The following is a 57,671-nucleotide window of genomic DNA, read 5'->3' as shown; positions in this document are numbered from 1 at the left end:
GGCTTACTATCAACAGACACAACCAGCGGTGATGCTTGGTTCATCATTTTAGCCATTAAGCCTGCAATACGTTGACGCATTTCACGGCGGTCAACAATCATATCGATCGCACCATGCTCAAGCAAAAACTCACTACGTTGGAAGCCTTCTGGTAGCTTTTCACGTACGGTTTGCTCAATAACACGCTGGCCAGCAAAACCAATCAGTGCTTTTGGTTCACCAATATTGATATCACCTAGCATAGCAAGAGAAGCTGAAACACCACCCATTGTTGGGTCAGTTAATACAGAGAAGAACGGTAAACCTTTTGCAGATAAACGTTCTAATGCCGCACTGGTTTTCGCCATTTGCATTAATGACATTAGCGCTTCTTGCATACGAGCACCGCCACTGGCTGAGAAACACACCAATGGACAGTTCTTCTCAATAGCAGAATCAACTGCACGCACAAACTTAGCGCCAACAACCGATCCCATTGAGCCGCCCATAAAAGAGAATTCAAAGGCACAGGCAACAACAGGTAAACCAAGTAGCTCACCGTTCATCGCAACTAAAGCATCTTTCTCACCGGTTGCTTTTTGGGCTACATATAAACGATCTTTGTATTTCTTAGAATCACGGAATTTAAGCTTATCTTGTGGCTCTAATTCTGCTGCGATTTCCACTTGCGTATCAGCATCAAGAAATGTTTCAAGACGGCGACGTGCTTTCATACGCATGTGATGGTCACATTTAGGGCAAACTTCAAGATTGCGCTCGAGATCTGCGTGATACAGTACCTGATCACAAGACGTACATTTCGTCCAGACACCTTCAGGGATTGATACCTTACGCGAAGATACGATATTACTTTTCGTTAGAATCTTTTCAAGCCAGCTCATGAATGACCTTTCTTTTTTATTCTTCCGCCAATAATGACCGAAGAGACAAATTCATTAAATATTATCTACGATTAAAACATAATCTTATTAATCTGTAGATAAAAAACTGGTATTACCTTTATAAGTCTCTATGACATTTTGGAATAAAAACATCAAAAATCATTAATAACAGTCATAACACGGTGAATTATTCACCAACTTTTTAGTCTGTATTAACGGTATCACTTACAAAAATAATGGACCTAAAGCCGAACGCGGCAAATTGTATTCTGCAGGATAATCAACATCGACTAAATACAAACCTGCTGATTTTGCTGTTGGCCCCGCAATTCGACGATCTTTTTGCTCAAGTACCCACTTGATCCAATCAGGTTGCTTCTCACCTTTACCCACTTTAATTAAGCTACCTGCGATGTTACGCACCATATGGTGCACAAACGCATTAGCTTTAATGTCGATAACGATAAAGTCACCTTTACGGGTTACGGTCAAATGCTCTAATCGACGCCACGGACTGCGTGACTGACATTGGCTGGCACGAAATGAAGTATAGTCATGCTCACCAATTAAATATTGCGCGGCTTCATGCATTTTTGCTTCATCAAGATGACCATGGTAATGGCTAACACCGTGTTGGAAAATAGCCGGACGCACTGAATGATTGTAAATCACATAACGGTAGCGACGAGCGGTAGCAGAGAAACGTGCATGGAAATCGTCATTAACTTCATGTGCCCAACGAACAGCAATATCTTTAGGAAGGTATGCATTCACGCCCATGGTCCACGCGGCCATTTTACGTTCAATATCAACATCGAAGTGAACCACTTGTCCAGTACCGTGAACACCAGTATCGGTACGCCCTGCACAAAAAACAGCAATCGGCTGATTAGCAATGTGTGACAACGCTTTTTCTAAACGCTCTTGAACACTATCCACATCGACTTGACGCTGCCAACCACAATATTTAGCACCATCGTATTCTATACCTAACGCTATTCGCATAATCTCACTTCGACTTAATTCAACATAAACACACAGGCGATGTTATTTAAGCGCCTGTTCAAAACAGAGGGTGAAGTATAGGGGATTTCGAGGGGTGAGGAAAGTAGGGACGAGGAAGAGCTAAAGATATCGAGTTTAGAGATTATTAGTGTCGAGACAGCCCAATATACGTCATCTCGGAAGGTGAGGCACGGAACTATCAGAGATCTACTCACCGCGTTATTGAGCCATAAAGACACCAGTGAATTCAATGACTCCATAACGCGCGAACAATAGATTCCCTATCACCCTCGCGGGCATTCGCTGTAGGGAATGACGGGGATGGGACAGGCATTCACTGTAAGGAATGACGGGGATGGAACGGACATTCACTGTAAGGAATGACGGGGTTGGGACGGACATTCACTGTAAAAAATCACGAGGGTTTAGGCACAAAAAAAGCGACAGGCTTTCACCCATCGCTTTTTATCTCGAAACTCGAAACCTCGTCCCTGCTGTTCCTCGCCCCTAAATACGCCTACTTCTTCGCTTTAAACTTATCTAGCAAGGCATTTGCTTCTGCTTTTGTCTCGCCGTCACCTTTTAAAACGATATCTTGTAGCAAATCAACTGCGCCACCAATATCGTTCATTTCTAGATACGCTTTCGCAAGATCCAACTGCCCTGCATATTCCCCCGCACTATCAACATCAAATTGACGGATATTGGCGAACATATCAGGGAAGTCTTTTAAGCCCACATCAAGGTTTAACGGTTTTTCATCAGGATCGTCTTGATGATAATTCGGATCATCTGCTAGCAACTCATCAATACTGATGTAGTTTGATAATGTCGATGGCGCTGTTTTAATATCAGCTTGTGCAAGATCAGGCTGTTTAGACCAATCTTCACTCACAAGTTCAGGCTCTGCTGCTACGCCCTTCCAAACTGCCGCTTCATCTTCCGCTAATACATCTTCATTATCAGCAATATCGCTATCAACAGTCGTGGCTAATAACTGATCACGTTCATCATTATTCAATCCACGCTGCGGTGTTATCGTTGTTGCATCAGCATCATCAAACAACAACGCATCCATATCTAAGCCAGCAGAATCAACCCGATCTTGTTTCGCTTCAGGTGATTGATCAACCTCAGCGGCATCATCGGCGCCTGCTTGTGATTTAAAACCACACTCAAGTGCATATTGCTCTAGCTCATGTTGCTCTTCAAATGATGCAAATAAAGCCTCATTTTCGTCAAACTCCGGTAGCGTGCTAACATCAATGTTATCAAACGCATATTCCAAATGGCGCGCAGTATCAAACGGAGAGTATTCAGACTCTGTAGTCGTCGTGCTTGCTTCTACTGGTGCGGGTTGACGTTGTTCCGCGGCTTGTGCAGCTTGTTGTAATTGACGCGTAACATTATCGATTGCCACTTGCTCATCAATCTCAGAGCGATCATCCATTTGCTCTAATGGTGAGGCTTGTGGATCATCAAAGGCAGAAGTTTCATCAAACTCAGGTAAGTCATCAAGGCTTAAAGGTGCGTTATGCACCGCATCGGCCGCTGGCAACGCTGATATTTCATCATCATAGTGATCAAACGCGGCTTGCTCATCAAACTCGGGCAAATCATCAAGATTAAATGCGGTTGTTGCGGGATCAGCCGCTAACAGCTCATCTAATAAATCAGTACTATTTTCGTCAAACTTAATGTCAGATGTTACAGCTTGAGCATCACTTTCATCGGCAAGTAATTCATCTAGCAATGCAGTACTGTTTTCAGCTAGCTCAATCTCGCTATCCAATGACTTAGCATCATCATCTGCAACTAAATCATCTAATAATTCAGTGCTATTTTCAGCAAATAATGAGTCGCTGTCGTTAGTTTCTGTTGGTGTCGTTGTTGAAGTAATATCCGGTAAATCATGATTAAATTGGGTAAATAACGCATCCAACTCATCTTGAGAAACAACCGTCGTTCCTTCTAACTCAGCTTCTGACTTCTCAGCATCAGAGCTTGATGCTTGCGCTTGTTGCAGAATCTCATCTAATAACGCTTGATCAGAAAGTTGCTTCTCAGTATCACTATCCTCTGCTGCCACTAAAGCTGTTGAGGATGGCGTTACTTCATCATATTCAGACAAATCAAAATTAGCATTATCTTCTTCGCTTAGGGATTTTTCCCATAACGCAGCCAACGCTTCATCGGCACTTGGCTCAGGCTTGGCATCAAACTCATCCAATGCCCGTTCCATATCTTCTAGACCGATAGCATTATCGTTAGAGACCGAAATAGAACCAAAACTGTTATCAAATGCATCATCATCAAAATCTGTCTTTGGTGACGCATTTACAGCTTGAGAGGCTTCTGTTTCTGCTGTGTTAACAACCTCTGTTGCCGGTGCGACAACGGTATCTTGTTTCTTATCAAGTTGGTTAGGCTCTATATCTGCAAACAAATCATCATCGGCAAATAAATCATCAAGGTCGTCATCATGATCATTACCAACGAAATCTATCGGTGGCACAACAGCGATCGTATTGTCGTTATCATCCGTCGTTGGTGCTGGTAATGATGGCTGTTGAGGCTCATCTTTTTTACGACGGAAGAACAATAATGCTAATAATGCTGCAATCAAACCACCCGGAATAATACCTGCAGCAGCTAATGCCCATGGATTACTAGTGAAGCGCTCAAGCCATGTTGTTGCGACTGGCGTTTCAAGTTGTTGAGGCTGTTGTTGCTCTAAAAACGACACCATTTTTTGACGAATGCTGTCACTCTCCGTGATTTGATCTTTTAATGCATCCATATCTTGCTGCATAGCGGATAATCGTAACCGTAATGCATGGTTACTTTCTACTAGCGCATTCATTTTAACATCAGTGACATCAACTTGTGGCTGTTGTGGTTTTGGTGGAATAACAGCAGTGTTATCTTCACTAACCTCACCATTAGCCTCACTTGTCACAACATCCGTCAATACAGCATCTTTAACCGTGGTTGCCGTAGCAACATCTTCTGCCTTCGTCGATGCTACTTGTGGATCATTATCGGCATCAGGCGTTGAGTTAGGAATGATCTGAGCCGAAGGTGACGATGTCTTCGGTGATAACTTAATCACTCGCGGGGCTTTAGCGGCAGCAGCTTGCTGTTTGGCTAATTGTTCTTCAGCTAGACGTCTTTTTTCTAATTCCGTAGCATAAGGCGCACGTAATTGATCTGCCGCTAATTTACGGCTGACTGAACTCACACGTTGTTGTTGGATTTGATCCATTGTCGGTAATTTTAGGTAACTACCCGGCAGCAACGAGTGAATATTATTATTTTCAAACGCATCACGATTTAAATTATAAATAGCGCCAATAACTTTAAAAATAGACACGTTTTTATTGGGTAAATGGCGTGAAGCAATGCCCCATAACGTTTCATTTTCATAGGTTGGGCCATAATTACGCGCCATTGACGACGATGTTGAAAACTGTTTTGTCGGTATGGTCAACTGACCCGTAGTCGCATCTCGATTAAGAGTTGCGTACGAGCTATCTTCACTCTCGGGACCGACGATACGTATAGTATTGGCATTCACTACCGGTAAGTAAGAAGAAATAGTAACAAAAGCTACCGGTAGTACCATACGTTTAAGTATTTTTGGGATGTTAGACACTGCCTACATTCCTCTTTGGCAGAGATAAAATTGCCCGAAATCGTCGCATGGCAACAAATTCGAAATAATAGTTTCTGGTGATAACGACCTAATAATAACGACCAATATCAATAAAGCTTGAATAGCTATATTTAATCATAATAAGCGCCATATTATGTCAAGTTATCAGCAAAAGAAAAGCAAGCAGCTAACGAAATAAAAAAGCGACAGGCTTGCACCCATCGCTTTGTTATTGTGTTAGCAAGTTTGTTCGCACTATTCGTGTTGATACACAGTAATAACGCGATCTAGACCTTACTTTTATTACTGTTAATTACAAATAGTCTGCAATTAATTTTTCAGCAATCTGAACACTGTTAGTTGCCGCGCCTTTACGGACGTTATCAGCCACAATCCACATGTTTAGACCACATGGGTGACTAATATCTTCACGAATACGACCAATCATTACATGATCTTTGCCTACTGCATCGGTAACTTGAGTTGGGTATTCGTTGCCAGGGAAGACTTCGATACCATCAGTATTTTCAAGTAAGTTAATGGCTTCTTCTAATACGATTGGCTGATGTGTTTCAACATGCACCGCTTCGCCATGACCAAAGAATGAAGACACACGCACACAAGTTGGATTCACACGAATACTAGCATCGCCTAAAATCTTTTGTGTTTCCCACACCATTTTCATTTCTTCTTTGGTGTAGCCGTTATCCATAAACTCATCAATCTGTGGAATACAGTTAAATGCAATTTGCTTATCGTAAGCTTTAGTTTCGATAGGTAAACCATTAAGCAATTTCGCTGTTTGCCCTGCTAGTTCATCGATACCTTTACGACCAGAACCAGAAACTGATTGGTAAGTCGCAACGTTAATACGATCAATACCGTAAGCATCTTGAATCGGCTTCAGTGCAACTAACATTTGAATCGTTGAACAGTTAGGGTTAGCAATAATGTTACGGTTACGGTAATCCGCAATCGCTTCAGGGTTTACTTCTGGAATCACTAACGGTACATCATATTCATAACGGAATTCAGAAGTATTATCGATAACAACTACGCCTTGCTCTGCGGCAATCGGTGCCCAATGGCGTGATGCTTCAGCACCCGCTGAGAACAAAGCAATTTGCACTTGGCTCCAGTCGAAATCTTCTACATTACGAACGCGGGTTGATTTACCTTTAAAACGTAACGCTTTACCTGCGCTACGATCACTTGCCAGCAAGTAAAGATTGCGAACAGGAAAATTGCGTGCTTCTAGCACTTCGACCATAGCTTCGCCTACTGCGCCTGTTGCGCCGAGTATTGCGATATCATATTCCTGACTCATTGAGTGACCTCTACTACTGTAAAACCTAATTTAGCCAGCGACTCTACCGCAAACTCGGCCTTCGCCGCTACTGTAATCGCACTATATTCACGTCGATCCCAGTAATTTTTACGCATTAGATCAAATGCGGTAGCCATTTTGCTGTTATCGTCACCAGCCGCTAACATTTCACGACGGAAAATACCGTCATCTTTACGAACATCATAAACTAATTGGATCAAGCTAAATAACGTCGCTTCATCCCATTTTCGGCTTAATTGCACCTGAGGTACAGGTGCAATCGGTAATAAATCACTCGCTAACGCATGGTGATCATTACTTAAAAACTGACAAAAACGGTTAAACACCATTGTAGTGCCACGTGCTTTGCCTTCAAGGCCGTATCCCGCCACATGGGGAGTAGCAAATGCTAATAACGGTAATAATGCTAAATCAACTAACGGCTCTTGTTCAAATACATCTAATACAGCCGTTAATGCTTTACCACTGCCATCAACTGAAGCTTGTAATGCCTGTTTTAACGCTTGGTTATCCACCACAGGACCACGAGCAGCATTAATTAAAATCGCATTGGGCTGCATTGCCGCTAAAAAGTGAGCATCGATTAAATGATGAGTTGGGTATTCACCACTACGTGTAATCGGGGTATGGGCTGTGATCACATCACACTCAGCCAATAAACGCTCAAGTGAATCAAACTGACGTTCATCACCTTGAGCTTGCTTTAAGGGATCGTTTAATAAATAACGAATACCCAAAGCATCCAAACATTTCGCTAAATACGTTCCCACATTACCAGCACCAATAATGCCAATAGTGCGATCAAAAATTGAAAAATCCTGCTGCTGACCTAGTACCATCAAGCTACTTAACACATATTCAGCCACACCCACTTTGTTACAACCAGGTGCTGCAGTAAATGTAATGCCCTTGGCAGCTAATAAATCCTGATCAACATGATCTTGACCCGCAGTTGCAGTACCCACAAATTTAAGTTTGTCGGCTTTAGCAATCAGATCAGCGTTTACTTTGGTTACAGAACGGATCATTAAAGCATCAATGCCAACTAAATCATCAGCGGTTAATGTACGTCCAGGTTTTGCAATAACGTCGCCTAACTGGCTAAATAATTCCTGAGCATAAGGCATGTTTTCATCGATAAGGATTTTCATATACGTCCTGTAGCAAAAATTCAAAATAAAGGTTCGCGCAGGAGATTATATAGGAGAGAGGAACAGGTGGCGAGAGTTCGAAGTGACGAGTGGTGAGAGTTCGAAGTGGCGAAATTATAGAAGTAAAAGAACAAGCCTAACGCTTATTCCTAATTTATCTTTAAATGTCATCTGGCATGTTGATAATACTCAAAATAATGAATGAACAACATATAACAAAGTGATTATCAAAAGTGATTATCAAAAGTGATTATCAAAAGTGATCAAAATAAAGCAGAAAAATAATATAACTCACTGCATATATCGCACTAAATAATAAAAAAAAGTAAAATATTTTACTGTATATATTTTTTTTAAACGGATAATACAAATAACAACAAGGACAACAAGTCGCGGTTGTAAATAAAAATTTCCCACACTTACGACACGGTTTTAATCTATCCATAATCCATTTCCCGCATAGATAATACTAACAAAACATATACTATCTATTTATACATCATGTCCTCATAAAAAAATGTAGAACTATCCGCACTTCGTATATCTGAATAAAATAGGCGTTATTATATATACCGTATTACCGTCTTTGGCTCTCCACCAGCCCTAAAACCTCGTCTCTGTTTTTGTTTTATTCTCGAAACCTCGCCCCTGCTCTTCCTCGCGCCTCAAAACCCGCACATACAAAAAAGCGACAGGCTTTCACCTATCGCTTTTTATTACGCTGGAGACTATCAGCGACGAAATCTCGCTCCTCGAAACCTCGCCCCTACTCTTCCTCGCTCCTCAAAAACCGCACATACAAAAAAGCGACAGGCTTTCACCTATCGCTTTTTATTACGCTGGAGACTATCAGCGACGAAATCTCGCTCCTCGAAACCTCGCCCCTACTCTTCCTCGCTCCTCAAAAACCGCACATACAAAAAAGCGACAGGCTTTCACCTATCGCTTTTTATTATGCTGGAGACTATCAGCGACGAAATCTCGCTCCTCGAAACCTCGCCCCTGCTCTTCCTCGCGCCTCAAAACCCACACATACAAAAAAGCGACAGGCTTTCACCTATCGCTTTTTATTATGCTGGAGACTATCAGCGACGAAATCTCGCTCCTCGAAACCTCGCCCCTGCTCTTCCTCGCGCCTCAAAACCCACACATACAAAAAAGCGACAGGCTTTCACCTATCGCTTTTTATTATGCTGGAGACTATCAGCGACGAAATCTCGCTCCTCGAAACCTCGCCCCTGCTCTTCCTCGCGCCTCAAAACCCACACATACAAAAAAGCGACAGGCTTTCACCTATCGCTTTTTTATGCTGTGGATTATCAGACACAAAGCCTCGTTACTCGAAACCTCGCCCCTGCTCTTCCTTAATTACGCTTCGTACTTCTTAATCACTAGCGTTGCGTTTGTGCCACCAAAACCAAAGCTGTTAGACATAACAGTCTTAAGTTCAACATCGCGCTTTTCAGTCACGATATCAAGGCCTTTAGCCGCTTCGTCTAGGTTTTCAATGTTGATACTTGGCGCAACAAAACCGTACTCAAGCATTAGCGTTGAGTAGATAGCTTCGTGAACACCAGCCGCACCTAGTGCGTGACCAGTCATTGCTTTAGTTGCAGAGATAGCAGGGCTGTGATCACTAAATAGCTCTTGAATAGCACCAAGCTCTTTTAGATCGCCAACAGGTGTTGATGTACCGTGAGTGTTGATGTAGTCAACAGGTGCATCAAGATCTTTCATTGCCATCTTCATACAACGCACTGCGCCTTCACCTGATGGTGCTACCATGTCGTAGCCGTCAGATGTTGCGCCATAACCTACGATCTCACCGTAGATTTTTGCGCCACGCGCTAATGCGTGCTCAAGTTCTTCAACAACTACCATGCCGCCGCCGCCAGAGATAACGAAACCGTCACGGTCTGCATCGTAAGTGCGTGATGCTTTTGATGGATCATCGTTATACTTAGTAGACAACGCGCCCATTGCATCAAACATCATGGTTAGTGACCAATCAAGCTCTTCACCGCCACCAGCAAAAACAACATCTTGTTTGCCTAGTTGAATAAGCTCAACCGCGTGACCGATACAGTGTGCAGATGTTGCACATGCAGAACTCATAGTGTAGTTAACACCACGAATTTTAAATGGTGTTGCTAGACATGCAGAAACAGTTGAAGACATAGTACGTGGTACCATGTAAGGACCTACACGCTTAACGCCTTTTTCACGTAGTGTGTCGACTGCATGGTATTGGTTGTATGATGATGCACCACCAGAACCTGCAACTAAACCAGTACGCTCGTTAGATACTTGATCTTCCGCTAGACCAGAATCCGCAACCGCTTGTTCCATAGATAGGTAAGCAAACGCAGCCGCATCACCCATGAAACGCATTTTTTTACGATCAATGTGCTCAGACGGTGTGATTTTTAGATCACCCCAAACATTTGAACGCAATTTCATTTCAGCGAATTGCTCAGAGTAGTTAATACCTGATTTACCAGTTTTTAGGGATTCTAATACTTCAGCAACGTTGTTACCGATACTAGATACAATACCCATGCCTGTAATTACGGCTCGTTTCATGATGAATTCCTAGTGATATTAATGGAAATACCTACTCATTTTATAGAACAATGACTGCCCTATCTCAATGACTAGAATACGTCCCAAACGGCTTTAAAATCTGCGCTCACATTCCCTATTTCGTTTGCTATAGCGAACGAAAACACGCGATATTAAAGATGTTTGGGCCGATATTGTCTAATTTAACCTTCTTCTTTAAAAATAAACAAAAAAGTTAACGATTGTTTAGTACGAGAACTATAACGGCTTTGCTCCTGAAAAGTGGTCAGCTTTCCTGTATTTCAGGTACAATCTAATCAAAATTGCCCTACAATCGCATTTAGAACCCCTAATTGATGCATTTTTATGCATAAAATGGTGGCAAAATGCTCAGCAGCTAAACAAGAGGTTCGTTTTGTCTCGTCCTACCCCTGCACAGTCTACACTCCGGATTGAAAATGCCATCCTTGATTGGAATGACGTTGGTAGCCCATTATCCACCGACTTTGATGATATCTATTTCTCAAATGACGATGGACTAGAAGAAACACGTTATGTGTTCATCAAACAAAATGGTTTACCTGAGCGCTGGCATGATTTTGATCGACGTCGATTTGTCGTTGCAGAAACAGGGTTTGGTACTGGACTTAATTTTTTTGCATTGTGGCAAACATTTAAAGCCTTTCGTGAGCAACACCCAGACGCAACCGTCAAAGAATTACACTTTATTAGCTTTGAAAAAGCCCCAATTACTAAACAAGATCTCCTCAAAGCACACCAAGTATGGCCAGAACTAGCCGAGTTCACTCAAAAGCTTGATCAACATTATCCCCCCGCAGTTGCAGATTGTCACCGTATTGTGCTTGAAAATGGCATGATCACCCTTGATTTATGGTTTGGCGACATTAAAGACTGTATGCCTCAAGTTTGGGTTGGTAATGACGGCCTTGTTGATGCTTGGTTCTTAGATGGTTTTGCACCAAAGAAAAACCCTGAAATGTGGAGTCAAAATCTGTTCAATAATATGGCTAACATGGCGCGCCCAGGGTGTACCGTTGCAACCTTTACTGCGGCAGGTTTTGTCCGTCGAGGCCTCAGTGAAGCGGGCTTTGATATTCAAAAAGCGAAAGGTTTTGGTGTTAAGCGTCACATGACCGTGGGTACAATAATTAAAAACCACCAGCAAGCGAATTTTAAACCGTGGTTTGCTCGTAGTTCACAACAAACCGCGCAATCAGAGCCAACTGACATCGCCATTATTGGTGGTGGTATCGCATCAGCTACAACCGCTATTTCACTGATCCGCCGCGGTCAAACAGTCAGCTTATATTGTGCTGATAGCGAATTAGCCCAAGGCGCATCAGGCAATCGTCAAGGCGCAGTCTACCCGCTTCTTAACGGTAAACATGACGCTCTCTCTCGTTTTTTTGCGCCTGGCTTTATTTATGCACGTCAATTTGTTGAACAAGCGGCTCAATACTGCCAATTTGATCATGATTGGTGTGGCGTCACCCAATTAGCGTGGGATGAGAACGGTAAAAATCTCACTGAAACAGAAAAACAACACGCAATCACAACTAATGATAAAAAACTCGGTCGCCAGACCCAAAAATTAGATTGTATGTTAGCGGGTGGTTTTCCATCATCATTAGTGCAAAGTTTAACTGTTGAACAAACCCTTGCAATCACAGGTGTTGAAACTGATTGTCGCAGTGTTAATTATCCGCTCGGTGGCTGGTTATGCCCACAACAGTTAACCCAAGCATTAATAGAATCTGCCGTTAAAACAGGCAAACTGACATTACACCTTAACCGTGATGTTACGGCACTAGAGCAAATTAAAACCGAATCTAATCACTCACAATGGCAACTAACCTTTGCTGATGGTACAACAGCTGATCACACCACCGTTGTTGTGGCTAATGGTCATCGTTTTAATCAATATCCTCAAACAGCACCGATTCCAACCTCATCAGTACGCGGCCAAGTTAGCCATGTACCAACAAATGCACAATTAACCAAACTGGAAACAGTATTGTGTTACGACGGCTATTTAACGCCAGCTAACACCAATACAGACAGTCATTGCATAGGCGCTAGTTATGCACGTCGTAATTGCGATCTTGATTACAATGAAGTAGACCAACAACAAAACAAGCAACGTTTATTAGACAGTGTTCCTGCAACAACCTCATGGGCGAGTGAGATTGATGTTGACGCATTCGATCAACCCTCACGCGCGCGCATTGGCGTCCGTTGTGCCAGTCGCGATCATTTACCGTTTGTTGGCAATGTGTGTCGCTATGATGATTTGATTAAGCAATATCAGGATCTAAAAGATAACCAGCTTTACGCTCAAAATGTCCCTGTTTATCAAAACTTATTTGCGATTGTTGGTTTAGGCTCGCGCGGGTTAAGTTCAGCACCTTTACTAGGTGAATTATTAGCATCACAAATTTGTGGCGATCCACTACCATTACCACACACAGTGCTAGATGCGCTCCACCCTGGACGCATGTGGGTGAGAAAATTAGTGCGCGGGAAAGAGGTGAGATCATAGGATTAGAGGGGCGAGATTTTTAGGGGCGAGGAAGAGCAAAATTAAAGATAGCGAGTGTCGATAGATTTAGTACCGAGACTCGTTATCTCGCTACAAAGACTTATAGGGTAGATTTGGTATCCACTCAGTCTATTATCCACCATCAGAATTACAAACTTAATAGATTACCTTTACATCACGATAAAAGTTTTCATGTGCTCCTAACGCTATTAATTCTAAAGTAACCGTTCCATCTTCATAGCTATATCCAAGTAATGTTAATTGTTTTACCATTTTAAACTTGTAAACACGTAAAAATGACAGATCACCTTTTTTCTGTTCTCCGAGGTAAGGATCTGTCAAAAGCTGACGAATAGCATTATCAAGATCCATTTTTTGATTTTTATGTAGTTTCTTCACCGCTTTTTTAAATGTAGGAGTTTGAAGAATTTGAGTAATGTTAATCAAAACTATAACTCTCTAATTTACCTGCTTCTTTTTCTGCTTTTGCAATAATAGCTTGCTTTACAAACTCGTACGGCAAGTCTGGATTATCTTCCATCATTTCACCAATTTTTGCCCAATGCTCAATTTGCTTAGGTGTTGTACGATTAAGTGCTTTCGCGATAATTGTTGCTTTATCAAAAAGTGCTTGGTCAATTCGAACGCTTGCTGTCGCCATTGTTCTATTCCTATTAAATAAATTCTCAACATTAACTGTAGCAAGTTGCTACAGTTGATGCAACTCGCTACTCAAAGGCAGAGACGAGAAGGAGCAACCTCATCCCTGCTTTTCCTCGTCCCTGCCCTTCCTATCTCTTACTCACTCGCGGCAATGATCACCGTTGCCTCAGGCTTAACCTTCCTCAACTCTGCCGCTAATGCCGTCTGTGCTTCAAGATCGCCATGCACCACTTTAATCACTTGTGGGCCTTGCTCTATATCAGCCACAAAACTGACCAGATCCTCTTGTGCAGCATGGGCAGAATAGCCTGACAATTGGTGAATCTGCGCCGCAACATCAATCACCTTATCGTCAATTTTAATCACTTTTTCGCCATCGACTAATGCGCGTCCGGTGGTGCCTTGTGCTTGATAACCTGCAAAAATAACATCGGCACGTTTATCTGCTAACAAGGCTTTTAAATAATTTACCACTCGCCCACCTGAGCACATACCGCTGGCGGCAACAATGATCGCAGGCTCACCTGAATGCTGAAGACGATTAACCAATTCAATATGATCTGCATGACTATCAATGGTAATACATTGTTCAAATGCTAATGGATGTCGCCCCATATAACGTCGTTGCTTGGCTTCTTTAGCCCATAGCTCATGAAAATGACGATATTGTTCCGTTACCTTTTGTGCCAATGGTGAATCCAATATTACGGGTAATGTTTTCCACACCCTTTTAATGGTTTGATCTTCATTAGGATCAACATCCACCTCTGCAATAATATTTTCGAGATCAAATAACAATTCTTGGGTGCGACCGACACTAAAAGCAGGAATAACAATTGCGCCACCATCTTGCAATGAACGCTCAATGATCTGTTTTAATACCCGTTGTCGATATTCAAGTGGGTGGTGAGGTTTATCGCCATACGTACTTTCAATTACTAATGTATGCGCAGATGTCGGTGGAACAGGATCAGTGAGTAATGGCGTATTTTTAGGTCCAAGATCGCCACTAAAAACCACTATTTCATTGGTCGGCAATTTAATTTCAATATAGGCCGAACCTAAAATATGCCCTGCCGGACGAAAACGAATCTTAACTAACTCACCCGTGGGTAATACAACTTGTGCCCAGCAATCATAAGGTACCGGACGAATGCGTTGGTGTATTAATGCCAATGCTTTTTCACATTGCTTATTATTGAGCCCTAACTGAATTTTAAGTCCATCTTCTAACATCAAGGGGACTAAAGCTGCTGTTGCCTCGGTCGCGTAAATAGGCCCAGAAAACCCAGCCGCAAGTAACCACGGCAAGCGGCCTATATGATCAATATGGCTATGAGTCAGTAATAATGCAGCTATATTATTAATATCAAATTCAATATCTAACGTATCACGGGCTTCTTTTCCTTGGAATAAACCACAATCAATTAATAAACTATTATCCCCCATAATAAGCTCATGACATGATCCTGTTACTCCCGTTTTCGCGCCATGATGAACAATATTCACTGCTATCCCCTCTGCTTATAATAAATAAAAGTCCTATAATGCCAGCGTACTGATATTGTTAGAAATGTTAACAGATAGAACTAGGAAGCATTCGCCGTTACAATGTTAATATAATGTAACAAACATTAAGGAGTACATATTGGATCACAAAAAAACGCCCCAAAATATACAACTAAACACATATCAACTGTAATAGCGCTCTAATCATCAATTAAGAGAGCTTGTCGATTATGTATCCGATCATTATTGCTATTCATGGCAGAGGAAATAAACTGCCGACAACAACGCTAAGTGCGCATTGGCAACAAGCACTTAAACATGGCTTACAACGCTATAACCAATCCCAATTACACCCTCAAATTGATTTTAAAATGGCCTATTATGCTGATCACTTTTACCAACAACCTTTAGTGTTATCAGCAACCACTACCACCGCGATTGCGCAGATTCACACCATAAAACCGTTACCTACTTATAACCGTCATGACAAAGAGCAGCCAATTCCCCTTCCTACACCGCCATATTGGGCAACTAAAATGGCAGAGTGGATGGAAGATAAATTCAATCTCTTCTCTTTTATCTCTAAGCCATTTTTAAAATCATTACTGCCAGATATCCATTACTATTTTCATGATCCAAGCTATCAGCGAGCTGTCGAACAACCATTAATAAAGCTGCTTAATCAATACCAACATCGACCAATCATTTTACTTAGCCATTCAATGGGCACCGTAATCGCTTATAACGTTCTCCACCAGCTTAGTCGCCAAACTACCCCGCCACAAATCAGCACTTGGTTTACCTTTGGCTCTCCACTTGGACTCACCAGCGTTAAAGGCTTTTTACCCAAAATCACTCACCAGCCCAGTGTCAAAAAGTTAGCCACGCCTGATTGTGTTACTGAGCAATGGATCAACGTCAGTGATAAAACCGACATCGTGTGTATCGATCATGATTTAAGCGATGATTATCTTGCCAATCGTCATCAAATACAGCCTCAAGATTGTTACATTACCAATCACTATCCGGGTAATTCACACAAATCTTATGGTTATTTATGGAGTGATGTTATCGCGAAATACGGTATTCCAAAGGTGACATTATGAAGCCCTTTATTCTGTTAGATCCCGGTCATGGCGGCATTATTAATGGTATTTATCAAACCGTAGGCAAACGCTCACCATTATGGTCCAACGGTAAACAATTATTTGAAGGGGAATTTAATCGTGCTATCACTCAAGGGATCAGCCAAGCACTGACTTTACACGGCATTGAAAATAAAATTATTGTACCAGAGCGAGAAGATATCAGCCTTCGCACTCGCGTTAATCGTGCCAACCATTTAGCAACCCAATACCCTCATCATCAATGTTTATTAATTTCAGTCCATGCCAATGCTGGCGGAGGCAAAGGATTTGAGATTTACACCAGTCGCGGTCAAACCAGCAGCGACATTGTTGCCGATCATATCACCCACGCTTTTACGCAAGTGTTTCCCAATAAACCACTTCGAAGTGATTATAGCGATGGCGACAGCGATAAAGAGCGCGGCTTTTATATGCTCAGAAAAACACACATGGCAGCGGTATTAACTGAAAATTTCTTTATGGATAATGAAATCGAATGTTGTTTGATTTTAATGTCACCGAAAGGCCGGCAGAAAATTATTGATTATCATGTGCAGGGGATTTTAGCGTGGGGGGAAGGCAGGGAAATAAGGGGCGAGGAAGAGCAGTAGCGAGTGGCGAGGAAAGGCAAGGAAATAAGGGGCGAGGAGGAGCGGTAGCGAATGGCGAGGAAAGGCAAGGAAATAAGGGGCGAGGAAGAGCGGTATCAAGATAAAAGCATCATCTGTTGTGACGCTTTTTTCTTGATACTTAAGTGGCTCTACTTCACGGTGCTATTAATATTAATTATTGTCACACTCTTCCAGCACTGGTTGCCACCACGTGGGATTATTTAAATACCATTCAACGGTTTTACGCAGCCCTGATTCAAATGTCTCTTGTGGATACCAGCCCAATTCGCGTGTAATTTTAGATGCATCAATCGCATAACGAATATCGTGCCCAGGTCTATCTGCAACATAACAAATTAAGTCTTGATAATCATTCACGGCTTGGGGTTTATTAGGGGCTAATTCTTCAAGTAACAGACATATTGTTTTAATAACATCGATATTTGTTTTTTCATTATAACCACCGATATTATACGTCTCACCAACACAACCTTCAGTTAACACACAATATAAAGCCTGTGCATGATCATCAACATATAACCAATCACGCACTTGCAAACCATCACCAAAAATGGGCAATGGCTGACCTGCAAGTGCATTTAATATTATGCGAGGTATCAATTTTTCAGGGTGATGATATGGTCCGTAATTATTAGAGCAATTCGTAATAATTACGGGTAATCCATAAGTACGGCACCATGCACGAACTAAGTGATCACTCGATGCTTTAGATGCAGAATATGGGCTTGAGGGATTATAAGCCGTGTTTTCATTAAATAATAATGTCGAATCAGCTAAATCACCAAACACTTCATCTGTTGAAATATGATGAAACTTAAAGGCTTGTTGGCGTGATGCTGATAATGACTGCCAATAACTACGTGCTACCTCAAGTAAAGTATAGGTACCAATAATATTGGTTGTTATAAATGCAGCGGGTTCATCAATAGAACGATCCACATGGCTTTCTGCAGCTAAATGCATGATTACATCAGGTTGATAAAAAGAGAAAATACGTTCTAATTCACCACGATCACAAATATCAACCTGTTCAAACGTATAGCGTAGATTTGATACAATAGATTCTAATGTAGATAAATTACCTGCATACGTTAGTTTATCCACATTAATAATATTATTTTCTGTATTATCAATAATATGTCGAATAACAGCAGAACCAATAAAACCAGCCCCACCCGTCACCAAAATATTCACGATATGATCCTTTATAATGATATAACTTACGCTTCGTGTATTGTCGGAAGACCAAATAAGCGCTTAACAACAGCGGTAATACGCCAAATATAATTAATCACCGTAAAGTAACAAACAAACATCACCAAGAAAGCAATAAACATGGTTGATTCATTAATTCTGGCCGTTTCAGCCCAAATACCAATCGCGGCACAATTAATCGCAAGCAGACAAATAACAAACAGTGTTAATCGTGACGATAATCCCATGCGCTGACAGATATGGTGTAAATGTTCACGATCAGGTTTAAACGGTGATTGGCCTTTACGTACTCGACGGATCATTATTGTTGCCATGTCCATCAATGGAATCGCAATTAACCACAATGCAGTAACCGGTTTAAACGCGACGATATTTGCTTCTTGCGTACCACGAACCAATAACCATACCACGGTAAATCCGATAAACACACTGCCTGCATCCCCCATAAAGACTTTAAAGCGTCGTCCAAAAGGTAACCCAAGGTTCAGCATTATATATGGCATCATTGCCGTGACTAACAAGCCACAGAAAAGAGCTAATTCATTATTACCATTAATATAAAACACATACCCCATGGCGGAGAATGTGACAGAGGCTAATCCCCCCAACAAGCCATCAATACCATCGACCATATTGAAAGCATTAATCGCTCCAATAAATGCGACCACGGTTATAATGCCACCAATAACAGGAGACAATTGTAGAGTTTCACTGCCCATTAAATAGCCGAGGTTATCTAATGAAAGTCCACCGAAAATAATCATTGCTAACGCGATACCCGCTTGTACAACTAATCGTATTTTAAAGCTAATATCGAAATAATCATCAACGACACCAACAACCAATAAAATCAAACTACAACCGAGATATAACAAAAGAGTTAAATTAACAGGTAAAATCAATAACGCGGCAATAGAAAACGCAATAAAAACGGAGATACCACCAACTAAAGGTATAACACCTTGATGATGCTTACGTGCATTCGGCTTATCAACTAAACCAATTCTCTTTGCGACCTTACGCATAATAAATAAAGTAACAAACGACAACACAAAAACAAATATATATGAATATTCCATAATTAAATATTTACCTGTGATTTAAAGTAAAATTTATTATCAATTTAAACAAAGATATTCATTTAAATGATAACTTTGAAATTAACTTAATAACAGAAACTACAGGCACCATATTACAGAGAAATTAATAGCTAAAGGAATAAAAACGCAAAACTGTCAAAGCAAGAATCTTTAAGATAAATTAAACATAATAAATAATAAAGAAAAAGAAACAACCAAGAAAAATATATTATAAACAATTAGTTAAATTAATATTTTTATAATTAAACAGCTATTCAGCGCCAATAAAACAAAAGCAATAAAACGCACTTAAAAACAGAAGAAATTAATCCAACAAATAAAGACAGATACACACATGCAAATAACATATGGATATTTTAATAAGTATTAAATAACAAACACAAAAAAAACCACAATCATTCAATAAGAATATGAATTGTGGTTTCTTAAATATTATATATTAGGCTGTAACTGTTATTGTTGTTTTATAAATTGATATAACAACAAATTAAAATAATGACTACTTTTTCGTTTTTATAAGTTCTGAACTGTAGTCATATTCGCCAAGACGATCTTCACGACGCATTTGCTTTGCTTGCTTATCGTACTCATCAAGTTTGCTTAACCACGCCATAAATTGCTTTAACAGTTGCATATCACTTCACTCTTAAATATATAAATATTCTGAACAACGTCCTGTTCTATTTGCACAGTATATGCACAGCATTAATCATGATCCACACAAAGGAATACATTTAAGGTATATTTGTGACAAAAAGCATAATCGTCAAAAATATGACGATAATACACAACAGTAGTTATAATTTATTTTTATAGTAAGCATTTTAGTGCTTATTTAATGAGTCAAAAAGGGAACGAGGAGAAAGGTGTCGAGAGTCGAGGTTTTTAGGGACGAAGAAGAACAGAATAGTATCTAAAAACATTTTCCATATCGAAACCTCAGCTCTTCCTCTCCCCTTGCTCTATCCCAAACCAAATCAATGCAGTATCATTCATAGGAATAGATAATAGGTATTTGATATGCAACTTAAACCATTACAAAAAGGTCGTTATCAGCAATCTTGGGTTGATGAATATACCAAGATAGAAAAAATAGTCTTAGATTGTATTAGCGAGAAGAGGTTTATCGATGAAGGGCAGTTAGTCATGCAACAAGGACAGCCACTCGGAGCACTGATCTTAGTTAAACAAGGCCGTATAGCATTGAAATATAGCACCCGTAGTGGACGTACCTTTCAGCTGGGAACAATTTATTGCGATCATCAGATTTTTGGAGAAATGGAGTTTTTTTCTAATTACCGATGTCAGATGGATATCATTGCATCTGAAGCACTCGAAGTGTGGATCATTAACCGCGATAAGCTGCAACAGGCACTGAATCAAAATCCACAGCTAGCATTATTCTTTGCCAGTGCTATCGCTATTGATTATCAAGATACCGTTGAAATTCTAACACGACGTTTGCTCTACCCTATTGCTTATAATATTGCCTATGATCTTTATCACCAGCATTTGCATGATCTTCCAGTTGATGGCTTTACCAAAGGATATTTAGAAGCAGAACGGTTTGGTACTTCAGATAGGGTCTATCGTCGTTCAGTACAACAATTGATCACATTAGGCTTAATCAATAAAGAAAAGAAAAAATTAGTGGTTGTGAATATGGATAAGCTCAAAGCCTATTTAGATGCAGAAGAGTAAGCACATCAGTCCTTACTCTTCATTTGATAATCATATTTTTGGTTGTATTAGATTAACGGCATAGCACCGCTTGGCGTACTTGGTAACGCTGGCATAGCAGTAGCATCACCAAAATAATCGCGTAAATAACCGGAATGGCATACATTACCGTTTGAAGACCGACCACTCGCTCAAATACAGAACTGATTGCAGGACTAAACATGGCACCAGCACTACCACTGACTAAAATGTATGACACATTCTTACTGCTGGCATTGCGTACAAACGACACGCCGTAAGCAATAAAAGCGTTATAAAGCGCGGCACACACAAAACCGTAGCCATAGGTTAAGTAAGATAACCATGACATCTTATCTGTGGTCACGATAACTGCCGTGATCACCATCGCTAATGAAATCACCACCAATAAAAAATGTTGAATTTTCATGCGCGATACAATCACCGTCGACACCAATGCGCCCACTAACGCAGCAGACCAGTATTGAGTGATAATGCTACCTGCGTCTTCAAATGGAATCGCAAATTTATCTTTAACAAAGATAGGCGCCCAAGTTAAGAAGGTATAAAGCGCAAGCATGCCAAGGAATAAACCAATACCGCCACTAACAATACCGAAATTCCATTCAGACTGTTCTTTCTCGCCATTGATCCCTGAAGTTTCACAAGCTTTAAAGTTAGTGAATACTGCAATAATCGCAGTTGCAATTGCGACCATACCAACAGCTAAGTAACTGTAGCTCCATGATAGACCTTGCGTTAAGGCATAAGTGGTGATCAAAGGGAAGATAACCCCAGCAATGTTAAACGTAGCATCTTGCACCACTAACATTGTGCTTTGAATTTTATCTTTCCACACCGATACCACAATGGTACCCGCGATACATAAACCGACACCGCCACAAAAACCAATCGCAGTCATCGCCATCATCACCACAGTCAAACTGGTGGTCAGATGCAAAATAACCGCCGCAATGGCAATCAATGAATAACAGCCCATTGTCATACGTTTAATACCGATTTTTTCAATCAGGAAAAACGCAGCAATCGTACCTGCTAGTGCGCCACCATTGAGTAATGAAAATATCGACGCAACTTCGTTCACATTGGCAGCAAACTTAGTGGCGATAGGTTCAATTAACATACCAAATTGAGTGGCAAAACCTGCCATAATAAAATTGGCAAGGAAACTAAGGGCGGTAAGGGTGATTTTATTCTTCATTGATTCCACTCCATGAGTCAGCGGCGAAGCAACGGCTCTTTAATGTTATTCAAAAAAGAGCCCATTGCGGAATGATTAAGGCTGTAATGCGGTTTCTAATGCCAATTCAATCATATTATTAAAAGACAATTGACGTTCTTCAGCGGTGGTTTCTTCACCGGTTAAACAGTGATCAGACACCGTTAAAATAGCGAGGGTTTCAATATTAAACTGATGCCCAAGGCCATATAACCCCGCCACTTCCATATCAATCCCTAATACCCCAAATCGTTCTAACGCTGGAATCAAATCTTGATCAGGATCGTAATACATATCGCCAGTAAAAATATTGCCGACTTTTACATCAATGTTTTTCTGTTGCGCTGTCATATAGGCATTGTGTAATAAACCAAAGCTGGCTGAGGTTGCCATTTGATAACCACTGCTACGTTTAGCATTGGTTGGAGAATCCGTACCCGCCGCTTGCGCTAAAATAATATCGCGCATATGAACATCTTTTTGAGTGGCACCAATGCTGCCAATACGAATAATGCGCTTCACCCCAAAATCATGAATCAGTTCGTGACCATAAAGCACCATTGAGGGAATACCCATACCGTGTCCCATCACCGATACTCGCTGACCTTTGTAATAACCGGTATAGCCCAACATATTACGAACATCAGTGACTAACACTGCATCCGTTAAATAAGTTTCAGCAATAAACTTCGCCCGCAATGGATCGCCTGGCATGATCACAGTTTCAGAAAAGTCACCCGGTTGAGCATTAATATGTGCAGTCATGATATAAACCTTCAAGTGTTTGTCTGCGCTCATAGTAAACAAACACCCTCTCAATATTTCAGGACTAAAGTCCGCTTTTTCGGTTTGATATCTCAATTTTATTATTCTTATTTAAATTGAACTTTTGAGCATATTTACAATAATCCCTCGACTTCGAAATAGTGACAAAAACCAAAATAAAACAATAGGATAAGCGCCAATCACGAGCTTAAATCATAACAACTCACCGAACCAACACGCAAAGCGATAAACGCTACCAATACCAACCCCGTCATTCCCTACAGAGAGGTTACGAACGAGATAGGGAATCTACCGTCCTCGCATTGTGGAGTTATTGAATTCACTGATATCTTTAAGGCTCAAGCACGCGGTGAATAGATCCTGGATAGCTTCAATGGTATGGACTCCCCACCTTACTGACATTGTCAGCTACAGTTATAGCGTCAACCAAAAAGGAGCCCATACCATGAATAAGCCTAGCACTATTTGTATTGATCTCGCTAAAAACGTTTTTCAAGTTGCATTGTTTAATCAACATGGAAAATTAAAGTCTAATCAAAAAATGTCTCAAGCTAAAATGGTCACATTTATAGCCCAATATCCCGCATCTATGATTTATATGGAGGCGTGTGGCTCTGCTCATTATTGGGGGAGATATTTTCAAAATAATAAGCATCATGTTCATCTTCTCCCACCTCAAATTGTCAGGATGTATCGAGCGGGTAATAAAAATGATGCAAATGATGCTCTTGCTATTTATGAAGCAGCCCAACGTCCAGACATACACTTTGTTTCAGTCAAAACAACTGAGCAACAAGATATAGCAAGTGTGTTGCATCTCAGAGAAAGTTATATAAAACAAAGAACAGCGATATCAAATCGGATTAGAGGCTTTGCCTTGGAATATGGAATAAAATTCCCGCAAAGCACCACTAAATTACGTGCTTTACTTCCTCTTGAATTGGAAGATCCTAATAATGGATTAACGTCTTCTGCCCGTTTTGTTTTACATCAGCTTCTTAATCAGCTTATTGAACTTGATAAGCCTATTCAGGAGGTTACTGATTATTTAATTGCTTATGCTAAACAGATACCAGCTTGTCAGTTATTAATGACATTAAGAGGTGTTGGCTGGATAGTTGCCAGCGCACTTTATGCTCGAATGGGCGATGCTTCAGCATATAAATGCGGACGCGATGCAAGTGCCAGTATAGGTTTAGTCCCCGCTCATTCAGGTAGTGGTGGTCATAATAAGCTATTAGGTATAAGTAAAAAGGGAGATCGAACATTACGTGCAGTGGTTGTGCATGGGGCAAGATCTGTCGTTAGTAATATCAAAGATAAATCAGATCAACTTAGTTGCTGGCTTCGAGCCTTACTTGAAAGAAATCATTTTAATAAAGTTGTTATAGCATTAGCCAATAAGACCGTCAGGATGGCTTGTGCCATGCTGAAATCAAACCAACCTTACCAAGAAAAGCTGCCTGCTTAGTAGTGCTTAGATAAGGTTGCGATGTAACATGAAGTACAATATCTCACCAATGTAGTTGCAAGAAACCGTGGATAACGTGTAATCAAAGCAGGCAAGGAAAAATCTGAGAGGCACGACGGTGTTGATACACCTTTAACTCGTATAGAATCCTTGCAACGTGAATGAAGCCATACAGGTTCGGGGTAGCTCCCCATAAAGAAACCGAATATACGTGCACTTGCCAACACGCTTTCTCAAACTCTTGCATTACACGGGGAGTCCATATACGTGCCTCACCTTCCGGGATGACGGCTAATAATCCCCCGTCATTCCCTACAGCGAGGTTACGAGCGAGATAGGGAATCTACCGTCCTCGCGTTGTGGCGTAATTATGCTTCAATTGCTCGCCACTCAAAATTTCACAAAAAAAAAGCGATAGATTCTCATCTATCGCTTTTTCTCGAAACTAGCAACCTAGCCCCTGCTCTTCCTCGCCCCTTAATACAACACTATGCACTAATAGGTTGATGCGGCAACACTTCAGCCAATTGTGGACGCGGTTTAATATTCCACACGATGTCACAAATGCCATCAGTAGGAACAAAGCCCGTTGGTGCTTCAAGCAAAATATTACGTACTGTTTCATGTTCAAAATCATGACATGCAGCATCAAGGCGTTGTAATAATGGCTCTAACTGTGACCACGGTAAGTAAATCTCATCCGCGGTCATAATACGTTCATGTCGAGTTTGACCGACGTTATCGCCAATCAATAACTCTTCATACAGCTTCTCACCAGGGCGTAAACCGGAATACTGAATTTCAATATCACCGTTAGGGTTTAGTTCATCTTTAACTTCCAAGCCTGATAGCTTAATTAACTTCGCGGCTAATTCTGCAATCTTAACGGGCTCGCCCATATCCAATACGAATACATCACCACCTTTACCCATCGCGCCCGCTTGAATCACCAACTGTGCTGCTTCTGGAATGGTCATAAAGAAACGAATGATATTAGGATCAGTTACCGTAACAGGGCCACCTTCAGCAATTTGACGCTTAAACAGTGGAATAACCGAACCTGATGAACCAAGAACATTACCAAAGCGCACCATACAAAAACGGGTTTTGGTTGATGTTTCTGCCAAGGCTTGCAAAGAAAGCTCAGCCATACGTTTAGTGGTACCCATTACATTGGTTGGGCGTACTGCTTTATCCGTCGAAATTAATACAAAGGTTTCAACCCCTGCATTCATCGCCGCTTGCGCAGTATATAATGTACCGAAGACGTTATTACGTACCCCTTCGACCACGTTAAACTCAACCATTGGCACATGTTTATAAGCTGCAGCATGGTATAAGGTTTGAACTTGAAATGCTTCCATTACTGCTTGCAGACGATTTTCACGTTGCACACTACCCAACAAAGGATATATCTCAACCGTTAAACCTTCTTTTTTAACCTTTTCAACCAACTCTTTTTCTATTGCATAAAGACTATATTCAGACACTTCAAACAATATTAACTTAGCAGGTTTTTGATTTAAAATCTGACGACAAAGCTCAGAACCAATCGAACCGCCCGCACCTGTTACCATCACCACTTTATCGGTAATATTGGCGGTAAATAATTCAGCCACAGGTTCAACTGGATCACGACCTAATAGATCTTCAATCGGCACTTCACGCAATTCATCAATTTTTGATTTACCACTAACAATATCTTCGATATCTGGCACGGTACGTACTTCAATTGACAAATGCTGTAAGTGATTTAAAACCGCTTTACGCTCAGAACGACTAGCATTAGGCAAGGCTAATAACACTTGATCAGCATGATATTTATCCAGCACTACTGCTATTTTATTAGCAGGATAAACACGTAGTCCCATCATGGTGGTATTACGCAAGCTATCATCGTTATCAACAAACGCTACCGCTTTATAATCATTACTCTGACGCAATGCCAAGCATAATTGACGTCCAGTAGTACCCGCACCATAAATAACCACAGCTTTACGTTGGTTTTGAGGATGATTAAAATTGGCGATATAAGTGCGCATAATTAAACGCGCACCACCCGCTAATAACGCTAAGAATGCGCCGTAAATAATCGGTACAGTACGCGGAATACCGATATCTAAATAAAAGCCTAACCCTGAAAAAGCAATCGCAGAAAATATAGCCCCTGCACTGACAACCACTAATGCATGGAAAGTTAAATAACGTAATATCGCGCGGTATAAACCTAATTGGACAAAAATAAATAACGTTGCAACAGTGAGAATAACTAAGCATTCCCATAATGCAACATTAAGGAAATAATCATAGTGACCATAACGGACACCAAATGCGCCCCAAAAAGCCACGAAAATAAATAACACGTCACAAGCTAAGCTAACAAAGCGCTTGTTACTGCGAGACAGTGAAAAAATAAACTGTTCCACTTTCATAGAGGAGCCTATATATTAAAAAAGTTAACTAAAGAGGAAATACGAATTAGTGTAGTATTTATGGTGTAACGAATTTAAACGATAACATTGCACTATCGTTTAAATTTAAATAAATTATTTTCAAATAAATAGCTTTAATAATATTTCAATATTACAAAATAAATCATACTGGTATTCTATACCGATATAACCCCATGATAATACACCAACTGCATATCATCAACACATAATGAGAGCTAGGTATGATCCCCAAAAGACATAATATTAAAGATGTGTTTAATCAGCACTAAAAAGGATAAATTAAGGTTTAACTGCATCACCACTGCCACTTCCTGTAGCAGTCATTAAAATATATTTAAAATAATCTTTGATTGTTAAGCTATCAATCATCTTTTTATCTGTTTCAGCTAATAATTGTGGTGTCGACATATCAATATTCTGAACCTGAGCTAACCCTGTAACACCAGGTAAAACATCATAAACACCTAACTTATCGCGCTCAGCTATCAATTCTTCTTGATTAAATAAATTAGGACGAGGACCGACTAAACTCATCTCACCTTTTAAAACATTAATTAACTGTGGCAGTTCATCAATTTTTGTTTTGCGAAGAAAAGCACCAAGTTTAGTGATCGATGCATTACTCGCTAAATGACTAGCTACAGATTGAGTATCAACCGACATTGTGCGAAATTTTATTAATTTAAATGGTTGTTTATTTTTACCCACACGGGTTTGAATAAACACTGGTGAACCTGTATCAAATAAACCAATAACAACCACAATTAATAATATCGGCCATAAAAATAGCAAGCCGAAAAAAGCGGCTAGAAAATCAATTAAACGAAACATAAATATTAATCCTTTAATTTGCTTTGAAGAAAAGCATTCGCTGTTTGTTTAAAACCATCTTCAAGCGTTTGAGGCGGCTTCCATCCTAACGTGTCTTTAGTATGAGTAATATCAACTTGAAGAGAACCTAATAAACGACTAATTACATCTTCTTTACCAGTAACCTTTCCGACCAAGCGATAACAAGCTGTCGGAATTGGTACTTGCCATTGCGACTTACCTAAAGCCTTCGCCATCTGCTGAACCATCTCATTGGTTGAAACATCGTTATCGTCAGACACAAGGAAAACTTGGTTTGCAGCTTTAGGATGGTCAATACAAGTCACAATTAAATCAACTAAGTTATCAACCGAAACTAAACTACGCTTATTATCCTTAATACACCCAAAAGGTAATGGTAATCCTTTTGATACTAAATTTAGAAGTGAAGCAAAGTTAGCTTTAACACCTGGACCATAAACTAATGTTGGACGAATAATCACAACTTCCAAACCAGTATCTTTAGCTAGTTGTAATAGTTGTTCTTCTGCTTCTGATTTAGATTGACCATAAAAATCTTCAGGGGAACGTTGATCATCAAACTTGAAAGGCTTACCTAATTGAGTCGATTCACCATTTACTTTAATAGAACTAATAAAAATAAACCGCTTAACACCAGCCTCTACGGCTTGTCTGGCTAAGTTTAATGTTCCTTCAGTATTAACTTCACGATAATCATCAAGTGGGTTAGTAGATGTGTCATCCATGATATGTACACGAGCAGCACAATGAATTAAAACATCTACGTTAGAAAATGCTAATTTGTTATTAAAACATGATAAATTGTCACAATAAATATAATTGTCGCTCTCTTTAGATAAGGATAATTCCCTTATTAATTTTTTTACATCATGATTTTTTAATCTAGTACATAATCTAGAACCAAGAAAACCAGAAGAACCCGTTAATAATATATTCATAATCATTTTGAAATTAGAAAGGTTATAAAGCTTTTTATATACCAACGAAAATGTTTAGAAAATATATTTCGATTAGCATAAGCACCGTCATGAACTGCTTTTACCGATTTTAAAAAACAAACTGATTGATTATGTTGTTTCTTTGCTCGGTAACAAATATCAACATCTTCATAATACATAAAGTATTTATCGCAAAAACCATTTAGCTTCTTATATAAATCAGCTTTAAATACTAAAAACGACCCAGCAGCCCAATCAATAGTATCAAATTCTTTTAACTGCTTTTTATCATATTCGATGTTTGCTGGTTTATTAATAAACATTCTAAAAAAACCAGACCAAGTTGAAAAATAACGTAAAGATGGTTCATTTACATTAAAATCATGATCTTTATATAAATCTATTGTGAATAATTTATTATTATTATTATTCACCTTTGACATCATAAGTTCAAAATTATATTTATCAATTATAACATCTGGATTGATAACACAAAAAAGATCATCTCCATTCATTCCATTTTTAATGCAACAATCAAATACAATATTGTTATTATGTCCAAATCCAATATTTAAAGGAAATGAAATATAATTAAATCCAACCGAATCACAATAGTTTTTTAGTTTTAAACTACCAACATTATCTTTAATATAAATATGAACATTAGGTATAGTTAATAGCTCTAACAAATCTTCATTATTTATTATTAAATCATCATGATTATGACTTACTATAGATAAATAGATATTATTCAAATTAACACCATATCAATTAATAATGTACCATTTTTATCTTTATTTGAAAGAATTGGCTCAATATTTAATGGCCAATTAACTCCAATATGAGAATCAGACCAAAGTAAAGAATGCTCTGCGTTAGGATTATAATAATCCGTACATTTATAAACAAACTCAGCTTCATCACTTGTCACATAAAAGCCATGAGCAAAACCTTCAGGTATCCATAACTGACGCTTATTTTCAGCTGATAAATAAACACCTATCCACTTACCAAATGTTGGTGAATCTTTACGAATATCAACAGCGACATCAAAAACTTCACCAGAAACAACACGGACTAACTTACCTTGGGTATTTTCTGTCTGATAATGTAATCCACGTAAAATACCTTTTTTGGATTTAGAATGGTTATCTTGTACAAATTGGGTAGGCTTACCAGTAACTAATTCTTCAAATTTATTTTGATTCCAAGTTTCCATAAAGAAACCACGTTCATCACCAAAAACTTCTGGCTCAATAATTTTTACATCAATAATTTTTGTTTCAATTACTTTCATTTTACAACCCTAAAATCACCCAATAAATCATTATATAGTTTATAATAATTTTTACTCATTATCTCTACTGTATAATTATTACAATATTTATTGTAAATATCATTTCCCATATCAGAGCTGTAACTTTCTAAAATAGCTTTAACTAGACTATTAATATTATTTACATCAAAAAAAATCACTTCATTAGGAAATATTTCTTTAAATATATCTATATTAGATGCAACAACTGAGCATTTTTGTGCGGCAGCTTCTAATAAAGCTAAACCAAATCCTTCAGAAATTGATGGCATTATATACACGTCAAATAAAGACATATATTTATACGCATCTTCATGCCGCCCTAGTGTATAAAATCTATCGTTTACATTTAAAGATATGGCAAGTTCTTTCAATCTCAATAAATCTGGCCCATCACCAATTAGCATAAAATTAAGTCTTTCATCTAATGTAAGTGCATAAATAACCTGATCTAAACCTTTTAATTCACGAACGACACAACAGGTACCGATTAATATATTATTATCATTCTTTACCATCATAATTGACTCATATATACTATTATTCATACTTGAATTAACAATATTAAAGTCAATATCTCTCCCGTTATTTATGATTTCAAACTTATTGTTATAAAAAGGTAATATTTTATTATAACTTTTTTTAGATGTGCTACTAAGAACAATTAATTTATCAAAACTTGCCCATGATAATGACCAAAAAAAACCATATATACGAGACTTTAAAAACCCAAAAGTATCAAGTAAATCATCAAGGAAAATACTATGTAATGTTGATATTTTTTTTACTTTCTTATTAAATATAGTATGCAGAAAAACATACAAATCAGGCTTAAATAAATTAGAATGTATAATATCAAAATCATTAAAGTCTATTGGCTTAAAAAAGCTTATTTTTTTCGTCTTAACTGGAAAGTTAATAGGTGATTCTGATTCCTTAAGGTAAAATACGACAATACTCAAGTTAGAATCAATTTCTAATAAACCTTTTATAATATCTTTTATAACAAAACCTGGGGCCGTTGCTTTTAGTGAGGGTAATATAAATGCAATATTCATAATTTATTTCACACATACTTTAATTAAATATTTTATTATATCGATGATTGAACCCCATAAAAAGATATTCGCCCAGCATCTAATATTTAACTTTTCATTTCTAGTAAATAATAATTCTAACAATCCTTTACATAATAATTTTTTATCACCCTCTTTTTTTAAATTTGCATACTCTATTATTTGACTTATTAATAAATCATCACTGAAATTGTAATGTTTTATTATTGCTTTTACTCTACTCTCCATTTGTTCTTTACTATATACATTAGAAACCTGAGCATTATGATATCTATAATATAATAGTGGCTTTTGTATATTATATACCTCTCCTACTTGAGATAATCGAATGAAAAACTCGAAATCCTCTGCATGAGGGTAATTATCATTATAATTGATATTGAATTTTCTTATTTTATTTAAATCCAACATAACAGATGGATGACAAAATGGAGAACATGTTAATAATGCTAATTTACAGGATAAATTATCTTCTGGTAGTTTTATTTTCCTTTTTTTTGTACCAAAAATATTATAATTACTTCCAACAATAACAGCTCCTGTTTTCTTTATACATTCATATTGCTCTGAAAAACGAAATTGATTACATATATCATCAGCATCCATTCTAACAATATATTCACCTCTAGCGACAGAAAGACCAAAATTTAAAGTTTTAATTAATTTTAAATTTCTCTCATTCTTATACACTTTAATTCTAGAGTCTTCATTTTCTTTCTTAATTAACAGGTCATATGTTTTATCTGTTGAGCAGTCATCAATTATAATTAACTCAAAATCAGGAAAAGATTGATTTAAAACAGAATCTATAGCATCAACAACAAATTCTTCAGCGTTAAAAACCGGAAGTATAACACTTAATTTAGGAATTTTTTCTTCCGTCATTATTTTGGTCACTTTTCAATATTGAAACAATTAAACACACAAAAAATATCATTGAATTTACGGACACCAAGGTCATCATAACCTCACCTTTAAAACTTGAAACTAAATAAAGTATTAACAATCCAAGCCATAAAGAACCTAACAATTGTTTTTTTTCATAATTAAATAAAGGTGACAGTAAATTTAAAGTATATAAAAACGAAAATAATAAAAAGCTCACACCTCCATATATTAATAATCTTAAATATCCAACATCTGTATGCATATAATAACTACCATCCTCTCCCGTATAATGTCCAGTTCCCATAACAAAAGAACTGAATGGTAAGTCAATATTATACATCTCAGCTAAGCGAGTTGTTGAGTTCATTTGATGTCCATTTTTAAAAAACTCAAAAATATAATTAGTTATATTATTATCAATATTTATATCTTTTCCAACAAACAAAAAAACAGCAAATAATAAAGAGATAAAAAAACAAAGTACTAACAATTTTGATATGATTTTTAGTACTTTACTAAAACGAGAATTCAATATGAATACAATACTAATTAAGTATATTGCGCCAAATCGGCCAGAAATTAACATCGCTATATTCACTAAAAATATCTTTATAATATTAACAATTGAAATATTATTTATTGACACTCTAATAAAATAATGAATATAAATTATTAATACTACAGAAAATGATAACGATAAACCAAAAAACAACCCACCAGATAATGCATTACTTCTAATCCCATTAGAAAAAATATCTGCTGCTCGCACGACATCAGGATTGCGGTGGAAAATCTCTATGATTGGCTTTAATTGTGGTATAAAGAGTACTAAAAATATGATCAATGATTGAATAAAAAAAACAGTAAATAACGACTTCGTCATTTCAGAATAAGTGTCGTTTTTAAAATAACAAACAAATAAGTAAGCTAATGGGATACCACATAAGGATGATAAAAAACTATTTGTATACGTTTTGAAATATGTATAATCTCCAGTGCCATATATAATTGGATATATAGAAATCACCACATACCCAACAATAGATATAATTATAAATCTAAAAACATAATTAATGGGATTAAGTTGTATTTTCTGATTTCGTCTATATTTATAAATTAACAAATGAAACGACGCTAAAAAACCAACTAAAAATGTAGAATGATAAAAAACAGGTAAAGATAAAGAGAAGACAAACAAGAATAAATAAAAATTAAGCGTTATTTTTGTAAGAGATTTACTCATAAAACATAACCATTATAGATTACAATATTAATAAAGCCCTGAATAAGGGCTTTATCCTATTTAATACAACTATATGTAGTAATCAAATCACACTCTTTCAACCAACAGTCATTATATTTTTCTATTTTTTTATAATTGTTATCATATAAAAAAACATTTTTTCCTAATAAATAAGCTAAGATAAAACCATGCAGTCTATCTGTATGTACTACGTCATATTTTTCCACATAACTAATAGCATTATTAACATTATAATTTACCTGAACAAGCCAATTCTTAAGCATTAATTCACTAAAAAATGGAGTTCTTCTACTAGCATTAATAATACGTTGTATTACTACATCACTTGTACTACATAAATCAGACCAATCAAAGCTTCTCTTTTTTATATCTCTATTAAAAACAACACCTTCACAATCATTTCTAACTAGATTTAATATTCTCTTATTTTTACTATCAAGACAAACAACTTCTGACTTTTCAATTAAAGGATGAAGTGAATGAGCCATATCAGGCATTAGCACAACATTTTCAGTTAAAAGTTTAGCTATTTCAAAACTATCTTTATCTCTAACATACATTTTTACATTATTATGCTGTTTAAAAACATTAATACTATTTTCTAAATTAAGATTATTCTTATAGTAAATTGATTGTGGTAAAAATATCACACCCTTATTCTTAAGCTTTAATAATAGATTTTCTCTAGCAATTTGATGATCTAAATATATATCACCAAAATTACCACCGCCATGAACAAGAATAACATCACATTCTAATAGTTTTTTATAATTTATATTATTTTGTAAAGCTCTATATGTGACATTAAGCTCATAATCTTGAAAAAACTGCTCTGTACCTAAATATATTAATAAATCACCTGTATTATAATGACAAGGTATATCAATGTACCCTATTTTTTTATTTTTTAAGTCATCAGATATCTGATTATGAAGAGACTTTAAAAAGTCCAAATTGCTATCCCAACTTATAGCCATATATTAATCACCAATATTATTAAACTTAGATAAAGCCGTCGACAATAAAACATATAAACAGAGATAAAATTTACTATTAATATTATTTTTATGTAAATAAATAGATTTATGTAATATTTTAGAACTTATATTATTCAATTTAACCACGCTATCAGAAACTGGTTTCCTTTCTTGAATTGGTGGCAACACCTTATAATTCCCATATATTTTATATAACATACTCTCATTAAAGCCATTAAATTCTTTTTTTCCAATATAAACCTTATCTAAAGGGTATATTTCTTCATTTCCAAATTCTCCATCTATAGAGCACTCAAAATAGGGGTGAGAATAAACACATCCATCTTCGCACTCTAATCCATAATAATTATTGTACCAAAAAAGAAAATCACTCTTTGTATCGTATGATTTAATTATATCTTCAACTTCAGAAATATTAAGGTTATTCAATTTCCCATGAATAATATAATTTGCAACCCCTCTAAGTTTTTCATTCTGTCTAACATCTTCTTTTTTTATTTTATTTAAAGGCCGAATATCCACTTTCGGAGGAATTAAATATGAAAAAAAACGCCCTTTCATTTTTAAAAAATAGTTGCTTTTTTTTGCTAAGAAATTACAACAGCCATTATTTAGACTTTCATCAAAAAAATAATAATTACTATTTTTATCTTTATTAATACATCTAATCAATTTAAGGTAATCATCTTTCTTTAAAGATATATCAAGATCATCATCCCATGGTATAATTGAACTATCCCTATATGCCCCAATTAACGTACCGCCATCCAATGAAAAATCAATATTCTCACACTTGGAAATATTAGAAATATAATCTAATATTTCCAGCATATCATCTTGTATTAACTTGATATTTTTAATTGAATAATACTCGATATTATCTTTTACTAAATACATTTTTCCGGCCTAGTAATAAATCAACAGAATATATAAACCTAGCTACAGCAGTAATAACCTCAGGTAATACATATAATAAACAAAAGAAAGTGATTGCATTAATATCAACAAATCCTAGAAGATACATACAAAGCACTAAAATATAAAAAGCAACTCCAAAATAAACACTTTTATTATATTCACGCTCCTTGTTGAATACAATTAACGTTGATGCACCAAGAACTAATGTTATTACATTAAATGGAATATATAAAACCAATATATTAATTACTAACATAAACTCATTATATGATGACAAATTAAAAAATGCATATATGTTTTTAGAAAAAAACAAGATACCAAGGCATATTAAAACAGATAATCCCGTCAAAACAAATAATGCAACTCTATTGTATTTTATATTTTTACACCTTAATGATACTGGGTAAAAAACCTGAGAAAATATCTGAAATGGCGTTTTAAAAACAGTAATAACTTTATTGGCAATATCATATATAGCTAATGAGTCCAATCCAACAAATAACCCTATCATAATACTAGAGGTATATTCGGTAATCGCAGTTGCTATTCTTGAAAAGAAATAAGGTACTGATTTTAAAATTACATCTTTAATTTCATCAATACTAACCAATATTAATTTATATCCAACTTTGTAAATCAACACAATAGAAGATAAAAAACCCACTATATTTACAATTAGCAAAATAGACACATAGTTAATCAAATCATTTTGTTCATTAACAAAAACAAAAACGAATAATAATGACACCACCTTTACTAAGGCATTTATTATACTAATTATTTTTATTTTTTCTATCGCCTGATAGAACCAAAATGGTGTCATATTATAAATAATCAATTGGAAAAATATAACAACAGCAACTAAATAACTATGTTTGGAATTAATAAAAACAAAAACAAAACTAAAAACACAAAACGATATAAAAAACAGAATAAACTTAACATATAAAACAGAGGATAATATCATGTTTGTTCTTTTTATATTACTTCTATTCTCACCTATAACCTTTACAGCAGTCAAATCAAAGCCTTGATTTATAAATATAACAAAATACAATGAAATTGCATTAATAAAAACAAACCAGCCATAGTTATTCAATCCAATTGTTTTTATCAAATAAGGATAAATTAAGATTGGAAAACCAATGTTAATCATTTGAAATAAAGATAAGTAAGAAAAACCAACAAACATATTGGTTTTAAAGAATCTACTTGCAATACTCATTCTTTTTGCCTTTATTTATGATAAAAACATGTATTGATTTTATAAATAAAGCAGTAACCAGTAATAAGCTACCCATTGAAGATGCAGCTGCTAAGTTACCCGAATCATCCATATTTAAAATCACGATAGACGCTAATATGGTATTAGAACCATAAAGGAATACCACTGCAGATACGGTAGTTAATGTATTAACAAACAGATAAAAGAAAATATCTAATAACGTTAATTGTGATAATGGAACAATAACTCTAAAGAAAGTTAACCATTGAGGAACAGAAAGCGAACGTCCTACATGCTCGTAGTTTGATTCTAAGCGTCCAACGGTACTATTAAAGGTTAAGAACGATACCGAGAATAAATGGACAATGGTATTAAATGCTAAAATAGCAAAAGTACCTTGCCATGCATTAAGCCATGAATCAGGACGGTTAAATGCAAATATATATGCAAGACCTAATACCGTACCAGGGATACTCAAGGGTAATAACGCAAAGAAACGAACCAGCCCTGTAATAAACTTAGGTGCAGTTGCTCGTAGCGAAACATAACTGGTAAAAAACGTAATGATGACACCAAAAACAGCGACCATTACCGCTAATATCAGTGAATTCCAATAAGGTTGCCAGCCATAACCAAAAGCATCAAAATCATAGTTAGCCCACGTAAAGCTAAAGTCATAAGGCCAATAGGAAATTAATGAGCCCCAAACAACAACACCAATCACCATAAGTAAAGCAGCACAAGGTAACCAGCATACGATAGTTAATAACACATCTCGCAATGTTGATGGATTAACGTCTTGAACAGTTTGATTATTCGCTAAACGTGCTTGTTTCTTACGTGCCCAACCATCTACAAAGAAAGCCATACAAGTGGGTACAATTAACACGAGGCTAATGGTTGCCCCCATCGAAAAATTCTGTTGTCCAATAACTTGTTTATAAATTTCAGTCGCTAGCATGGAATATTGCCCGGCTAACACTTTGGCAATACCGAAATCCGTCATCGTTAGGGTAAAGACAACAAAACAAGCACTAATAATACCGTAAGCACTATTAGCAAGCGTAATTGACGTAAATTGTCGCCAAGAACTCGCCCCTAAACAGCTCGCGGCTTGATAAAGACGTGAATCAATACCGCGTAATGTGGTGGTCAATAACAATACCGCATGAGGTAAGGTAAAAATTATCCCGCCTAATATCACCCCTATTGGACCATATAAATCAAAGTCGGTTAAGTATTGTGAGATTAAACCTTGCCCACCTAATAAGTAAATTAAACCTAAACATGGAAAAATAGAGGGCACAAATAATGGAATTTGAATCAGTGCTTGTAGTGCATGTTTACCCCATAATTGACTACGGACTAAACCAAATGCAACCATAAATGCAATACTGACACTAACCACCATCACTACAAGACTAACAAAAACTGAATGCAGTAATGCATCCACTAATCCTGAGTTAGAAAAGTAATTAATAAAGTTTTTAAAGCCAATATATTGACCATCATTATTACTAACACTACGAATTAATAATTGTTTTAGTGGCTCACCTACCCCGCTCCATAGAAATACCAAGGGCAACGTTAGCAATAATAATCCACTGAGTTGAGACTGCTTTTTCTGAAATAAAGTTGTCACACTCATGATAAAACACACCATGATTCAGGTGGCATAGTAATAGCAACCAGCGTATGCTCAAAAAGCCTATTGTCTTGGAAATACTGGTAAGGCACATCAGCATATAATTGAGTGCTTTGATCGCTCATCAATAATTCTAAGCGATAAAAAGCGCCCATTAAATGCCAACACATAACACGAACCACTAACGTATGCGGGCGTTGTAGGTTTTCTTCTGTTGCAAGACGAACCTGGACTTGCTCGTAACGCACACCAATCGTTTTTCCTTGTGCCCATTGCGGAATCGACAGCATATTCATACTACCGATAAATTCACCAACAAAACGATTTTCAGGCGTTAAATATAATGATTCCGGTGTACCAATTTGTTCAATACGGCCTTCATTCATTACTACGATACGATCAGCCAGTGCCATGGCTTCTTCTTGATCGTGTGTCACCATGATCACAGTAATACCAAGTTTACGTTGTAACGTTTTTAATTCATTGCGTAACGTGACTCGAACTTTTGCATCCAAAGCGGATAACGGCTCATCGAGTAATAACAAGCGAGGATTATTCGCAATCGCACGCGCTAACGCTACGCGTTGTTGTTGACCACCAGATAATTCAACAGGGTAACGCTGGGTAATATGCGGTAAACCAATTAAGGTTAATAATTCATCGGCTCGCTCATTACGTTTTGCTTTATTCCACTCTTTTCCACGTAGACCATAAGTAATATTATCGCGCGCCGTTAAATTGGGAAATAAAGCATAATTTTGGAAAACAATGCCAAATTTTCTTTTTGATGGTGTGAGGTAGGTAATATCTTCATCAAGACACATCACCTTACCTTGTTCAGGAAAGTGCAGACCCGCAATGATATTTAATAAAGTTGTTTTCCCACAACCAGAAGGACCAAGAAAACAAATAAATTCGCCACGTTTGATCGATAAAGAAATACCATGCAATGCACGATATTCTTCATAATCCTTAATGACGTGATCAATAGATATAAAGCTCACGTAATTCTCTCACAAAATAAACAATCAGAAGATTTAATATGGAATAGTGATTAATTTAACTCGTACTTATCACGCCATTGTTGAATTAATGTTGAGCGATTATTAGCAGCCCATTTAAAATTATTTTTAATCATAGCGTTGTAACTGATTTTACCTTCAGGTGTTATAAATTCTTCTCTAGAAGGAATACCTGAAAAAACAGCCCCAATTTTTGCCACAGCGTCTGAACTAACCCAATCAACTAATTTTTTAGCTGCTTCAAGATGTTTTGTCCCTTTGATGATCGCTGCCGCTTCCATATCCCAACCAATTCCACCTTCAGGAATAACCAAATCGATAGGAGCTCGACGCTTGATTAATGTGTGAGCAAATGAAGATGAAGATAAACCAATAGCTACTTCACCTTGAGCTGCCATGCTGCATGGTTTAGACCCCGAATGAGTATACATCTTAATATTTTTATTTAAGGCATCCTGATAAGCCCACGCTTTCTTTTCGCCCCACATTTGAATCCAAGCAGATATATTCATAAAGCCTGAACCTGAAGACGCTGGGTTTGGCGCTGCAATTAAGCCTTTATAAATAGGGTTAGTGAGATCTTGCCATGTTTTTGGGTACGGTAAGTTGTGTTTTTTCATCACAAACTTATTAATGCAAAGAGACGTTGCCCATGCATTAGTTCCAACCCAATGAGGTGGAGTATTATTATCTTTCATTTGAGATGATAATAAATCGTAACCTTTAGGCTTATAAGGTAACAACATACCCTCTTTATCAAAGATAAGTAGACTACTTGCAGCAACACCAAAAGCAACATCTGCTTTTGGATTTTCTTTTTCAGCTAATAATTTAGCCGTAATAACACCTGTAGAATCACGAACCCAATTAATTTTAATATCAGGATTTTGTTTTTCAAATTCTGTTTTATAACTATTTAATAGCTCAGGTTCTATGATTGTATAAACAGTTAATTCTGTCTTAGCCAATGCAGAAAAACTCACCACCGCACAACATAAAGCCAATAATTTTTTTTTCATTTAATCCAACTTAAATTCACTTTTGATAGTATTAATCAGCATGTGAGCTATCTTATCTGAAGGACCTTTTTGGCCATTTAAGTTCATTGATACCAATGAATCTAAAACACGTTCACGTAATTCAGAACTACTCACGCCTTCAGTACGAGGTAATATCACTAATTTTTCTTCAGGGATATGGTTAACGTTGTCACAGCCATGAACTAATAAGTCAATATTATGCTCAATTAAAAAATCATTATCGATAAGCCAATTACAAGGAACGACTTCATCCACATAACGGATGCTTTCTAATACTTCTTTACGCTCATAATAAGATAGTTCAGAGGTGTAGCCTTTTTTTGTTTGAATTTCATCGTCAGTTGTAAGCGCTACAACAACATGCCCCATTTCATTAGCTTGTTTTAATAAACGAACATGACCATGATGAATAAGAGTGGCTGACATATCGACCATAATGCGTTTTTTCATAAAAATCCTTAATATCTAACAATCAAAAAACATTTAATAATTTCAATTTCCAATCACTTGCTGAAATATTAAATATTGTCATTATTTTTTTTGTATTCAACTTTGAATTCATAGGACGTTTTGCTGGTGTCGGATACTGTTCAGTTTTAATCCCTTTTACGTCAGGAGATTTAATTAAAACATTTTGCTCAATTGCTTTATCAAAGATAACTTGAGCGAATTCGTACCAACTTACATGTGGCATACCAGAGAAATGATAAATACCATAATTATCACTATTAAATTCATTTTTTGAATTAGTGATAGCTTTGGCTATTTTAATTAATGCCTTGGCAATATCCCCCGCATAAGTTGGCCCTCCAAACTGGTCAGCAACAATATCTAATGAATCTCTTTGCTGCGCTAAACGAAGCATTGTTTTTACAAAATTATTACCGTCTTCACCAAATACCCATGCGGTACGTAAAATAATGTGGCGAGAGCAAGCATTAATAACGGCTTCCTCACCCGCTAATTTACTCTCACCATACACGCCTTGTGGGTTAACAGTATCTGATTCGCTATATAATCCGTCTTTATCACCCGCAAAAACATAATCTGTCGATATATGTAATATTGCAGCACCAACTCGCTCAGCAGCTTGGGCTAAATATTTAGGTCCATCTCGATTTATGGCATAAGATAATTCAACTTCATTTTCCGCTTTATCAACTGCGGTATGAGCTGCTGCATTAATAATAATATTTGGCATAAAATCATTAACAGTTTTAATTACCTCTTGCTCTGAAGTAATATCAAGTTGGTCTCTATCAACAGCTAAAAATTCAATCTCAGGGCAAGTAGATAACTGTTTTACTAAACAACTACCTACTTGGCCATTGCAACCTGTAATTAATACTTTCACAATGTTTATTCACTTTTTATTTATTTTCAGAAACAATGCGCATTAAATACTGACCGTATTCATTTTTCATCATTGGCTCAGCGAAGAGCTGTACTTGTTCTGTCGTTAACCAATCATTACGCCATGAAATTTCTTCTAAGCAAGCAACTTTCAGTCCTTGAATATTTTGTACGGTTTCAACAAATGATGCTGCTTGTTGCAAACTTTCATGGGTACCTGTATCAAGCCATGCAAAGCCACGACCTAATAGCTCTACATTCAATGAGCCATCATTTAAGTACATTTCATTAAGTGTAGTTATTTCAAGCTCACCACGGTGTGACGGTTGAACTTGTTTTGCCATCTCAACAACACGATTATCATAGAAATATAATCCTGTGACTGCATAATTTGATTTAGGTTGTTGCGGTTTTTCTTCAATAGAAATGGCTTTCATATTGCTATCAAATTCAACCACACCAAATCTCTCTGGATCATGTACTTGATAACCAAAGACAGTAGCAACACCTTGTGATGTTAACTCTTTAGCATGACTTAGCTGTTGTCCAAATGATTGACCATAAAAAATGTTATCGCCAAGCACTAAACAAACACTGTCTTCACCAATAAACTCTTCACCAATAATGAATGCTTGTGCTAAACCATCAGGGGATGGCTGAATCGCATACTCAAGATTAATACCAAAGTCAGAGCCATCACCTAATAAGCGACGAAAACTTTCATTATCTTCAGGAGTAGTAATGATCAGAATATCTTTAATACCCGCTAGCATTAATGTTGATAATGGGTAAAAAATCATTGGCTTGTCGTAAATAGGTAATAACTGCTTTGAAACACCGCGAGTAATTGGATAAAGACGAGTACCTGAACCGCCCGCTAAAATAATGCCTTTCATGTTATTTCCCTTCACTCTTATTTGTGCCAGCACCTAAACGTTCAAAACTGTATGAGCCATCTAATACACGGCTCCACCATTTTTGATTAGCTAAATACCATTCAACCGTTTTACGAATACCTGATTCAAAGGTTTCAGCCGGTTTCCAGCCAAGTTCACGGGCAATTTTAGATGCATCAATCGCATAACGGACATCATGCCCAGGGCGATCTGTTACGTAAGTGATTAAGTTTTGGTATTCCGTTACGCCTTGCGGTTTATTTGGCACTAACTCTTCAAGTAGTGAACAAATTGTTTTCACCACTTCAATATTGGCTTTTTCATTGTGGCCACCAATATTATAGGTTTCACCAATTTCGCCTTTAGTGACTACGGTATACAGTGCTGATGCATGATCTTCTACATATAGCCAATCACGAATTTGCATTCCATCACCGTAAACAGGTAATGCTTTACCGTCTAAGGCATTGAGAATAATTAATGGAATTAATTTTTCAGGAAAATGATACGGGCCGTAATTATTTGAGCAGTTAGTTACAATCGTTGGTAAACCATAAGTACGAAGCCATGCACGGACTAAATGATCGCTTGATGCTTTAGAAGCTGAATACGGGCTTGATGGCTCATAGGATGTTGTTTCAGTGAACAAGTCATCAGTACCTTCCAAATCACCATACACTTCATCGGTTGAAATATGGTGAAAACGAAATGCTGATTTACGGGTTGCTTCTAATTGATTCCAGTAAGCACGAGTTGCTTCTAGGATGGTATAAGTGCCAACGATATTGGTTTCAATAAAAGCTGCAGGACCATCGATTGAACGATCAACATGGCTTTCAGCGGCCAAGTGCATGACTGCATCGGGTTGATGCTCGGCAAAGACGCGATCTAACTCAGCGCGATCACAAATGTCCACTTGCTCAAAGGCATAACGATCATTATTTTCAACGGTAAGTAATGATTCTAAGTTTCCTGCGTAAGTTAATTTATCTACGTTAACAACACTGTCTTGAGTATTATTAATAATGTGACGAATAACAGCTGAGCCGATAAAACCAGCGCCACCAGTAACCAAAATTTTCACAGAAAACGATCCTTTTTGTTTATAATTACAGCACCAATATTCAGCATCCATTGGCACTCTTAGTGTGAGTTTCACGATGGGTCGAGACTCATTTATTGAATAATTTCATCAGGCCAACTCAGTGTTTTTAGGAGCCTGAGACACAAAACATGAAATTTGAGCCATAAAAAAGCACTAGCTGTCGCAGCTAATGCTTTGTTATAAAACAAGTTTGTATGTTATTTAGCGATTGGAGGGAATAGGTCCAATCTAGGGTCTAGGGTCTAGGGTCTAGGGTCTAGGGTCTAGGGTCTAGGGTCTAGGGTCTAGGGTCTAGGGAGATTATTCCTTCTCAATCGTCAATCAGTGAAAATATTAACTCTACAACACGTGATAAGTAGATTCCCTATCTCGTTCGTAATCTCACTGTAGGGAATGACGATGGTTAGCTCGAACATTCACTATTAAGAGTGACGAAGGTTTAGGCGCTTTTTCTCGTACCTAGACCCTCGTCCCTCTAAACCTGTTATCTACTTATTATCACTCGCGTAACTGTAGTTGTAATAACCGTAGTTACCGCCATAAGTTGAGCTTGCCTTGCGAACCACGGCGTTAAGAATACAGCCTTTAACTTCAATACCATTTTGTTCAAAACGATTTTTAGTCACTTCAATTTCTTTAACAGGGTTTAAGCCAAAACGCGCCACAATCATGGTTGTGCCTGCATGAGCACCCACAATGGCAGGATCAGTTACCGCTAGAATTGGTGGTGTATCCACTAACACTAAATCGTAATTTTCAGATGCCCAATCTAATAGTGTTTTTAAACGCGGGTGCATTAATAACTCTGATGGGTTAGGTGGCACCGCGCCACGAGCAATAAAATCTAACCCTTCAACACCGGGGGATTTAATTACTTGTTCAATCGTTTGTTGACCACTTAAGTAATCCGCTAATCCCGGCTTACTATCAACACACATTTGACGTTCCATGCGACCTTTACGCATATCGGCATCGATTACTAATACGCGCTGGCCGCCTTTGGCCATTACTGCTGCCATGTTCGCTGATACAAATGACTTACCAATACCCGGACTCGGACCTGAAATCATCACAATATTATTACGTGCTTCCATCATCGCAAAGTGCAAACTAGTACGTAAACTGCGCAGTGCTTCAATTGATAAATCCGCAGGGTTAGATACTGCTAGTAATGCTTGATTTACTTGTAGTTGCTGTTTTGATTTAAATTTCTTTTCTAAATCGGTTTGCCAATTTGATAATGGAATCGAGGCATAAACAGGTAAACCTAATGCTTCAATTTCATCAGGGCTTTCAACACCACGGTGCAATGCTGCACGTAAGAAAGCAATCGCCACGCTTAACATACCGCCAAGTAAGGTTGCTAATACCACAATTAACGCTTTTTTAGGCTTCACTGCTTGGCTATAAACTTGGGCAGTATCTAATATGCGTACATTACCGACCGTACTGGCTTTAACAATGTTCAGCTCTTGCACTTTATTAAGCAGTTGCACATAAATCTGTTGATTAACTTCAACATCACGGGTTAAACGTAAAACAGCACGTTGGGTTTTTGGTAAGGTCTCAATACGTTTATTTAACCGTTTTTGCTCTTTCATTAATGTTTTACGTTTATCCATTAATGAAAGGTATGCTGGGTGCTCTTTAGTAAAACGTTGTGAAATATCGGTTTCTTTAAAGGTTAACTGATTTAGCTGTGATTCCAATGCCACCATGGTTTCAAGGGCTGATTTTGCTTCTAAACTTAAATCAACTGATTCATTCTGTTGGCGATAACTATTAAGTTTATCCTCCGCCGCCATTAATTGAATTTTAATTTCAGGTAGATGTTGCTTTAAAAACACTAAGCTATTTTCAGCTTCTGCTGAATTGCGCTCTACGTTTTGTAGAAAGTAATTTTTGCTGATGTCGTCAACAATCGCTTTAATATCAGCGCGATTTTCACCAGTCATTGATAATTGCAAAATACCGGTTTGTTTACCTTGCTCTGCAACGGCTAAATTACGTTGTAGATTTTGAATTGCATCTAAACGACTAATTTTTGCTAATGCGAACTCAGCACCGTTCACTGCTTGTAAATCAGTAATAAATAGTTGGTAACCGTTCGCTTGCGCTAACTCGCCCACTTTACCGATTAATACTTTGCGGCCATCACTGTCGTTTAGTTGATATTGACCTTGCTCGGCATCCGTTACTACAATCTGATAACCACCTTGTTCACGACCATTTGCAACAGTAAAACGTGAAACATGAATAAAGTGTTGCTCACCCATTAACCGCGCCCAACCTTTACCCACTACTGGGAAATATTCAGGGCTAACGACAGTGGTAAGGTTTAATTTATCAACCGTTTCACCTAATACCATGCGAGATTTGATGATTTCTGTTTCAGTGGTTGCGCTTGATTCACCGCCACCAAACATATCCGCCATATCACCACCAAGGGCTGGCATGCCTGAACTTTTCGCTTCAATCTGAATGAGCGCATCAGCTTTATAAATGGGTGTCGCTAACAATGCATAGCTAATGCCGACAATAGCAAAGATAAAGGTGGTAATAATAATTAGCCAACGGTTATCAATTAAAATACCAAACAGTTTACCAATATCGACTTCATCCGTTCCTGGAGAAATATTCGGTTGAGGGTTTTGGGTGATACTCATAAAAATCCATAGGAAAATAAGGGACGAGGTTTAAGGGATGAGGGTTTACTCAATTTAAACTTCATCAATAATAAATACAGAATTAAGGGACGAGGAAAATAAAATGCAAAAGCAAAATTTAATTCGACCCTGTAAATAATTCGCTCAAACTTGAGCCTTACTGATATCTAAATACTTTTCGCCAAGTATTTGATATAACCGCCAATCATCTTATTTACTTGATCGGCTTCATCTAATAATTTATTTGCTTGTTCTGCTGACATATAACCAAAATCTTTCGCCATCATTAACTGGGTATATAATTCAGCACAAGAACCTTTAGAAAAATAAAGAAAACGAATAAAATCTTTATTACTGCCACGCTCAGAACCTTCTGCTATGTTAGAAGGAACGGACACACTAGAACGACAAATTTGATCTTTAAACCCATAGTCTTTACATTCAGTCATCAATGCATAAACTTTTTTTGATAATAAATAACTTCGTTTCCATACCTCTAATTCTCTAAAGCGCATAGCAATCCTTTGGTTGAGGTTTTGAGGTTTTGAGGTTTTGAGGTTTTGAGGTTTTGAGGTTTTGAGGTTTTGAGGTTAAAGATTTAAACGTTTACCTTATATCTTCTACCTTTTTTCCTGCTCTTACCTATATTTCCCTTCCCCTGTTCTTCCTCTATACCTTCCTTTCCCTGCTCTTCCTACTCTTAACTACAACTTCTTCGCCCACGCTGTTGCAGCTTGATCAATTAAATCATAAGCATGATCAAAGGCTTCTTTACTTAGTCGATAAGGATCGGGAATATCCTGCTGACCAATCCATTGTCCAAATAACATCGTTTTTCCGCGGGCTTCAGGCGCAATACTGGTTACTGCGTCGATATGGCCTTTTTCCATCACTAGAATTAGATCAAAGTCACGGCATAAATCGCTGCTAAGTTGCTGTGCTTGGTGACCTTCAAGAGAATAACCATGCGCAAGTGCCACTTCAGCTGCCATTTTATCGGCAGGTTTACCTGATAAACCACTTTTTGCGGTGCCAACACCTGCTGAGGCGATATGTTTATTCGGTAGTTTTGCTTGCAGAATACGTTCGCCAGAGGGTGAACGACAGATATTACCCACACAAACAACAAGAATTTTATTGAACATAGGAATAGGGTTCGAGTAAATAGGGTTTAAGGGACGAGGAAGAGCAGGAGCAAGCAAAAGCAGGAGCAAGCAAAAGCAAAAGCAAAAATAAGGGTTTAAGGGACGAGGGACTGAGGAATATAAAGATCAGGAACGCGATTTTTAGGGACGAGGGAACAATGTTTGCTTGTTACTCTTCCTATTTTCACCTTCTTTTCCTGTTATTCCTATTCTTACCAGCCCTTACCTTTCTTCCCTTCTCTTCCTCAAATCATTACTTCAAATTCATGTAGTAATTCATACCTTCAGAAAGCTGATTAAAGCTACTGATGGTTGGTACTAACTGTTGAATCACGCGGTTCCAACGTGCAATAGGCGCTGCAGTCACATACACCACATCATATGGCTGTAATTCAAATTCAGTACCAATCACTAATGCGGTCGCATCTTTAATGTTTAACTGATAAAGGTTAATCGCAGGCACATACGGGGTTTTATTTAAATCCGCAGGGTTAGTACGAATAACAAATACCCCAGTTGCATCTGCTTGTAATTCATTAATGCCGCCAACGCCACTTAACGCTTCGGTTAAGCTCATGCCTGCGCGATCAATCTTAAGTAATTTAGGCTCTTTAACTTCACCTAACACAAACACTTTTTGTGCATCATTACGTGGCACATGAACAATGTCGCCATTACGTAATAATCGGTTTTGAGTTAAATCACCACGTTGCATTAAAGCATATAACGATAAGGTTTGATCTTTACCATTACGGGTTAACGTTACATGGCGCCAATCAGCATCTGTTGCTAAACCGCCTGATTTATTAATCGCATCAAGCAAGGTTAATGGCACATTGGTAATCGGTTGTTGAGCTGGGTTTTTCACTTCACCTGTGACATACGCTTTTTGTGCACGGAATGCCGCTACGTTGACATCAACTTGTGGTTTTTCAACATATTCAGCTAAGCGTTGGGCAATGTCACTGCGCACTTGCGAGACAGTTTTTCCTGCAACTTGCACTTTACCAATGTAAGGATAAAAGATAGTGCCATCAGCATGAACCCAGTTACCCGCTTCACTTGCGCTACGGTAAGAACCTGCAGGAATGGTTAATTCAGGGTGATCCCAAATCGTAATATTTAAAATATCACCAGCACCAATATGGTATTCATAATCCGCTAATTCTTGTTCAAGTTGAACGTTAACCTGCGCAGCAACTTTAGCAACTTTAAATTGGCTAATATTATTAACGGTTAACGGAAATACATTCACTTGTTGATCAAGTGTTGGTTGCTGAGGGTTAACTTCAGTAACGTGTTTACCATCAAGACTTAGATGCGATCCCGGCATACTACAGCCCGCTAACATTACAGAAGCGACTGCTGTGACAAGTAATTTTTTTGATAATTCCATTAGATTAAGTTCATTTCAGCATTGATGGAAGATAATTGAAAAGCAAAAAGGCATGCTACCGCCCTAAGGTTACAGCCCCTCATTTGCTTTAAAACGATAAGTTTTTTTTATTGATAACAGATAACAAAGATACCGAGCACTCGGCGACAACCAACAGCATACTTACTCAAAACAGTCTAAATAAATATCACACATAGCATTTACACTGGTTATGTAGCAGTGGGATTCTACTTAATTTACATATAAAAAGAAATATAAAAATATGTCCATTTTATATCCTTACCACATCAAAAAAGACATGTAACTAACTGTAAACAAAAGGCGAACATAAAATAACTAACTTTTCAATGCATTCACAAGTACAATTACAACAAAAACACCATAACCTAGATCAATGTCACACTTTATACACATGAATGCGCATAAAGCAAAAAAATGTCACACTGGTTCATGCTGTTATTCAGTATAATTACTCACTTAATGCAATAATAAAAAGCAGTAAAGAAACGCCATTTTATTGGCGACCTATATGTTATTTTTATCAATAAGGATTTACATCATGAAAAAGAACGCACTTGTTCTTCTAGCCGCTATCGCTATGTCTTCACCAGCATTTGCTGGCGGTTTTGTTGCAGACGACGCTGCACCAGTAGAAACATCAGTAGCACCAACAGGTGAAGCTGCTGGCGTAACAACAGCTGGTACAACAGCAGCTGGCACAACAGCAGCCGTTGTTGTTGGTGGCGCAGCAGCAGTTGCTGCAATCGCACTTGCAGCATCAGATTCAAACAACACAAACTCAACAACGACTTCTACTTCTACTTCTGTTAGCGCAGCAAAGTAATTGATGACGTTTAACCTGATAAACATTTAGGTTAATAAAGGAATAACCGTGCTCGCCACGGTTATTCTTTTTTATCAGCTATTCGATTATTGCAATCTATAGCTCAATTAGAATGGCATATCGGAAGCAACCCCATGCTTAAAAAACTTATTTCTCATCCCATTTCAAGGTTGTTGCTGTTATCTGCGACAGCATTATCAATTACTGGTTGCAGCCAAAAAATAACCAGTGTTAACGATACGGTACGCCTTGCTGTACAAGGTACCGCTGATGTTCATAAATCAGCTTATGACATTGCTCAGCTTCCTTATGCCAGCACCTATGTTCGTATAAATAACCAATCGCAGTTATTTATGGTGCTCGCACTAGCAGAATCAGCGTCAGGTGAAACCATCACTCATGCTGCTTCTAAAGCTTCTGCCCCACACGTTTCGCCCCCGCAACTAAAATGGCTTGCCAGTGATAACGGTATGCTCGTTACTCAAAGTGGACGGATTATAAAAACTGTTAATTTAAGTGAGGGGAATTTGTTAGCAACCCACAGTAAGAGTGCAGATCCATTAGCTTTAGGATTGCATCTAGCAACAACTCCAAAGCAATGGCAGCGCAGTGTTGACTGGCAACCGGGTTACCACAGTGGTTATCAATTAGATTCAGTGTTTGTGTTTGATCATGCAGAAGTATTAACCATTAATGACAAATCAGTTCCAGTGTTGCGCTTTAATGAAAATGTATCGGTTAAACAATCTAATCAACATTACAGCAACACTTTTTGGGTTGAACAGCGTACGGGTAAAGTCATCAAGAGCCTGCAATATATTGCACCGTCTTTACCGAGCGTTGAAATGACAATTCTGAAACCTTTTAGCTAACGGTAGCGTATTTATGTTTTCACTTATGTCTCTCTTTTCTCACTACCGCCGTTATGTGCTAGCGAGCCTGTGTTTATTGTTTTCTATGCCAAGCTTTGCCCAAAGTGTGATCACCTTACATGCCAACGGTAATTCAGCAGCAGTCACATTACATTACGCAGAACCCGTACGATTAGCCCAAGTTGTTAGTGATAGTCTCAAACAACGCACGGTTGCTACAGTCCCTTATTGGCTTGGTAGCAGCTTAAGCACCACCACCGAACCAAAAACCAAACAAGCCTTAATCACTCAACTAACGCAATTAAGCCAACAACACCGTGACGATGCTGCGGTTAGTGAAAGTTTTGCTAACACTGCGCAATGGTTACAACACCACATTCTTTACCAACGTCTGCCCGTTAATATTGATATCGATAAAGTGCGCTTAAATAAAGCAGATAATCCGTTATTAAACGGTGATTACCAACTGCAATTAGCCAATCGCCCAACGTCAGTAACCGTGATTGGTGCGATTGAAAAGCCACAAACACTTAACTGGCAGCCTCGTATGGCAGCGAAAGAATATTTAGCGCAAGTAACCCCTCTTGCCATCGCTGCAAATAGTGAAGTAACGGTTATTCAGCCTGATGGTGTGGTGCAACAACACCCCATTGCGTACTGGAATAATAATTATAAAGATATTGCACCAGGTGCGATCATTTACCTTGGCTATCAGTCGCTATTCAATGATTACAGTGACTTAAATCATGCTATTTCTTCAATGCTAATCAACAGGACGTTGTAATGAACTCTGTCACATCGGCTTCTCATCGCCTTCCTTTATTAGGCCAACGTCCTTTATTTGCTTTATCAGCATTGGCTATCGCGTTACTGCCCTTGTGTCATGCACAAGCAGATGAATTTAGCTACCCTCAAATGCGCTATTCTAATAGTGATTTTGGTGGTGTGGGTTTAATGCAAATGCCAACAGCGCGTATGCAACCTGAAGGCGAATTTACTTTTGGTACCACCATTAGCAGTGATTACCACCATTACTGGACATCTTTACAATTGTTGCCGTGGTTAGAAACCACCATTCGTTATACCCAAGTGCCGGATCTTTATTACAGTGGCGATCAAAGTTTTAGTGGCGATACGTTATATACCGACAAAGGTATTGATGCCAAAGTACGCTTATGGCAAGAATCTTATTGGTTACCTGAAGTGGCGATTGGTATTCGTGACCTTGGTGGCACGGGTTTATTTGATGGTGAGTTTATTGCTGCCAACAAACGTGTGGGACCGTTAGATTTCACCCTTGGTTTAGGCTGGGGCTACATTGGTCAGCGCGGTAATATCACCAACCCATTATGTAAAATTGATGATGCGTTTTGTGATCGAAACAATGGCTTTAAAGATAACGGTGGTAGTTTTGATACTGGTCGTTGGTTTAAAGGTAATGCCGCCCTTTATGGTGGTATTGAATACCAAACCCCATGGCAACCTTTACAATTAAAACTTGAATATGACGGCAACGATTACACCGATGATTTCCGTGCTAATCGTGGTCATGATATGACCCCAAAAACACCGTTTAACTTTGGTGCTGTTTATCAATTAACTGACTGGGCGACAGCGAACATCAGTTATGAGCGCGGCACCACAGTCAGCTTTGGTTTAAGTGTTAATACTAACTTTAACCAATTAAAAGCCAGCTGGTTAGATGAACCGATGCCAGCGGTAACAACAGCGCCAACAGCTAAGACGCTTACTACAGAGCAATGGCAACAGCTTGCTCAAGATGTAGAAGACATTGCTGGCTACAAAAATCCAACTATTTACCAAAATGGCGATGACAGCATTACTGTGGTTGCCGAGCAAGTTAAATATCGTGATCGCGATCAAGCTCAATTACGTGCAGGAATATTACTTAATAACCAAGCCCCGGCTGTTGAGCAATTCACTATCATTGAAACGGTCGCTAACCAACCGATCACTGAAACGGTATTGAACCGTAAGCAACTGCTGCAAGTAGCAAATAATGATTATATCGGCAGTCATATTGATGATAGCCGCACGACAGCTGCACCAACGAGTGTTCAAGGTCAGCAAATGGCAGATCTTAACCAAAACTGGAACGTCGGTATTGCACCAACACTACAGCAGTCGTTAGGGGGGTCTGAAGGCTTCTACATGTTTAACGTCGGGGTCACGGCCAGTGCTGATTATTGGTTTAACAACCACTTCACTGTCGGCGGCTCAGTTTATTTAAACCTTTACGATACCTACGATAAATTCAAATATGATGTGCCGCCAGATGGTACCCATAATAAGCGCGTTCGTACGCTTGTGCGTCAGTACATTACAGATAACACATTACGTATGAATAACTTACAGCTAACGTGGCTAGATCAAGTTTCTAGTGATTGGTATGCACAAGCGTATGCAGGTTATTTAGAAGTGATGTTTGGTGGTGTTGGTGGCGAGGTGCTTTACCGCCCTGTTGGCAGTAATTGGGCACTAGGGCTGGATGTTAATTACGTCAAACAGCGTGATCCCCATTCTGCATTTGGTTTCTTTAAAGATCAAAACCAATACGATGATCACCTTGGCCGTTCATATGAAGTTCAAACGGGGACTGCGACCGGTAATTTGACCGCTTATTACCAACCGCAATGGCAGTGGTTACCCAATACTTTATTAAAAGTCAGTGCTGGACGTTACTTAGCTGAAGATACTGGCGTAACTATCGATTTCTCGAAACAATTTGATAGCGGCATTATTGCCGGTGCTTTTGTTACCAAAACCAGTATGTCAGCAGAAGAATATGGTGAAGGCAGCTTTAACAAAGGTTTTTACATCTCGATTCCATTCGATATTTTAACCGTGAAACCAAGCACTAGCCGCGCTCATATTTCTTGGTTACCGATGAACCGTGATGGTGGTCAGATGTTAGGCCGTCAATATCATTTATATGACTTAACCGATGGCCGTCAACCATGGAGCGGACGCAAAGCGTTTAATAACTAAATGAGCATTGTAAATCGGCAACACATTTATGAGTTGTCGATTTTCGTCTCCATTTAACTCATTTTTATAAATAGTCATTTAACAGTCGTGCTTTGAAAGCAATTTAACACTTAACATATACTGCAAAGGGATATCAATATTCTTTACTAACAGTTTGTTACATTAAAAACGACATTTTAAATGAAACAGTGTTTAATTACTATGTCATTCAAAAAAAATGCATTATTATATATGAAAAATATATCCTAATAGCATTTGTTATTGTAGGGTATAGACAAGCACTTTCATATAATAGTGCGAAAATTACCGGCTTAAGTCGGATCTATTACAATTAGGAAAATACGGCAAATATTATGAAAAAAACTTTTCTAGTACTACCACTTGCTCTTCTTGTATCTGGCGCGGTAAATGCTGCAACAGATAACCCATTTTATGCTGGTGCTCGTTTAGGTAATAGCTTCTACGACATCAAAGACAGCACAAATAACATCGAGCTTGATAACACAAACCTTTCTGGTGGTGTTTTCGCTGGTTACCAAATCACACCTTGGTTCGCAGGTGAGATTGGTTACACTAACCTAGGTAGCGCAAGTGTTACTAATGGCCAAGGTAAATTTACAGCTCAAGGTGCAGACCTTGTAGGTAAGTTCTCTTACGCTATCAACGACAAAATCGATCTATTTGGTAAGCTAGGTGCTTTCTACTACGATTGGAACGCTAAGAATGGCGCAACTGCTGATGACAACGGTTGGGCTGGTACTGCGGGTGTTGGTGCTGAATACTACATCAACAACAACGTATCTACACGTGTTGAATACCAATACTACAAAGATGTAGGCGGTGCTGACATTCAATTCGCTGGCGTTGCACTTGCATACCACTGGGGCGCTCCAGCACCAGTAGTTGCTCCTGAAGTTGTTTACGTTGACCAAGTTTCTGTAGCAACTATTGACGAGCTAAAACTAACGGTTCCTTTCGCATTCGATAGCACTAAAATTACAACTGGCGATGCAAGCAAGTTAGTACCTTTCGAAGAGCGTCTAAACCAATACCCTGATGCAACTATTACTGTTGTTGGTCACACTGATAGCACTGGTCCTGAAGCATACAACCAGAAACTATCTCAAGAGCGTGCAGAAGCTGTTGCTAGCGCACTACGTACTCACCTAAATGTTGGTGCAGATCGCGTAATTAGCGAAGGCCGTGGTGAGCTAGATCCAATCGCTCCAAACAACACTGCTGAAGGTCGTGCTGAAAACCGTCGTGTTGACATCATCGTTCCTGAGCTAAACGTAGAAACAGTTACTCAAGTTGTTGCTGAGTAATTTCTACTGCTGATAAAGGTTAATCCTGCGTATTAAATACGAAGACAGGTATTGACGAATAATCCGCCCTAACTTCACGGTTATGGCGGATTTTTTTATAGAGCAGGGAAAAGCAGGTTTTTAGGGATGAGGGAAAGCAAGGTAAGCAAGGTAAGCAAGGTAAGCAAGGTAAGCAAGGTAAGCAAGGTAAGCAAGGTAAGCAAGGTAAGCAAGGTAAGCAAGGTAAGCAAGGTAAGCAAGGTAAGCAAGGTAAGCAAGGTAAACAAGGTAAACAAGGTAAACAAGGTAAACAAGGTAAACAAGGTAAACAAGGTAAACAAGGTAAACAAGGTAAACAAGGTAAACAAGGTAAACAAGGTAAACAAGGTAAACAAGGTAAACAAGGTAAACAAGGTAAACAAGGTAAACAAGGTAAACAAGGTAAACAAGGTAAACAAGGTAAACAAGGTAAACAAGGTAAACAAGGTAAACAAGGTAAACAAGGTAAACAAGGTAAACAAGGTAAACAAGGTAAACAAGGTAAACAAGGTAAATAAGGTAAATAAGGTAAATAAGGTAAACAAGGTAAGCAAGGTAAGCAAGGTAAGCAAGGTAAGCAGGTAAGCAAGGTAAGCAAGGTAAGCAGGTAAGCAGGTAAGCAAGTAAGCAGGTAAGCAAGTAAGCAAGTAAGCAAGTAAGCAGGTAAGCAAGTAAGCAAGTAAGCAGGTAAGCAGGTAAGCAAGTAAGCAGGTAGCAGGTAAGCAAATAATAAGAGCTGATATAAGGAAAATACAGTGTGTGGCAGAGCTAAAATCAAAAGCAAAAAAAAGCCCAACTCATTATTTAAATTGGGTTTTTATTTATATCTAAAATACGCTTTAATTATTGAGCACCAAAGCCAGTTAGCATGGTGCGAATAGTTTTAAATACAATATTAATATCTAACCAAAAAGATAGGTTTTTTATATAATATAAATCGTGTGCTAACTTCTCTGATGTCGATTCTGTATCATCAGCATAACCTTGAACAACTTGAGCCCAACCAGTGATACCTGGTTTCACCATATGGCGGTAACCATAAAACGGTATCTCTTGCTCAAACTGTTTAACAAAACTGTCTTGCTCAGGACGAGGGCCAATTAACGCCATATCCCCTTTTAGTACATTAAAAAATTGAGGTAATTCATCAATACGAACTTTACGAATAATCTTACCAATTCGAGTTACACGCGCCTGTTCAGCCGTAGCAAACTTATCTTCAGCACCCGCTTCTTTTACGGTCATGCTACGGAACTTATAGATTCTAAATAAGCGACCACCTTGACCCACACGCTCTTGTATAAACATCGCAGGGCCTGGGTTGAAGTGGCATAGTTAATTTGGCCACCTAGTTAGAGGTGATATCATCACCTCATAATTTAATAGGTGACACTATGACTAAAAGAATACGCCCTAATTTTACACCTGAATTTCGATTAGAATCAGCACAACTCGTTTTAGACCAAGGCTACTCTGTAAAAGAAGCTGCGGAAGCAATGAATGTTGGTAAATCAACAATGGATAAGTGGGTTCGACAGCTGAAAGATGAACGTGGTGGAATGACACCGAAAGCAACACCAATGACGCCTGATCAGCTTAAAATTCGTGAATTAGAGAAGAAGATTAAACGGATTGAAATGGAGAAAGAAATACTAAAAAAAGCAACCGCTCTTTTGGCCTCGGACTCATTCAAAACTTCATATTAGTTGATGAATTAAAAGCTTATTATCCTGTATCTATCCTTTGTCATGTCTTTGATATTCATCGCAGTAGCTATAAATATTGGACTAAACGGCCTAAAACGCAGTCAAAAGAGCAAGTGCTATTATCTAGTGAAGTGAAGGCTGCACATCGTGCCAGTAGTGGCTCTGCTGGAGCCAGAACAATTGCAGGTATCGTTACGACTAAAGGCGTGCCGTTAAGTCGATATAAGGCAACTAACATCATGAAACAACTAGGATTAGTCAGTTGTCAGGTTAAAAAACATCGTTATAAAAAAGTAGAAAATGAACATTTAAATATTCCCAATACATTAGATCGCCAGTTTGCAGTTACTGAGCCTAATCAGGTTTGGTGTGGCGACGTGACATATATTTGGTCAGGACAACGTTGGTTGTACCTTGCTGTTGTGATTGATTTATTTGCCCGTAAAGTGATTGGTTGGGCAACGTCAGGCTCACCCAATACAGATCTAACAGGTAAAGCCCTTTCGATGGCTTATGAAGTTCGAGGGGCGCCTAAAAGTGTTATGTTTCATTCAGATCAAGGCTGTCATTACACAAGTAAACAATATCGCCGATTACTTTGGCGGTATCAAATTACACAAAGTATGAGTCGACGTGGAAATTGTTGGGATAACGCCCCAATGGAACGATTTTTTAGAAGTTTTAAAACAGAGTGGATGCCAACTGCGGGTTATCGCTCATCGAATGAAGCTAAAGTGGCGATCACTGAATATATTATCCGATATTACAACCAAGTCAGGCCCCATCAATATAACGGTGGCTTGACGCCTAATGAATCAGAACGCCGATTTAATAATGAATACAAATCAGTGGCCAATTTTACTTGACCACTTCAGGTTCTCAAGCTTAATCAAAATAGCCGTTATAGCCATAATCGGTAACGTAATCGGAAACGTTGCGATAATAATTAATGACTCCCAAATACGTTTAAAAGTCATATAAAGCGGATTTGGTTGTAATGAACCAATCGCATTTTCCATTAAATGCTTAGTTTGAACCTTACCTTCCAGCATTTCACGAATACTTTCAGCATGGAAAACGGCGATATTATTTAAACTAC

The 57,671-nt window shown here is 38.0% G+C and carries 49 protein-coding genes and 1 pseudogene (2 of these 50 running past the window's edge); 11 read left to right on the top strand and 39 right to left on the bottom strand.

Going from position 1 to position 57,671, the window contains the following annotated elements; genetic code table 11:
* From accD to fabB, 6 genes are all read right to left on the bottom strand, one after another.
* A protein-coding gene (accD, locus tag ACJZU6_RS06030; protein WP_408900805.1) for an acetyl-CoA carboxylase, carboxyltransferase subunit beta crosses the window boundary here: on the bottom strand, window positions 1-881 show its 5' portion. 43 nt of this gene lie to the left of the window's left edge; 881 of the gene's 924 nt are visible here — the first part of the coding sequence; it begins with the start codon at window positions 879-881; its stop codon lies beyond the left edge, outside the window.
* A 225-nt stretch (window positions 882-1,106) separates the two neighbouring features.
* The gene (truA, locus tag ACJZU6_RS06025) at window positions 1,107-1,886 is read right to left on the bottom strand and encodes a tRNA pseudouridine(38-40) synthase TruA (protein ID WP_408900804.1); all 780 of its coding nucleotides are present in this window, start codon (window positions 1,884-1,886) and stop codon (window positions 1,107-1,109) included.
* 517 nt (window positions 1,887-2,403) lie between these two features.
* Window positions 2,404-5,541, bottom strand: coding sequence for a FimV/HubP family polar landmark protein (locus ACJZU6_RS06020; RefSeq protein ID WP_408900803.1), 3,138 nt, complete (start codon window positions 5,539-5,541; stop codon window positions 2,404-2,406).
* Between the two features lie 313 nt (window positions 5,542-5,854).
* Window positions 5,855-6,868, bottom strand: coding sequence for an aspartate-semialdehyde dehydrogenase (locus tag ACJZU6_RS06015; protein WP_394166314.1), 1,014 nt, complete (start codon window positions 6,866-6,868; stop codon window positions 5,855-5,857).
* Complete coding sequence (locus ACJZU6_RS06010) at window positions 6,865-8,040, bottom strand: 4-phosphoerythronate dehydrogenase (protein WP_080158004.1); 1,176 nt, start codon at window positions 8,038-8,040, stop codon at window positions 6,865-6,867. Before ACJZU6_RS06010 ends, ACJZU6_RS06015 begins: the two co-directional genes overlap by 4 nt.
* Window positions 8,041-9,408: 1,368 nt before the next feature.
* Entirely contained in the window at window positions 9,409-10,623 is a 1,215-nt protein-coding gene (gene fabB / locus ACJZU6_RS06005) for a beta-ketoacyl-ACP synthase I (RefSeq protein ID WP_408900802.1), read from the bottom strand.
* Window positions 10,624-11,017: 394 nt separating this feature from the next.
* Between fabB and mnmC the strand changes: the two genes are divergently transcribed.
* Window positions 11,018-13,162, top strand: coding sequence for a bifunctional tRNA (5-methylaminomethyl-2-thiouridine)(34)-methyltransferase MnmD/FAD-dependent 5-carboxymethylaminomethyl-2-thiouridine(34) oxidoreductase MnmC (gene mnmC / locus ACJZU6_RS06000; protein WP_408900801.1), 2,145 nt, complete (start codon window positions 11,018-11,020; stop codon window positions 13,160-13,162).
* Window positions 13,163-13,318: 156 nt separating this feature from the next.
* On the opposite strand, the gene ACJZU6_RS05995 is transcribed toward mnmC, so the two are convergent.
* The 3 genes from ACJZU6_RS05995 to ACJZU6_RS05985 all read right to left on the bottom strand — a co-directional run bounded on the left by ACJZU6_RS05995 (window position 13,319) and on the right by ACJZU6_RS05985 (window position 15,334).
* Window positions 13,319-13,609 (bottom strand): type II toxin-antitoxin system RelE/ParE family toxin, encoded by a 291-nt coding sequence (locus ACJZU6_RS05995; RefSeq protein WP_080158007.1) that lies wholly within the window; start codon window positions 13,607-13,609, stop codon window positions 13,319-13,321.
* On the bottom strand, window positions 13,602-13,823 hold the full coding sequence (locus ACJZU6_RS05990; RefSeq protein ID WP_080158008.1) for a TA system antitoxin ParD family protein: 222 nt from the start codon (window positions 13,821-13,823) through the stop codon (window positions 13,602-13,604). The genes ACJZU6_RS05995 and ACJZU6_RS05990 overlap by 8 nt, the downstream gene beginning before the upstream one ends.
* 137 nt (window positions 13,824-13,960) lie before the next feature.
* On the bottom strand, window positions 13,961-15,334 hold the full coding sequence (locus ACJZU6_RS05985) for an MBL fold metallo-hydrolase RNA specificity domain-containing protein (RefSeq protein WP_408900800.1): 1,374 nt from the start codon (window positions 15,332-15,334) through the stop codon (window positions 13,961-13,963).
* A 230-nt stretch (window positions 15,335-15,564) separates the two neighbouring features.
* On the opposite strand from ACJZU6_RS05985, the gene ACJZU6_RS05980 reads away from it, so the two are divergent.
* Together ACJZU6_RS05980 and ACJZU6_RS05975 are read left to right on the top strand one after the other, a co-directional pair.
* Complete coding sequence (locus ACJZU6_RS05980) at window positions 15,565-16,440, top strand: alpha/beta hydrolase (RefSeq protein ID WP_408900799.1); 876 nt, start codon at window positions 15,565-15,567, stop codon at window positions 16,438-16,440.
* Window positions 16,437-17,072, top strand: coding sequence for an N-acetylmuramoyl-L-alanine amidase (locus tag ACJZU6_RS05975; protein WP_408900798.1), 636 nt, complete (start codon window positions 16,437-16,439; stop codon window positions 17,070-17,072). Before ACJZU6_RS05980 ends, ACJZU6_RS05975 begins: the two co-directional genes overlap by 4 nt.
* 171 nt (window positions 17,073-17,243) lie before the next feature.
* On the opposite strand, the gene rfbB is transcribed toward ACJZU6_RS05975, so the two are convergent.
* From rfbB to ACJZU6_RS05960, 3 genes are all read right to left on the bottom strand, one after another.
* Window positions 17,244-18,287, bottom strand: a complete 1,044-nt coding sequence (gene rfbB, locus ACJZU6_RS05970) for a dTDP-glucose 4,6-dehydratase (protein WP_408900797.1) — start codon at window positions 18,285-18,287, stop codon at window positions 17,244-17,246.
* Between the two features lie 26 nt (window positions 18,288-18,313).
* Window positions 18,314-19,387 (bottom strand): UDP-N-acetylglucosamine--undecaprenyl-phosphate N-acetylglucosaminephosphotransferase, encoded by a 1,074-nt coding sequence (gene wecA / locus ACJZU6_RS05965; protein ID WP_408900796.1) that lies wholly within the window; start codon window positions 19,385-19,387, stop codon window positions 18,314-18,316.
* 520 nt (window positions 19,388-19,907) lie between these two features.
* Window positions 19,908-20,042, bottom strand: coding sequence for a hypothetical protein (locus ACJZU6_RS05960; protein WP_255418394.1), 135 nt, complete (start codon window positions 20,040-20,042; stop codon window positions 19,908-19,910).
* A gap of 386 nt (window positions 20,043-20,428) precedes the next feature.
* On the opposite strand from ACJZU6_RS05960, the gene ACJZU6_RS05955 reads away from it, so the two are divergent.
* Complete coding sequence (locus tag ACJZU6_RS05955) at window positions 20,429-21,109, top strand: Crp/Fnr family transcriptional regulator (protein ID WP_408900795.1); 681 nt, start codon at window positions 20,429-20,431, stop codon at window positions 21,107-21,109.
* Window positions 21,110-21,161: 52 nt separating this feature from the next.
* Here ACJZU6_RS05955 and tsgA read toward each other — a convergent pair whose 3' ends face one another.
* A complete protein-coding gene (gene tsgA, locus ACJZU6_RS05950) occupies window positions 21,162-22,328 on the bottom strand; it encodes an MFS transporter TsgA (RefSeq protein ID WP_408900794.1) in 1,167 nt (388 codons plus the stop codon).
* Window positions 22,329-22,403: 75 nt separating this feature from the next.
* The gene (deoD, locus tag ACJZU6_RS05945) at window positions 22,404-23,114 is read right to left on the bottom strand and encodes a purine-nucleoside phosphorylase (RefSeq protein ID WP_408900924.1); all 711 of its coding nucleotides are present in this window, start codon (window positions 23,112-23,114) and stop codon (window positions 22,404-22,406) included.
* A 463-nt stretch (window positions 23,115-23,577) separates the two neighbouring features.
* On the opposite strand from deoD, the gene ACJZU6_RS05940 reads away from it, so the two are divergent.
* The gene (locus ACJZU6_RS05940) at window positions 23,578-24,603 is read left to right on the top strand and encodes an IS110 family transposase (protein ID WP_408900052.1); all 1,026 of its coding nucleotides are present in this window, start codon (window positions 23,578-23,580) and stop codon (window positions 24,601-24,603) included.
* A 488-nt stretch (window positions 24,604-25,091) separates the two neighbouring features.
* Here ACJZU6_RS05940 and ACJZU6_RS05935 read toward each other — a convergent pair whose 3' ends face one another.
* From ACJZU6_RS05935 to ACJZU6_RS05830, 22 genes are all read right to left on the bottom strand, one after another.
* The gene (locus ACJZU6_RS05935; protein WP_408900793.1) at window positions 25,092-27,035 is read right to left on the bottom strand and encodes a polysaccharide biosynthesis protein; all 1,944 of its coding nucleotides are present in this window, start codon (window positions 27,033-27,035) and stop codon (window positions 25,092-25,094) included.
* 300 nt (window positions 27,036-27,335) lie between these two features.
* Entirely contained in the window at window positions 27,336-27,887 is a 552-nt protein-coding gene (locus tag ACJZU6_RS05930) for a sugar transferase (protein ID WP_408900792.1), read from the bottom strand.
* Between the two features lie 5 nt (window positions 27,888-27,892).
* Window positions 27,893-28,846 carry a UDP-glucose 4-epimerase family protein gene (locus ACJZU6_RS05925; RefSeq protein ID WP_408900791.1) on the bottom strand — a complete coding sequence of 318 codons (954 nt, stop codon included), beginning with the start codon at window positions 28,844-28,846 and terminating at the stop codon, window positions 27,893-27,895.
* A 2-nt stretch (window positions 28,847-28,848) separates the two neighbouring features.
* Window positions 28,849-29,601: a hypothetical protein gene (locus ACJZU6_RS05920; protein ID WP_408900790.1), complete on the bottom strand. Its 753-nt coding sequence runs from the start codon at window positions 29,599-29,601 to the stop codon at window positions 28,849-28,851.
* Complete coding sequence (gene rfbC / locus ACJZU6_RS05915; RefSeq protein ID WP_408900789.1) at window positions 29,598-30,143, bottom strand: dTDP-4-dehydrorhamnose 3,5-epimerase; 546 nt, start codon at window positions 30,141-30,143, stop codon at window positions 29,598-29,600. Before rfbC ends, ACJZU6_RS05920 begins: the two co-directional genes overlap by 4 nt.
* Window positions 30,140-31,219, bottom strand: a complete 1,080-nt coding sequence (locus ACJZU6_RS05910) for a glycosyltransferase family 4 protein (protein WP_408900788.1) — start codon at window positions 31,217-31,219, stop codon at window positions 30,140-30,142. The genes rfbC and ACJZU6_RS05910 overlap by 4 nt, the downstream gene beginning before the upstream one ends.
* A 3-nt stretch (window positions 31,220-31,222) precedes the next feature.
* On the bottom strand, window positions 31,223-32,122 hold the full coding sequence (locus ACJZU6_RS05905) for a glycosyltransferase family 2 protein (RefSeq protein WP_408900787.1): 900 nt from the start codon (window positions 32,120-32,122) through the stop codon (window positions 31,223-31,225).
* On the bottom strand, window positions 32,100-33,368 hold the full coding sequence (locus tag ACJZU6_RS05900) for a hypothetical protein (RefSeq protein ID WP_408900786.1): 1,269 nt from the start codon (window positions 33,366-33,368) through the stop codon (window positions 32,100-32,102). The genes ACJZU6_RS05905 and ACJZU6_RS05900 overlap by 23 nt, the downstream gene beginning before the upstream one ends.
* 56 nt (window positions 33,369-33,424) lie before the next feature.
* Window positions 33,425-34,366, bottom strand: coding sequence for a polysaccharide pyruvyl transferase family protein (locus tag ACJZU6_RS05895; RefSeq protein WP_408900785.1), 942 nt, complete (start codon window positions 34,364-34,366; stop codon window positions 33,425-33,427).
* A gap of 3 nt (window positions 34,367-34,369) precedes the next feature.
* A complete protein-coding gene (locus ACJZU6_RS05890) occupies window positions 34,370-35,284 on the bottom strand; it encodes a LicD family protein (RefSeq protein ID WP_408900784.1) in 915 nt (304 codons plus the stop codon).
* A complete protein-coding gene (locus ACJZU6_RS05885; RefSeq protein ID WP_408900783.1) occupies window positions 35,265-36,530 on the bottom strand; it encodes an oligosaccharide flippase family protein in 1,266 nt (421 codons plus the stop codon). The genes ACJZU6_RS05890 and ACJZU6_RS05885 overlap by 20 nt, the downstream gene beginning before the upstream one ends.
* On the bottom strand, window positions 36,514-38,178 hold the full coding sequence (locus ACJZU6_RS05880; protein WP_408900782.1) for an ABC transporter permease subunit: 1,665 nt from the start codon (window positions 38,176-38,178) through the stop codon (window positions 36,514-36,516). Before ACJZU6_RS05880 ends, ACJZU6_RS05885 begins: the two co-directional genes overlap by 17 nt.
* The gene (locus ACJZU6_RS05875) at window positions 38,175-39,179 is read right to left on the bottom strand and encodes an ABC transporter ATP-binding protein (protein ID WP_408900781.1); all 1,005 of its coding nucleotides are present in this window, start codon (window positions 39,177-39,179) and stop codon (window positions 38,175-38,177) included. Before ACJZU6_RS05875 ends, ACJZU6_RS05880 begins: the two co-directional genes overlap by 4 nt.
* Before the next feature lie 50 nt (window positions 39,180-39,229).
* Window positions 39,230-40,216, bottom strand: a complete 987-nt coding sequence (locus ACJZU6_RS05870; RefSeq protein WP_408900780.1) for a putative 2-aminoethylphosphonate ABC transporter substrate-binding protein — start codon at window positions 40,214-40,216, stop codon at window positions 39,230-39,232.
* A complete protein-coding gene (locus ACJZU6_RS05865) occupies window positions 40,217-40,687 on the bottom strand; it encodes an adenylyltransferase/cytidyltransferase family protein (protein ID WP_408900779.1) in 471 nt (156 codons plus the stop codon).
* A gap of 22 nt (window positions 40,688-40,709) precedes the next feature.
* Window positions 40,710-41,594 carry a dTDP-4-dehydrorhamnose reductase gene (rfbD, locus tag ACJZU6_RS05860; RefSeq protein ID WP_408900923.1) on the bottom strand — a complete coding sequence of 295 codons (885 nt, stop codon included), beginning with the start codon at window positions 41,592-41,594 and terminating at the stop codon, window positions 40,710-40,712.
* Window positions 41,595-41,607: 13 nt separating this feature from the next.
* A complete protein-coding gene (gene rfbA, locus ACJZU6_RS05855; protein ID WP_408900778.1) occupies window positions 41,608-42,486 on the bottom strand; it encodes a glucose-1-phosphate thymidylyltransferase RfbA in 879 nt (292 codons plus the stop codon).
* Between the two features lies 1 nt (window position 42,487).
* Window positions 42,488-43,570, bottom strand: coding sequence for a dTDP-glucose 4,6-dehydratase (rffG, locus tag ACJZU6_RS05850; RefSeq protein WP_408900777.1), 1,083 nt, complete (start codon window positions 43,568-43,570; stop codon window positions 42,488-42,490).
* 509 nt (window positions 43,571-44,079) lie between these two features.
* Complete coding sequence (locus ACJZU6_RS05845) at window positions 44,080-46,257, bottom strand: polysaccharide biosynthesis tyrosine autokinase (RefSeq protein WP_408900776.1); 2,178 nt, start codon at window positions 46,255-46,257, stop codon at window positions 44,080-44,082.
* Between the two features lie 167 nt (window positions 46,258-46,424).
* Window positions 46,425-46,772, bottom strand: a complete 348-nt coding sequence (locus ACJZU6_RS05840) for a four helix bundle protein (RefSeq protein ID WP_107213923.1) — start codon at window positions 46,770-46,772, stop codon at window positions 46,425-46,427.
* 189 nt (window positions 46,773-46,961) lie between these two features.
* On the bottom strand, window positions 46,962-47,402 hold the full coding sequence (locus tag ACJZU6_RS05835) for a low molecular weight phosphotyrosine protein phosphatase (protein ID WP_408900775.1): 441 nt from the start codon (window positions 47,400-47,402) through the stop codon (window positions 46,962-46,964).
* A gap of 253 nt (window positions 47,403-47,655) precedes the next feature.
* Window positions 47,656-48,798, bottom strand: coding sequence for a polysaccharide export protein (locus ACJZU6_RS05830; RefSeq protein WP_107276990.1), 1,143 nt, complete (start codon window positions 48,796-48,798; stop codon window positions 47,656-47,658).
* Between the two features lie 559 nt (window positions 48,799-49,357).
* Between ACJZU6_RS05830 and ACJZU6_RS05825 the strand changes: the two genes are divergently transcribed.
* From ACJZU6_RS05825 to ACJZU6_RS05805, 5 genes are all read left to right on the top strand, one after another.
* A complete protein-coding gene (locus tag ACJZU6_RS05825) occupies window positions 49,358-49,642 on the top strand; it encodes a hypothetical protein (RefSeq protein WP_408900774.1) in 285 nt (94 codons plus the stop codon).
* Window positions 49,643-49,776: 134 nt separating this feature from the next.
* Window positions 49,777-50,514: a YjbF family lipoprotein gene (locus tag ACJZU6_RS05820; RefSeq protein ID WP_408900773.1), complete on the top strand. Its 738-nt coding sequence runs from the start codon at window positions 49,777-49,779 to the stop codon at window positions 50,512-50,514.
* A 13-nt stretch (window positions 50,515-50,527) separates the two neighbouring features.
* Window positions 50,528-51,298 (top strand): capsule biosynthesis GfcC family protein, encoded by a 771-nt coding sequence (locus ACJZU6_RS05815; protein ID WP_408900772.1) that lies wholly within the window; start codon window positions 50,528-50,530, stop codon window positions 51,296-51,298.
* A complete protein-coding gene (locus tag ACJZU6_RS05810; protein ID WP_408900771.1) occupies window positions 51,298-53,523 on the top strand; it encodes a YjbH domain-containing protein in 2,226 nt (741 codons plus the stop codon). Before ACJZU6_RS05815 ends, ACJZU6_RS05810 begins: the two co-directional genes overlap by 1 nt.
* Window positions 53,524-53,876: 353 nt before the next feature.
* A complete protein-coding gene (locus ACJZU6_RS05805; protein ID WP_080158040.1) occupies window positions 53,877-54,848 on the top strand; it encodes an OmpA family protein in 972 nt (323 codons plus the stop codon).
* A gap of 120 nt (window positions 54,849-54,968) precedes the next feature.
* On the opposite strand, the gene ACJZU6_RS05800 is transcribed toward ACJZU6_RS05805, so the two are convergent.
* Both ACJZU6_RS05800 and ACJZU6_RS05795 read right to left on the bottom strand, forming a co-directional pair.
* Window positions 54,969-55,592: a hypothetical protein gene (locus ACJZU6_RS05800; protein WP_408900770.1), complete on the bottom strand. Its 624-nt coding sequence runs from the start codon at window positions 55,590-55,592 to the stop codon at window positions 54,969-54,971.
* Window positions 55,593-55,709: 117 nt separating this feature from the next.
* A pseudogene (locus ACJZU6_RS05795) lies at window positions 55,710-56,189 on the bottom strand (sugar transferase); the annotation flags it as partial.
* Window positions 56,190-56,260: 71 nt separating this feature from the next.
* On the opposite strand from ACJZU6_RS05795, the gene ACJZU6_RS05790 reads away from it, so the two are divergent.
* Window positions 56,261-57,438 (top strand): IS3 family transposase gene (locus ACJZU6_RS05790; protein ID WP_408900069.1). Its coding sequence is split into 2 segments (ribosomal slippage): window positions 56,261-56,519 and window positions 56,519-57,438, totalling 1,179 coding nucleotides; the frame shifts between segments, so codons are not numbered across the junction.
* Here ACJZU6_RS05790 and ACJZU6_RS05785 read toward each other — a convergent pair.
* On the bottom strand, window positions 57,418-57,671 hold the end of the coding sequence (locus tag ACJZU6_RS05785) for a hypothetical protein (protein ID WP_408900769.1). Its footprint extends 526 nt past the window's final position; only the last 254 of its 780 coding nucleotides appear in the window; its start codon lies off the right edge, out of view; the stop codon is at window positions 57,418-57,420. The two genes, ACJZU6_RS05790 and ACJZU6_RS05785, sit on opposite strands and share 21 nt — an antisense overlap.

It is taken from the genome of Photobacterium piscicola (assembly GCF_046058925.1).
Classification (GTDB): Bacteria; Pseudomonadota; Gammaproteobacteria; order Enterobacterales; family Vibrionaceae; genus Photobacterium; species Photobacterium piscicola.
This window is presented reverse-complemented; position numbering and strand designations above follow the sequence as displayed.

Bases quoted from the DNA above. Each gene is read 5' to 3' on its own strand.
- ACJZU6_RS05910 (WP_408900788.1), bottom strand. From the start codon at position 31,219: ATGAATATTGCATTTATATTACCCTCACTAAAAGCAACGGCCCCAGGT.
- ACJZU6_RS05835 (WP_408900775.1), bottom strand. From the start codon at position 47,402: ATGTTCAATAAAATTCTTGTTGTTTGTGTGGGTAATATCTGTCGTTCA.
- ACJZU6_RS06015 (WP_394166314.1), bottom strand. From the start codon at position 6,868: ATGAGTCAGGAATATGATATCGCAATACTCGGCGCAACAGGCGCAGTA.
- ACJZU6_RS05815 (WP_408900772.1), top strand. From the start codon at position 50,528: ATGTTTTCACTTATGTCTCTCTTTTCTCACTACCGCCGTTATGTGCTA.
- ACJZU6_RS05925 (WP_408900791.1), bottom strand. From the start codon at position 28,846: ATGAATATATTATTAACGGGTTCTTCTGGTTTTCTTGGTTCTAGATTA.
- rfbC (WP_408900789.1), bottom strand. From the start codon at position 30,143: ATGAAAGTAATTGAAACAAAAATTATTGATGTAAAAATTATTGAGCCA.
- tsgA (WP_408900794.1), bottom strand. From the start codon at position 22,328: ATGAAGAATAAAATCACCCTTACCGCCCTTAGTTTCCTTGCCAATTTT.
- ACJZU6_RS05935 (WP_408900793.1), bottom strand. From the start codon at position 27,035: ATGAAAGTGGAACAGTTTATTTTTTCACTGTCTCGCAGTAACAAGCGC.
- ACJZU6_RS05810 (WP_408900771.1), top strand. From the start codon at position 51,298: ATGAACTCTGTCACATCGGCTTCTCATCGCCTTCCTTTATTAGGCCAA.
- ACJZU6_RS05895 (WP_408900785.1), bottom strand. From the start codon at position 34,366: ATGGCTATAAGTTGGGATAGCAATTTGGACTTTTTAAAGTCTCTTCAT.
- ACJZU6_RS05990 (WP_080158008.1), bottom strand. From the start codon at position 13,823: ATGGCGACAGCAAGCGTTCGAATTGACCAAGCACTTTTTGATAAAGCA.
- truA (WP_408900804.1), bottom strand. From the start codon at position 1,886: ATGCGAATAGCGTTAGGTATAGAATACGATGGTGCTAAATATTGTGGT.
- ACJZU6_RS05830 (WP_107276990.1), bottom strand. From the start codon at position 48,798: ATGGAATTATCAAAAAAATTACTTGTCACAGCAGTCGCTTCTGTAATG.
- ACJZU6_RS05955 (WP_408900795.1), top strand. From the start codon at position 20,429: ATGCAACTTAAACCATTACAAAAAGGTCGTTATCAGCAATCTTGGGTT.
- fabB (WP_408900802.1), bottom strand. From the start codon at position 10,623: ATGAAACGAGCCGTAATTACAGGCATGGGTATTGTATCTAGTATCGGT.
- ACJZU6_RS05960 (WP_255418394.1), bottom strand. From the start codon at position 20,042: ATGCAACTGTTAAAGCAATTTATGGCGTGGTTAAGCAAACTTGATGAG.
- wecA (WP_408900796.1), bottom strand. From the start codon at position 19,387: ATGGAATATTCATATATATTTGTTTTTGTGTTGTCGTTTGTTACTTTA.
- ACJZU6_RS05880 (WP_408900782.1), bottom strand. From the start codon at position 38,178: ATGAGTGTGACAACTTTATTTCAGAAAAAGCAGTCTCAACTCAGTGGA.
- ACJZU6_RS05845 (WP_408900776.1), bottom strand. From the start codon at position 46,257: ATGAGTATCACCCAAAACCCTCAACCGAATATTTCTCCAGGAACGGAT.
- ACJZU6_RS05975 (WP_408900798.1), top strand. From the start codon at position 16,437: ATGAAGCCCTTTATTCTGTTAGATCCCGGTCATGGCGGCATTATTAAT.
- rfbA (WP_408900778.1), bottom strand. From the start codon at position 42,486: ATGAAAGGCATTATTTTAGCGGGCGGTTCAGGTACTCGTCTTTATCCA.
- ACJZU6_RS05940 (WP_408900052.1), top strand. From the start codon at position 23,578: ATGAATAAGCCTAGCACTATTTGTATTGATCTCGCTAAAAACGTTTTT.
- ACJZU6_RS05980 (WP_408900799.1), top strand. From the start codon at position 15,565: ATGTATCCGATCATTATTGCTATTCATGGCAGAGGAAATAAACTGCCG.
- ACJZU6_RS05805 (WP_080158040.1), top strand. From the start codon at position 53,877: ATGAAAAAAACTTTTCTAGTACTACCACTTGCTCTTCTTGTATCTGGC.
- ACJZU6_RS05900 (WP_408900786.1), bottom strand. From the start codon at position 33,368: ATGAGTAAATCTCTTACAAAAATAACGCTTAATTTTTATTTATTCTTG.
- ACJZU6_RS05885 (WP_408900783.1), bottom strand. From the start codon at position 36,530: ATGAGTATTGCAAGTAGATTCTTTAAAACCAATATGTTTGTTGGTTTT.
- ACJZU6_RS05825 (WP_408900774.1), top strand. From the start codon at position 49,358: ATGAAAAAGAACGCACTTGTTCTTCTAGCCGCTATCGCTATGTCTTCA.
- ACJZU6_RS05905 (WP_408900787.1), bottom strand. From the start codon at position 32,122: ATGACGGAAGAAAAAATTCCTAAATTAAGTGTTATACTTCCGGTTTTT.
- ACJZU6_RS06010 (WP_080158004.1), bottom strand. From the start codon at position 8,040: ATGAAAATCCTTATCGATGAAAACATGCCTTATGCTCAGGAATTATTT.
- ACJZU6_RS05840 (WP_107213923.1), bottom strand. From the start codon at position 46,772: ATGCGCTTTAGAGAATTAGAGGTATGGAAACGAAGTTATTTATTATCA.
- ACJZU6_RS05820 (WP_408900773.1), top strand. From the start codon at position 49,777: ATGCTTAAAAAACTTATTTCTCATCCCATTTCAAGGTTGTTGCTGTTA.
- ACJZU6_RS05870 (WP_408900780.1), bottom strand. From the start codon at position 40,216: ATGAAAAAAAAATTATTGGCTTTATGTTGTGCGGTGGTGAGTTTTTCT.
- ACJZU6_RS05865 (WP_408900779.1), bottom strand. From the start codon at position 40,687: ATGAAAAAACGCATTATGGTCGATATGTCAGCCACTCTTATTCATCAT.
- ACJZU6_RS05890 (WP_408900784.1), bottom strand. From the start codon at position 35,284: ATGTATTTAGTAAAAGATAATATCGAGTATTATTCAATTAAAAATATC.
- ACJZU6_RS05930 (WP_408900792.1), bottom strand. From the start codon at position 27,887: ATGTTTCGTTTAATTGATTTTCTAGCCGCTTTTTTCGGCTTGCTATTT.